Here is a 48,296-nt window from a genome sequence, read left to right on the forward strand (position 1 = left end):
TTCTAGTTTTATTTAAACAATATAAATGTCTAATAACAGGAATGTACCTAGGTTTTGCCATGGATTTTTCCTGTTTTATCAGTATGTAATACATTAACTGGCGTTTATGCAATACCTTTTTCCACCTTTATCCAGAAATCACTTTTTATGCGATACTTATGCCACGACTTTTTACTTTTTTATCCAGAAGTCACTTCTTATCCGCTGCTTTTGCCATGACCTTTTCCTTTTTTATCCAGAAGTCATTTCTTATCCGATACTTTTGTCATGACTTTTTCCTCTTTTATCCAGAAGTCATTTCTTATCTGAAACTTATGCCATGATCTTTTCCTTTTTTACCCAATAGAGTTCCCTTATACTTCCAAGATGAAAGAATTAGTTCATTTCCTTTCTTGCAAACAGTCCTGTAAATAAAAAACAGGTGATGAAAGCGAATAGGGTTACGGTGATGGCCATGACTAGTCCGATGAATGCCATAAAGGTATCGTCCCCTGGAAATTGTGGTTCAAGCGTGACAATCATATAAGCGAAAATAAGTGTAAGGATTAAATAAAAGCTACTGCCTAGAAACCCTCTTAGTAAACGCCCCTTTTTATCACCTTTCCAGGCATTCAAAAGTATAATCCATGCAATCAGACTTACTAGAACAGCTCCCACCATAATAAATAAATGGATGTAAGGAATCATCAGGAAGCTCAGTCCATAGAGTATTAATAAAGTTGAGCCAAATAAAATTGCATTCAAAACAAATAGAAATAACCCACTAAGCCATGGATTTTGGAACCAATTATAGCTTGATAGTTTTTGTACTATTCGATTATTGGTACCTATGTAATTCACAAGTTTGTTTTGATAAATTCCCAAAACAACGACTAATAAGATACCAAGCAATAAAAAAAGTGTCATTTCTTCCCCTCCAAATGTTATTATTTTAATTCTAAACATATTTTTATTGTTTTTCAATAAATTATTACCGTTATTTACTACTTTTTTATTGTTTCAACAACACGAAAAACGTGAATCCTATATGAATTCACGTTAAATACTTATTTGAAATTAATTTTTCTTTTTATCAGAAATACAGGTAGCCCTTCCTTTTATCGCTTCGTTTCTCCTGTCCAATTCATCATTCCACCGACCATGTTTCGGACTTTATAGCCTTGGTCATCGAGATATGCACAGACATTGAAGCTTCTTCCACCAGAGCGGCAAATAATGATGTATTCAGTATCTTTATCAAAAAACCCTAGATTTTCCGGAATTTCTCCCATTTTAATATGCTTTGCTCCAGGGATCATTCCCTCTGCTACTTCTTCATCTTCACGAACATCAACAAGCTCTAACTTCTCACCTGCTTCAAGCTTTTGTTTCAGTTCTTCGGTTGTTATTTCTTCAATCATTAGGTCCCATCCTCTCACTTTCTATCTCGACCATTATAGCAAATCGAAAATACGGATTACAATTTTCTAAAATTGAAGTTTTCCATATTCTTGAAAACTAGAATTTCTTTTTAAAAAAGAGTATGCTATAACTAGCTTAAAATCAAGGGGGAAAAGAAGTTGACGTATCCAAATACAGACGAAACCATTCAACTTATTAAAGAGCTTGTTTCGATTCCAAGTCCTTCTGGAAACACAAGCGAAGTGATCTCTTTCGTAGAAAAACTTCTAAAAGAGGAAAATGTAGATACATACCGAAACCGTAAAGGCGGGCTAATCGCTACTATTCCTGGAAAGGACACACAAAGACATCGTATGCTCACAGCCCATGTAGATACATTGGGTGCTATTGTAAAAGAAATTAAACCAAGTGGTCGATTAAAACTTGATCTAATTGGTGGATTTAAATACAACTCGATTGAAGGAGAATACTGCCGAATTGAAACTTCAACTGGTAAATTTTATACTGGGACTATTTTAATGCATCAGCAATCTGTACACGTATACAAGGATGCAGGTAAAGCTGAACGTAATCAAGATAATATGGAAGTCCGGATTGACGAGAAAGTAAGAAATGCGGATGAAGTTAGAGCTCTTGGTATTGAAGTTGGCGACTTTGTTTCCTTTGACCCACGTGTGGAAGTTACAGTTAATGGCTTTATAAAATCTCGTCATCTGGATGACAAAGCAAGTGTTGGTATCCTGCTTCAATTGATTAAGCAAATCAAGGCAGAGAATATTGAACTTCCGTATACAACTCATTTTCTTATTTCAAATAACGAAGAAATCGGCTATGGCGGGAACTCTAATATCACACCTGAAACAGTAGAGTATTTAGCCGTAGATATGGGGGCAATGGGAGACGGTCAATCAACCGATGAATTTACAGTTTCCATTTGTGTGAAGGATGCTAGTGGACCTTATCATTATGCTTTCCGCAAAAAACTTGTCCAACTTGCTGAAAAACATGAAATCGGGTATAAGCTAGATATTTATCCATACTATGGATCTGATGCATCCGCTGCTATTCGTTCTGGACATGATATTATCCATGGATTAATTGGACCTGGAATCGACTCTTCTCACGCATTTGAGCGAACACATAAAGAATCAATTGAAAACACTACAAAGCTACTCTATCACTATCTACAATCTGAAATGGTTGAGTAAATGGTGAAGCTGCCATTAGTGGTATCCTTTTACATGTTAAAAGCCCTCCAATTGGAGGGCTTTTTGCTATTAGTTAGCTACAATATTTACAAGCTTACCTGGTACCGCAATAACTTTGCGAACTGTTTTTCCTTCGATTTGTTCCTTAACCGGGTCTGCCCCCATCGCAATTTGCTCAAGTACTTCTTTAGAAGCATCTGCAGGAACATGAAGCTTTGCTTTTACTTTTCCATTCACTTGGATAACAATCTCAATTTCAGCTTCAACTAATTTTGCTTCATCAAATGCTGGCCATGATTCATAAGCAATAGAGCCTGTATTTCCAAGTTTCGCCCAAAGCTCTTCAGCCAAGTGAGGAGCAACTGGAGAAAGAAGTTTTACAAAGCCTTCAATAAACGGCTTAGGCAATTCAGTTGCTTTGTATGCATCATTGATGAATACCATCAATTGTGAAATTGCCGTATTAAAATGTAATGCTTCATAATCCTCTGTTACCTTTTTCACTGTTTGGTGATACACGCGTTCAAGTGTAGTATCATTTGAATCAACTTTCACTTTGGAAGATAGGCTGCCATTGTCTTCGATAAGCAAGCGCCAGATTCGATCTAAGAAACGACGAGAACCATCTAGGCCGTTTGTTGACCAAGCAATGGAAGCATCTAATGGTCCCATGAACATTTCGTATAAACGAAGAGTGTCTGCGCCATGAGATTCAATGATGTCATCAGGGTTTACAACATTTCCTTTTGACTTACTCATTTTTTCATTACCTTCACCAAGAATCATACCTTGGTTGAAAAGCTTTTGGAATGGCTCTTTCGTTGTAACAACACCGATATCATATAAAACTTTATGCCAGAATCTCGCATAAAGTAAGTGAAGTACTGCATGTTCTGCTCCACCAATATATATATCAACTGGCAACCATTCTTTTAATTTTTCCGGATCTGCGAGTGCTTGATCATTATGTGGATCAATGTAGCGTAAGTAGTACCAACAGCTACCTGCCCATTGTGGCATTGTGTTTGTTTCACGGCGGCCTTTTTTGCCAGTCTTTTCATCAACGACATTTACCCACTCTGAGATATTTGCAAGTGGTGATTCACCAGTTCCGGAAGGTTTGATTTCCTTCGTTTTTGGAAGTACAAGTGGAAGTTCTTCCTCTGGAACAGTAGTCATTGTTCCATCTTCCCATTGAATGACTGGAATTGGTTCACCCCAATAACGCTGGCGGCTAAATAACCAATCACGTAACTTATAGGTAATTTCCTTTTTACCTAACTTATTTTCTTCTAGCCATGAAATCATTTTTGAAATGGCTTCTTCTTTATTTAATCCATTTAGGAAATCTGAATTAACATGCTCACCGTCACCAGTATATGCTTCTTTGGAAACATCACCGCCAGCAACGACTTCTCTAATCGGCAATTCAAACTTTTGTGCAAATTCATAGTCACGCTCATCATGTGCTGGAACTGCCATAATAGCTCCTGTTCCATAACTCATTAGAACATAATCGGCAATCCAGATTGGCATTTTTTCTTGGTTAACAGGGTTAACGGCATATGCACCTGTGAATACACCTGTTTTATCTTTTGCTAGATCTGTACGCTCTAAATCACTCTTACTCTTGATTTTATCTAGGTAGGCATTGACTACTTCTTTTTGTTCAGGAGTCGTGATTTTATCAACAAACGGATGCTCTGGCGCAAGTACTGCATAAGTAGCACCAAATAAAGTGTCTGGACGCGTTGTGAAAACGGTAAATGTTTCTTCATGTCCATCAATGTTAAAGGTTACATGTGCTCCCTCTGAACGGCCAATCCAGTTACGCTGCATTTCTTTTAAACTTTCTGGCCAATCAAGCTCATCTAAATCCTGTAGTAACCGTTCTGCATATGCCGTAATTTTTAATACCCATTGTCTCATTGGGCGTCTTTCAACAGGATGGCCACCACGTTCACTTTTTCCATCGATTACTTCTTCGTTTGCAAGTACAGTTCCTAACGCAGGGCACCAGTTAACAGGAATTTCATCTACATATGCTAAACCTTTTTCAAAAAGCTTTGTGAAAATCCATTGTGTCCATTTATAGTAATTAGGATCTGTTGTGTTAATTTCACGATCCCAATCATATGAAAATCCAAGTTCTTTAATTTGTCGGCGGAAGGTATTGATATTTTTTTCAGTGAACTCAGCAGGGTCGTTTCCAGTATCTAAAGCATATTGTTCAGCTGGCAAACCGAATGCATCCCATCCCATTGGATGAAGAACATTGTATCCTTGCATACGCTTCATTCTTGCTAAAATATCAGTAGCCGTATAGCCTTCAGGGTGACCAACGTGCAATCCCGCTCCAGATGGATATGGGAACATGTCTAACGCATAGAATTTACGCTTTCCTTGGTCTTCAGTTGTCTTAAATGTTTTGTTCTGTTCCCAGTACTGCTGCCATTTTTTCTCGATCTTTTGGTGATTAAAACTCATAAGACTTCCTCCTTAATCAGTTACAAATGCTAAAAAAACCTATAAAAAAACAAAAAACCCCTAATCCCAAAAGGGACGAGAGGATATGTATTCTTCCCGCGGTACCACCCACATTAGTGACAAATTGTGCACTCACTTCATTCACCCTTAACGCGGATCATACGACAAGCACTAATTTGCACATTTGCAGTTCATGCTTGTTGCTCAAAGGCGAGTTCATGTTCATCAACGATTGACTTGCACCACCCGTCAACTCTCTAACACGTGTGTAGAACATTACTACTCCTTTTCAACGCTTCATTAATTTTTGATTATATTCAGTATTGTATAGAATTTATATAAGAACTGCAAGTGAAATAGGAAAAATTGGGCTTTTCCTCCATCATTTTACCCACTATATTTTTTCTTAAACGTATGAAGTTTCGTTTTTGGTTGATTATTCATAGCTGCTTTAACATCAAAAAACGGGTCATTGGGACAGCGATTCCTTGAGGGAAAAAAGGCCAAATTTGTGAAGGAATTTTGACTAAAAACATCGCTTCGAAAGCGTTTAAACCCTTATCACTATTGGAACGATGTTTATATGCTCACCTTTTCACAAACTGTCCACAGATTAAGTCAAAATGCGTGATTAAAATCACGTTTTTAGGAATGCTCTCCGAATATGATAAGGGTGTAGAAAGCAAATACCAAGTATCCAAGGGGGTATCATTCATGAACACAAAAATTAAATTGTTGGTTGCATCAATAGTTGGAACTTCAGTCATTTTATCTGGATGTGGTAGTAATCAAGAGGCAGCGAAGGAAGAGAAAGTAGAAGCACAAATAGCCGGTTCTGAGTCTAGCCATGGAGAAGTAATAGCTCCTCACAAAGACCTTAACCAAGAACCCATTCCTTTAAAAGTAGAAAGGGTATCAGAAAATGAAGTGAATGTTGAAATGACTGCTCAAATTACAGACATTGAAATTGACAAAGGTTATATCTATAAGGCATGGACCTTTAACGGTGAAGCACCAGGACCTGTAGTAGTTGTAAATGAAGGTGACACAATTAACTTTACACTAAAAAATATGGATCCAGCTATTCCACACAGCATGGACTTCCACGCAGTACATGCATCACCTTCAAAAGATTTCATTGATGTAATGCCTGACGAATCTGGAACATTCTCTTACCCAGCAAATAAGCCCGGAGTATTTATGTACCATTGCGGTACAAAACCAGTTCTTTCACATATCGCAAACGGTATGCACGGAACGATCATTGTAAAGCCTAAAGATGGGTATCCAACAGATAAAGAGATCGATAGAGAATACCTTATCATTCAAAACGAATGGTACAAATACAACGATTTAAATGACTTTACAAATGGTGTACCTAGCCAAGTCGTATTTTCTACTAAAGCCCTTAAAGAAGGAGACTTAAACACAAACGGCGATACATTCTCACTAAAAGAAACACCACTTCTTGCTAAAGTAGGTGACCGTGTAAGACTTTATATTAACAATGTTGGTCCAAATGAAGTGAGCTCCTTCCACGTAGTCGGTACAATATTTGATGATGTATATATCGATGGTAACCCATACAACCACATGCAAGGTCTACAAACTGTTATGCTCCCAGCTAGCGGTGGTGCAGTTGTTGAATTTACGGTTACAAAAGAAGGAACCTACTCAATCGTCACTCACCAATTTAACCATGCACAAAAAGGTGCAGTTGCATTATTAAAAGTTACAGCAGATGGAACAGATGACGGTAGTGAAACTGTTGGACATTAAAAAAAGACCCTATAAAAAAGTACACGAGTGGCACCCTTTTATAAGGTCAACAAAAATTCGCTAAATAAAGTTTACAATAAAAATAGAAAAATAGCAGAAAAAGAATCTCAGAATATGAGATTCTTTTTCACTCTTATTGAGCTGTATAGCCCCCATCAATAACACATGCCTGACCTGTTATTCCTTTTCCATGTTCACTTGCTAAAAACATAACGTAATTTGCAATTTCCTCAACCTCTAAAAGGCGCTTCTGTGGGACTAGAGGATAAATAACCTCCTCCAAAACCTTTTCCAGATCCACTTTTCGTGTTTTGGCTAAATCTGCAAGTTGATTTCTTACAAGTGGTGTATCGACATATCCAGGACATATTGCATTCACTGTAATTCCGTGCTGTGCGCCTTCTAATGCAGCAACCTTTGTCAAGCCAATCACACCATGCTTTGCGCTATTATAGGCAGCTTTACCAGCAAAACCGATTAAACCATTAATGGAAGCCATATTAATAATCCGTCCAAACTTTTGTTGTTTCATAATCGGAAACACATGCTTAATTGCCACAAATGGGGCAGTAAGCATAATGGACAATAATAATTCAAATTTTTCTTTTGGAAATTCTTCGATTGGAGACACATGCTGCAACCCTGCATTGTTGATTAAGCAATCAATTCTTCCGTATGTTGAAACCGTATTATTAATCATCTCAATAATTTCTAGTTCATTTGTGACATTACATTTTAAACCACTCGCATCATAGCCTGCCTCCTGAAGCTCTGATGCAGATTTTTTTACTGCTGACTCATCTACATCCGTTAACACAACACGTGCGCCATTCTTAGCAAAGGTTTTCCCCATTTCAAATCCAATCCCTCTTGCTGCACCGGTAATTAAGATAATCTGATCTGTAAACATGACGTCCTCCTAAATTCCTAAACCTAAAGAAAATAAAATAATGGCAATGGCTAGCCCAATTAATGGAACAATCACTGTTAATGCACCAACGGCACCATATGCATCCTTATGGGACTCACCACATATCGAACGAACTGTAGTTACAACATAGCCATTATGTGGGAGTGAATCCAAAGCACCTGACGAAATGGCCACAACCCTATGAAGGGCCTCTGTATTAACCCCTGTTTCAATATAATGTGGAGCTAATAAGGGAAGTGCAATCGCCTGACCCCCAGAAGCTGAACCTGTCATTCCGGCAATGACACTAACTGCAATTGCTCCTCCGATTAATGGGCTACCTGGAATACTTGTCATCGCATCAACTGCAACCTGGAAAGCAGGAACCGCTTTTGCGACTCCACCAAAACCAACAACAGCTGCAGTGTTACCAATTGCAATTAATGCACCCATTGTCCCCTCAGAAAGTGCTTTATTAACAGACGTAAAATACTTTCGATTCAATAAATACGTTGAAATAACCCCACCTAATAAAGCAATGATAAGGGCAGATTGAGCAAGTTGGTCATGAAAGAAAAACGAAATAATAAGAACCACGACTAACGGAATAAGTCCTGTAATCGGATGTGGCAATTCTTTATTTTCAACAATAGGGTCATTTTCCCTTGATACGAAGGTTTCTCCTTTTGCAACTGCCTTATTAATCATCCGTTTTAACCACCAGCCGCCGAAAATCATCATAAATACCGCAACAATTGCACTTACTTCCCAACCCGCTAATGGTGATGTGCCTAAAAATTCAATTGGAATCCAGTTTTGAATTTCTGGAGATCCTGCAGATGTCATTGTAAATGTAACAGAACCGAACGCTAATGTTGCAGGGATAAATCTTCTCGGTAAATTTGCTTCTTTAAATAGACTAATTGCCATTGGATAAACAGAGAAAGCAACAACAAACAAACTTACACCGCCATAGGTTAGAACGGCACACGCTAAAACGATTGCAAAAATGGCATATTTCATGCCTAGTTTATCAACAATCCACTTTGACACACTATCAGCCGCACCACTATCCTCCATCACTTTTCCAAATATGGCTCCTAATAAGAACATGAGGTACCAAGACGTAACGAAACTTGAAAATCCACTCATATAATTGCCAACAAAGTTTGCTTCTCCCTCTCCCGCTAACTGTGGAAACAATGGAAGGCCACTTAAAACAGCTACAACTAGAGCACATAATGGCCCTGCAATTAGTAAGTTCATGCCTCTCATTGTTAAAACAATTAAAAGCACTAAGCCTCCAACCAACCCAATCATACTGAGCATTTTATATCCCCCTTACTCAAATTTTCATTGTGAAACATTATCAACCAAGTACAGCAATTCCACCATCAATACTGTTTCATTTAGTAACCGCTTTCAACTTCTTCTGGACCTCTTTTTCAATTCGGTTTTTTTGACCTCCTTTTGATTATTTCAGTTTTTAATATTGCAAGTAGCGTGCCAAAATCGGAATGGTCATTAAATCGCCACATTTTACTATATTTTTCATCCTATCATTCCAGATTTCTGGAATGATAGTTTCCTAGTTTTTTAGAAAATGAGTGTACATGGGCAAAAAAAGAATTCCAGGAATCCGGAATAATGTTCCGGATTTCTGGAATTTATGATTCTAGTTTTAGCTTCTTAAGTTTTTCATACATACTAGATTTACTTATCCCAAGTGCTTTGGCAGCTAATTGTTTATCGTCACTATACTTTTGTAATGTTTTCTCGAGCACCCTTTTTTCAGTATCCTCAAGAATTTCCTTTAACGTTTTTTGGCCGATTAATAACTTTGGATCGTCAACTAAATAATCCGGTAGGGAACTGATCACTATTTTTTCTCCACTTGTTAAATGAATAGCGGCTTCTACTACATTTTCAAGCTCACGAAGGTTTCCTGGCCATTGATGTTGATTAAAGATATTCATTACCTCATCGTCAATAGCAGTAATCCTCTTTCCCGTACGCTTTGAAACTTTTTTAATAAAAAATTGGGTTAAAGGACCAATATCTTCTGGCCTTTCACGAAGGGGCGGAATTCTAAACGGGATTACATTGATTCGGTAAAATAAATCCTCACGAAATCGATTTTCTTCAATCATCTGCTCTAAAGGTCGATTCGTCGCTGCAATTACTCGAACGTCAGCTGGGATAGGCTTTACTGCTCCTACTGGTTCAACTTCTTTTTCTTGGAGAACGCGCAATAGCTTGATCTGCATATTTAGTGGCATGTCACCCACCTCATCTAAAAAAATGGTTCCACCATGTGCAAGAACAAACTTGCCTTTTTTTCCACCCTTTTTTGCTCCAGTGAATGCTCCTTCTTCATAACCAAATAACTCTGATTCTAATAAATGCTCAGGGATTGCTCCACAATTTATTTTTATAAGAGGATTTTGACTTCTTTCGCTTAGTTGATGAATACTGTGCGCGAACAATTCTTTTCCAGTTCCACTTTCCCCTCGAATTAAAACAGAAATATCACCTGATGCGATATTTTTAACCTTTTCCTTCAATTCAAGCACTTGCTTTGAAACCGTTTTAATATCATTTAACGTATATTTAGCCCCATTGTTTTCCTGCCAATCCTCAATATAGGTTTGCAGCTGTGACATCAAGCTTTTAATATGACTATTCATCTTATTTAATGCCTTGGTATCTTTAAAAATAACGGCCCCTACTGCCCCCACTATTGTATGTTCAGAATAAATTGGTATTCGATTCGCAATCATATAATTCCCTTTAATATAATGCGGACTGCCAATTTCCTCTTCTCCGGTTTGAACAACAATATGCATCCTTGTGTTTTCGATTATCTTTGTCACATGTGTGCCAATGACCTCTTCTCGATTGACTTCAAGGAAATCACAATAATTTTTATTCATATACATTATTTTACCTTGATGATCTACTACAACAATCCATTCATAAGCAGTGTCAATAATCGTTTCAAGAATTTTATTTTTGAACTCAAAATCATTGTGATTAATCATTTATTCCCCCACACCCTCTTTATTCTCCTTTTATATGTTCATCATATCATCTGAATAGGTATTCATTAAAGAGGATAAAAAAAGACCTGATACCGTTTTTTGTATCAAGCCCTTCTTAATTATGCACTAATAACAACATTCGCTTTTTCTTTTAATTTTTTATCATAAATCATAGTAGTGAAGATGGATACGAACAATAATACCGCTAATACCGTAAATAACATGCTCATACCCCATAAGTCAACAAGCAGTCCACCGAGTACGGGTCCAATCATTCGGCCGCCAGTTGCCATACTGTTTACAATCCCTTGGTAAAATCCTTCACGTCCCTTTGGTGCAAGATCGTTTGCAATGGTCGGTACAGCTGGCCATACAAACATTTCCCCAACCGTTAATATAATCATCGCAACTAGAAATCCACTAAATGAGCTTGCCGTCGAAACAATAAGAAAAGAACAAATAAAAATAAGAATTCCTATGATAATTTGTTTTTTCAAGGTCTTTGCAAAAGATTTTATCGCCATGTTCAGTATTGGCTGCCCGAGAACAATTAAGCCTCCGTTCACAGTCCATAATAAACTATATTCCTTTAATGTGATGCCAATATCTTGTGTATAGCTTGAAATGGTCGCTTGCCATTGTACATAGGCCACCCAACATAAAACATATCCAATACAAAGAATCAGTAATGCATTTAATTTTGAGCGATTTTTCACCATTTTTGACTGTTTTAATAAGCTTGATTGGGTAGCCTTTTCAGCGTGAATTCCTCGGTAACCGAACAATGCCACTAAGAAAAATAGAATATACATAAATGTATTTGCCATAAAAATATAATCAAATGAATAAGATGCCACAAATCCACCAAGTCCTGATCCAATCGCAACACCTAGGTTTTGTGCGATATAAACGGCATTAAATGACTTTCTTCCGCCTTCTGGCCAAACAGCCCCTGCCATTGCAAACATGGCTGGGAATACCATACCTGTACCAAGCCCAATAATGGTTAGGAAAATCACATAATGTGGCCAACCATGGTAAAAGGTAAGTCCTATTAGAGCCACTAATGAAATCAGGATTCCTGTCAGAATTGATTTATAGCCACCTATTTTATCAAATAACACGCCACCTACTAAATTTCCAATAACGGTTGCACCCGCATTAACCATTAATACAAGACCTGCAACAGATAAAGATTTACCAAGATGACCATGAATGTAAATCGCATTTAACGGCCATAAAAAAGATGAACCTGTGACATTAATGATCATTCCAATAATAATCATCCAAAGCGCTCTCGGCATACGGGCACCTCCTTCATATTCACGTATTTATCGTATACCAAAAAATATTCTATTCCTTTCCACACGTTAATTCAATTTAAAAAAGTATTCGGATAAATGGACAAGAAGTAGTGTCAAGGTACATAATCAGGCGAATAGATCGTGAGCGTGTACCGCAAGAGCGGTGTCACGGTACAGGCTCAGGCAAATTCAGCGCGGGCGTGTACCACAAGAGCGGTATCACGGTAACATGCTCGGGCAAATTCAGCGCCAGCGTGTACCACAAGAGCGGTATCACGGTAACATGCTCGGGCAAATTCAGCGCCAGCGTGTACCGCAAGAGCGGTATCAAGGTACATGCTCGGGCAAATTCATCTCAAGCGTGTACCGCAAGAGCGATGTCAAAGTACATGCTCAGTCAAATAGAGCGCCAGCGTGTACCGCAAAAAACAATTTGAAGCCGTGCTACTTAAAATAGACACAAAAAAACAAACCGACAAGCGAATTTCGCTTGTCGGTTTGTCATTTATTCGGGACGCTGTTTTGATTTGATTGGTTGTCCCTTTTTCTGATAGTTTTGCTTTGATTTTTTCACAGGATCAAAATCCTGCCCGAACTCCACATCATTGCTGTTTACACCGTTTTTTGTTTTTTGCTCTGGGTTGTTTTGTTTCGAACGCTTTTTCATGAATTCATCCCCTACATCTTATACTGTTGAATCACGTTTGCATCCAAGGTCATATCATTTTGAAGTTGCTGTAATTGCAACCTCATTCGGTGCAATTGCTCTCGTTGCTGATCATTAGAACTTTGTGCTAACTTTGCTAATTCATTAGTGACTTCCTCTAGTTGCATTTGAGCATCTGTATATTCCGTAGTATTATAATGCTCCTGTCTTCTTGCGTACGTAATTTGTTCTTGAGCATTTCGGATTGAATCCTCACAGCGCTGTAAAAAGGCATCTACTGATTGTCGAGTAGCCATTCTTCCCCCTCCTACATTCGAAATGAGAAGCAAAAGCCTTCTCACCTATAGTTTGTTCATCCTTCATTACTTCTCTCAAAAAGTTATTTCCAATTTATGAGGCCAGTACGTGATGAGTCACATAGACGTTGCCACAGAAAGCGGTGTTCTTCGTCTTTGTTCTTCGAATTTTCATTTGAGTTCTTAAAAGCCCACGTGCTAAAATTTACGTAGCAAATTTTTTCTAGTTAGGAGGGGCGATTAAATGTCTCAAGGAAATCCATTTTCATATTCAACAGATAATAAACGTTATAATACATGGAATTACCACCTGCGTAATACATTTGGACATAAAGTATTCAAAGTAGCACTTGATGGAGGATTTGACTGCCCAAACCGTGACGGCACAGTCGCACATGGTGGATGTACTTTTTGTAGTGTCTCAGGGTCAGGTGACTTTGCCGGAAACCGTGCGGACGATATACTTACACAATTCCATACGATTAAAGATAAAATGCATGAAAAATGGAAGGATGGCAAGTACATGGCATACTTCCAAGCGTTTACAAATACGCACGCCCCTGTAGAGGTCTTGCGTGAACGGTTTGAACCTGTTTTAAGTCAAGAAGGTGTAGTCGGAATCTCTATTGCTACAAGACCTGATTGTCTGCCTGATGATGTTGTTGAATACTTAGCAGAATTAAATGAAAGAACCTACCTCTGGGTTGAGCTTGGTTTACAAACTGTACATGAAAAAACAGCGCAGCTAATTAACCGTGCACATGATTTTCAGTGTTATGTTGATGGAGTTAATAAGCTTCGTAAACATAATATCCAGATTTGCTCGCATATTATTAATGGCCTCCCACAGGAAACACCAGAGATGATGATGGATACAGCTCGAGAAGTAGCGAAATTTGATGTTCAAGGTATCAAAATTCATTTGCTGCATTTATTAAAAGGAACACCGATGGTGAAGCAATATGAAAAAGGACTATTGGAATTTCTCTCTTTTGATGATTATGTACAATTAGTTTGTGACCAGCTTGAAATTTTACCACCTGAAATGATTGTTCATCGCATTACAGGAGACGGTCCGATTGATTTAATGGTTGGGCCGATGTGGAGCGTTAACAAATGGGAGGTTCTAAATACAATAGATGCTGAATTGAAACGTCGTGACAGCTATCAAGGAAAATTTTATAAGAAGGTAGTTGAAAACGTATGAAATTAGATCGCATCCTTCCATTTTCCCGAAATTTACTCAAACTTGCTGTTAATGAAGGGGATTATGCAGTTGACGCTACAATTGGGAATGGTCATGACACAGCAATGCTCGCTTCTTTAGTTGGTGAAAATGGACAGGTCTTTGGCTTTGACATACAAAAAGAAGCCATTGAAAGCACAACCAATCGTTTGAAAGAGCAAGACCTATATGGGCGTGTTCGTTTGTTTCACGAGAGCCATAGTCAACTTTTAACGATAATTCCAACTGAAGCCCACGGCAAAATTGCAGGGGCCGTCTTTAATTTGGGCTATTTACCAGGGGGGAATAAGGAAATTGTTACAAAGGCTGATTCTACAATTGAGGCAATTGAGCAATTACTTACCCTCATGAAGCCTGAAGGTATTATAGTACTTGTTGTGTACCACGGCCATGAAGAAGGTGCAGTCGAACGAGATCAGCTATTAGAATACTGTTCAACACTTGACCAAAACCGTGCTCATGTTTTAATGTACCGATTTATGAATCAAATGAACAATCCACCTTTTATTATTGCCATTGAAAAAAGATAGAGCCCCATCGCTCTATCTTTTTCTCATTCAAACACATGTTGAAATCTACGGTAGGCTCGTCCATTTACATAAAAGAAAAACGAAGTCTTCCCACCAAGTCTAATGATTTTCTTCGCAATTTTTAATACACTTCGTTGTGTCCTTACCTTTTCATCTGATAGATAGAGACCTAATAAACCCCTATTAATCATACGGTGAAATTTTTCATTTGGTAACCCTGCTGTATGTTTATCTGCTTCCGTGATAAAATGCTTAAGGCGATCCACCAATTCATTTTCATGTGAATAATAAAAACAGAAATTCAAGTCTCCACCTTGACGGTCCTCTTCTTGATCAATGAAATAATCAAGAAGGATATGCAGACCTTGGATATATGGAAAATATCCATTCCGAACTTTGTTAGCCATCTCTTCGTTAAATTCTTCATGAAAAGCGTACGCAACTAAACAAAAAATCCCTAGTGTAGACCCTGAACAGGCTGAGAATTCATACCACTCCATGCTAGGTAGGTTCTTTTGGTGATCTTTAAACCAATTCTCAAGTCTTGGTACTCGCTCTTCTACCTTGACATGTTTATGGATTTGCAAAGCACAATAATAACTTGCCAATTCCTGTAAATAATCAGCAATTTTATCATAATGATTAAGGTTTTGAAGAACACCCTGACAGGTTGTTACTAGGCTTTCCAAGTATCCCCCATCTTCCTGTTCCTCTCGATATTGATAATAGTTTTTTGTTGGCTGTCCTGGTCGTAATGCATCTGGCATAGAGTCATGTAAAGAGCTAAAATCTAACGGATCAAGTGAGGTACTGCGATCACAAAGATTATCTAGATAGTCACTAATCGTTTGATAGGCAACGATAAAACGAATACATTTCTCCATTTGTCCTTCTGATAATAAGGCGAGAATTGCCCCACCTTCACAGTGAAACGTTTTAGTTTGAATGCTCGCTAATGCCTGTTTCCGAAGTTCCTCATTTGGAATAGCCTCCGCTTTTTTTTTCCAAATCGATAATTCACGATGTACAATCGGAAATACCTCACGATACACTTTCTTCATTAAACTAATTGGTTTTGTTGGTACCATCGCTATCACCTCATTTTTAGGAACATTAAATATATGTACGATTTACGATATTTGTAAAAGTTGATACACTTACCATAAATGATTATTTATCGAATATCAAACGAAAGGATGTATCTATTATGATTTATCCATACAAGGGGAAATATCCTGAAATTGCCGACTCTGTATATATTGCGGAATACGCGACTGTTACAGGTGACGTAAAAATTGGTGAGGAAACAAACATTTGGTTTAATACTGTTATACGAGGTGATGTGGCACCGACAATTATCGGAAAAAGAGTGAGCATTCAGGATAACTCAACCTTGCATCAAAGCCCAAATAATCCTTTAATTATTGAAGATGATGTCACAATTGGACATCAGGTGATCCTCCATAGCTCTATTATTCGTAAAAATGCTCTAATCGGGATGGGTTCGATTATACTTGATGGGGCCGAGGTTGGTGAAGGGGCTTTTATAGGTGCCGGTAGCCTCGTTCCACAAGGTAAAAAGATTCCACCAAACACTCTTGCATTCGGAAGACCAGCTAAAGTAATTCGTGAATTAAATGAAGAAGATCAAAAAGATATGGCCAGAATTCGCCGTGAATATGTGGAAAAAGGGCAGCATTATAAAGAATTACAGAAAAAAAAGAGATAACAAAGAAGCTCGCCAGTATAAGGCGAGCTTTTTTTCTATCTTATTTTGCAGCTTGTGTTTTAAGTGCTTCTGCTTTATCAGTACGCTCCCATGGTAAATCAACATCATTTCTACCAAAGTGACCATATGCAGCAGTTTGCTTATAAATTGGACGACGAAGATCTAGCATATTAATAATTCCAGCAGGACGTAAATCAAAATTATCACGAACCAATTCTACAAGTACATCCTCTGACACAGTTCCAGTTCCGAATGTGTCAACAGAGATAGAAACTGGTTGAGCAACGCCGATTGCATACGCAAGCTGAACTTCACATTTATCAGCTAAACCAGCTGCAACGATGTTTTTCGCAACATAACGAGCAGCATATGCAGCTGAACGGTCAACCTTAGTTGGATCCTTACCTGAGAATGCGCCACCGCCATGGCGTGCATAACCACCGTACGTATCAACAATAATCTTACGTCCAGTTAAACCAGCATCCCCTTGAGGACCACCAATTACAAATCGGCCAGTAGGATTAATGAAATATTTTGTATTCTCATCAATTAGTTCATTAGGAACGACTGGATTGATAACATGTTCTTTTAAATTACGTTGAATTTGCTCTAATGAAATTTCAGGATGGTGTTGAGTTGAAATAACAATCGTATCGATACGAACTGGATTGTTGTTCTCATCATATTCAACAGTAACCTGAGTTTTTCCATCTGGACGTAAATATGGAAGAATCTCATCTTTACGTACTTTTGTAAGCCTGCGTGCTAACTTGTGAGCTAATGAAATTGGTAGAGGCATTAATTCTTTTGTTTCGTTACAAGCATAACCAAACATTAATCCTTGGTCTCCAGCACCAATTGCTTCAATTTGCTCATCTGTCATTTGACCTTCACGTGCTTCTAAAGCTTGGTCAACCCCCATTGCAATATCTGGTGATTGCTCATCAATGGATGTTAAAACAGCACAAGTTTCATAGTCAAATCCGTATTTTGCACGTGTATAGCCAATCTCTTTAATCGTTTCACGGACAATCTTTGGGATATCTACATATGTAGAAGTTGTAATTTCTCCCGCAACAAGTACAAGACCTGTTGTGACAGAAGTTTCACACGCTACGCGTGCATTTGCATCACTTGCTAAAATCGCATCTAAAATAGAATCTGAAATTTGGTCACAGATTTTATCTGGATGTCCTTCTGTAACAGACTCTGAAGTAAATAAACGGCGTCTATTTGTCACAAACGCTTCCTCCTTTTCGGATTCAGAATCGAATAGGTTCGAGTTCTGACATTCATTGATACGGTACTCATTCCCTTAGTATTGTTACCTTCACGATTTTCTATCCTATATTAATGAACAGTTATCTGCGTTAAACACATATTACGCGTTAAGTAACATCAACAAAACCAATAAAGAATAAAAACCTTTCCCACTTTTTTGAGGAAAGGTTTATCGTTTATCCAGCCTTTCACTCTTATCGATCAAGGTCATGCCTTGCTCAGGTTAGCACCTTATCACTTTTCGAATGTGGAGACCTACTAATAGGTTTCACAAAAAAACATTTGATATGTAAGAAAAGTGATGGTTGCCGGGTTTCATTGGGCCTGTCCCTCCGCCAGCTCGGGATAAGAGAGTATCCGTTCAATGACATATCATATCGCAGTATTCCGTAAGGTGTCAACAGAATTTCAAAAAAAAACAAAGTCGAACTGTGTCACACTATTTCCACGAAATCGACAAACTTTAAAAGAATTATCGATTATAAAGGACTATTTTAGAATCTGTGCGCACTTTTTAATGATATGTTACGTAAAATACGTTAAATAGTATAGACTATTTTTATTAATGTGTTATACTAATTGTAAATTTGAGATAATTTATGGAAATTTAAAAATTAATAAAGGATGGTTTAACATGAATTCAGTTGAAGTTTCAAATGAGCAGCTATTAGAATTAGTGAATGGAAAAAACGCACTCCATAACCTATCTGTTCCTATTTTAGTTGAAAAAGTACTATCTAGACAAGAGGGAATCCTTACTTCGACTGGGGCTATACGTGCGACAACTGGGAAATACACCGGAAGATCACCAGAAGACAAATACATCGTAGAAGAAGCATCTACTAAAGATAGAATTGATTGGGGTAAGGTAAACAATCCAATTTCTGAAGAGGTATATGAAAAACTTTATACAAAAGTACTTTCATACTTAACAGAAAAAGATGAGATTTTTGTATTCAATGGATATGCAGGTGCTGACAAAAAAGTACGCATGCCAATCCAAGTAATCAATGAATATGCTTGGCATAATCTTTTCTCACAACAAATGTTTGTTCGGCCATCTGAAGAGGATCTAAAAACACATCAATTTGAATTCACAGTTATTTGTGCACCAAATTTTAAAGCTGATCCTGAGGTAGATGGTACCCGCTCTGAAACATTCATTATTATTTCCTTCGAAAAACGAACAGTGTTAATCGGAGGAACTGAATATGCTGGAGAAATTAAAAAGTCAATCTTCTCTGTGATGAACTATGTATTGCCTGAAAAAAATATTCTTTCTATGCACTGCTCTTCAAACGTCGGCCCAGAAGGTGACGTTGCATTATTCTTTGGTCTATCTGGAACAGGAAAAACAACTCTTTCAGCAGATCCAAAACGTCGTCTTATTGGAGATGATGAGCACGGTTGGTCTAGTTCTGGTGTGTTTAATATTGAAGGCGGTTGCTATGCTAAATGCATCAACCTCTCCCGCGAGAAAGAACCACAAATTTTCGATGCGATTCGCTTTGGCTCTGTGTTAGAAAATGTGGTTGTAGATGAAGAATCCAGAATAGCAGATTATGATGATAATTCATTAACTGAAAATACAAGAGCTGCATACCAAATTGATAATATTGATAATATTATTGTTCCTAGTATTGCAGGTCATCCAAATACTATCGTATTTTTAACAGCTGATGCTTTCGGTGTTTTACCTCCTATAAGTAAACTAACTAAGGAACAAGCCATGTACCATTTCTTAAGTGGCTATACAAGTAAACTAGCAGGAACAGAGCGTGGTGTTACTGCTCCACAAGCAACATTCTCAACTTGCTTTGGATCACCATTCCTACCACTTCCTGCAACAGAATATGCAGAAATGTTAGGTAGAAAGATTGATGAACACAATGTTCAAGTATTCCTAGTGAATACAGGTTGGACTGGTGGAGAGTATGGTATTGGAAGCAGAATGAAACTATCATATACTCGCGCAATGGTTCAAGCTGCGTTAGAAGGCGAGTTAAACAATGCTGAAACCGTGAAGAATGATATTTTTGGTCTAGAAATTCCAATTCATATTCCTGGGGTTCCTGATGATGTACTTCAACCATCCAAAACATGGGCAGACCAAAGTCAATACTATGTAAAAGCAAAAGAATTGGCTGTAAAATTCAAAGAAAACTTCAAGAAGTTCTCAAATGTTGCTAAAGAAATCGAATTATTGGGCGGACCGCGCATTTAATAACAAATGTGTAAGCGCCTTACAAGAGGAACATCGACTAACTACTGCCACGTCCTGTGGCAAACGTCGATGTCAGCACTTCCTGTGCAAGTCCGACAAGCACAAGACGAGCCGGCTAGAAGGTTGCTCTTTGACCTTCTCGACGGATTGGCTTGCGACCTCGAGGGCTAGGCGCTGGAACTAGACGTAAAGGAAGCTCGAGGAAATTAGTCCTCGAGCTTTTTTGTTTTTGGCTCCCTTGTTTTCATCCACTCCGTTAATCGTCTTACTGTTTCTCGATTTTCATGTGGCGGAAAATAATGAGTGTATTGTGGAAAATACCAACTTTCTACCTCTTTTCCGAGTTCCTTTATTCTTTTTTCTAGACGATACGCATGGTTAACAGAAACATTTTTATCCTTTTCACCATGAATAATAAGAACTGGAGCCTCCAGCTTTTCAAGTTCGTATAATGGTGTTCTCCATTTATAACGTTCAGGATATTTTGTTGGTGTTCCTCCTATTACCCGCTTCAGCATTCGCCGCAAATCGTTTCGTTCCACATACGTTAGGCTTAAATCACTCACGCCACCCCATGTCACGATCGAACATATCTTTGGATGCTGTATGGCTGTAAGAAGGGCCATTACTCCTCCGCGCGAAAACCCAAAGACATGGATCCGAGTCGGGTTCACTTTTTCATGATCCTCAAGCACTTTAAAAGCAGAAAATGCATCATACCTGTCATGACCAGCGAAATCTTCATTCCCATCTCCCCCCTGATTTCCCCGATAAAAAGGTGCCATCACTACAAAACCTTCTGAAGCAAATTGGATGATGCGACCAATACGGACCATACCTACATTTTTTATACCACCGCGTAGATATAAAAAACCGTCGTATACACCTTCTTCCTTTGGTTCAGCAAGATAACCTTTCACTTTTAGTCCTTTACTCCAATATGTAATTAAATAAAGATTGATTGCCGGATTGGGAGACGGAAATCTCATTTTTTCAATAATAGTGTCTTCCACCATATTATCCATCCTCTCTAAAACATGATTGTACAACCTTTACTTTAAATGTTCTTAAAAAACGCAAAAATAGGCATTCACACATTTTTGTCACGTTTCATAGTCTATCTTAAGTAGTTACTAAAGTCGACAGATGAACTGTCAAGGAGGAATGAATACATGCGCCGTATTCTTGCAAGCCTTTTTGCATTACTGCTTATTATTCCGTTAGCCGCTTGTAATAATGACCAGGTCCAAAAAATCCGTATTGCAGAGGTTACTCGTTCGGTGTTTTATGCACCGCAGTATGTAGCGATTACCGAAGGATTTTTTGAAGAAGAGGGCTTAGAAGTTGAATTAACAACTGTACCAGGTGGAGATAAGACTATGACTGCGTTAATTTCTGGTGGTGCTGATGTAGCCTTAGTTGGTTCTGAAACTTCCATATATGTTGAGGCACAAGGCTCAACCGACCCTGTTATAAATTTCGCAGCTCTTACACAAACGGATGGTACATTTTTAGTCGCAAGAGAGAACATCGAAAACTTTAGCTGGGAGCAACTCAAAGATAGTACATTCCTTGGCCAACGTAAAGGCGGTATGCCACAAATGGTTGGGGAGTTTGTATTAAAAAAGCATGGAATTGACCCACAAGGTGATTTGAATCTTATTCAAAACATCGACTTTGCCAATATTTCTAGTGCTTATGCGTCAGGCACAGGAGAGTTCGTCCAGTTATTCGAACCAACTGCAAGCCTTTTTGAAAAAGAAGGCCGTGGCTATATTGTCGCATCTTTCGGTGAAGAATCCGGTAAGGTCCCATATACATCCTTTATGACAAAGCAAAGCTTTATTGATGATAATGGGGACGCCGTCGAAAAATTCACAAGAGCGATTTATAAAGCACAACAATGGGTTGATTCCCATAGCCCAGAGGAAATCGCAGATTCAGTTCAAGAGTTCTTCCCAGATACACCACTTGATCTAATCACTTCTTCAATTGAACGTTACAAGAATCAAGGTTCTTACGCAACAAACCCTGTTTTATCAGAGGAAGCTTGGAATAACCTTCAAGACATTATGGATGAAGCAGGAGAATTACCAAAGAGAATTGACTACAACACACTTGTAAATACAAGTATAGCTGAAAAAGTAATTTCCAAATAGGAGTGTTACTATGAGCTTTTTGTCAGTAAAAGATATTCACCATGTATATTTTACAAAGGATTCTACAACGAACGCACTCGAGAATATTTCACTCACAATCGAGGAGGGAGAGTTTATCTCTCTTCTCGGCCCTAGTGGGTGTGGTAAAACCACTTTACTCTCAATTATTGCTGGATTATTAAAACCGACATATGGAGAGGTTTTGATTGAAGGTAAAAAGATTGAAAAAGCGAAGTCCGACATCGGCTATATGCTGCAACAGGACTACTTATTCCCATGGAAGACAATTGAGGAGAACATCCTTGTTGGCTTGCAAATCATGAACCAAGAAACAGATCAAACAAGAAAAAACACCCTAGAACTACTTGAAGAAATTGGCTTAAAAGGGGTTGAAAAAGCTTATCCGAAACAGCTCTCAGGAGGGATGAGACAAAGAGCCGCATTGGTTCGCACGCTTGCAACTAACCCAAAAATTCTTCTACTTGACGAACCATTCTCTGCACTAGATTTTCAAACGAAGCTGAAATTGGAGGACCTTGTGTCAGAGACCTTAAAGGAGTACCAAAAAACAGCCATTCTTGTCACACATGATATTGGTGAGGCAATTGCCATGAGCGACCGGATCTTCCTGCTTTCAAAAAGACCAGGTAAAATTGCAAAAGTATTTGATATCCCAGAGAACTTACGCAATGAGACTCCATTTGATGCAAGACAACACCCAGAGTATTCAAATATTTTTCAGCAAATATGGGAGGAGTTAGATAAACTTGAAACAAAACCTGAATATTAAAGACCTTCACAACCATTATTTGCAGTCGATTAAAAAAGAGAAAAGACTAGTCAGATTTTATCAAATCCTCATTTTTATTGTCTTTTTCGGGTTCTGGGAAATTGCGAGTCGAAGCCATTGGATAGACCCTTTAATCTTTAGCTCTCCTTCAAAAGTATGGAATCTATTCTTAGATAAAATAAATGATGGAAGTTTGTTTAATAATCTTGCTGTAACATTGTTTGAAACAGTGCTAGGGTTTATTATCGGAACGGTACTAGGGGTTTTAATTGCCGCGCTTTTATGGTGGTCAGAACGTCTTTCAAACATCCTTGATCCGTATTTAGTTGTTTTAAATGCAATGCCAAAAGTAGCATTAGGCCCAATCTTAATCGTTGCCTTAGGTACCGGTTATGTGTCAATTATTGCAATGGGCGCAATAATTTCGGTTATTATCACAACAATTGTCATCTACACTTCGTTTAAGGAAGTCGATTATAATTACATCAAGGTACTACAGACCTTTGGAGCAAATCGGAAACAAATCTTCCGCGATGTCATTCTCCCCTCATCCTTTCCAGCCATTATCTCCACATTAAAGGTTAACGTTGGATTGTCATGGGTCGGAGTCATTGTCGGAGAATTCCTTGTTTCAAAGCAAGGCTTGGGCTATCTTATCATTTATGGATTCCAGGTATTTAATTTCACTCTCATTTTCCTAAGCTTATTATTGATTGCCATTTGTGCCACTCTCATGTACCAAGGAGTTGAGCTCCTCGAGAGAAAGCTAATAAAGGATTCTAAATAGAAAGCTCATCTAGTATCAACTAGAGAGCTTTTTTCGTTTTTAAGTATTTTTTTACATAGTCAATGCTGTGAGTTAAGACATCATCCTTCATGATGAAGCTATATCGTCGGTCCGTTTTTACATGGTCTAGTGGAATTTCTTTTAGCAAGACAGGACCCTTTGTTTCAAAATAAGTATCTTTCTCAAGAAGGCGGGCAATTTCAGCAAAATAAATATTTTTAATAATCGTTTTCCCTTTTCCTATGACCTTATATTGACCCATATATTCGATTTCCTGAACCTCAGCACCTGTTTCTTCCATAACCTCACGAATCGCGGCAGCTTCAGGAGTCTCCCCCTCTTCAACCTTTCCCCCTGGAAATTCAAGCCCACGTTCAGAATGGTTTGTTAAAAGCCATTGATCCCGATATCGACAAATGACCCACACATGCTTCGGTTTGTCCGAAAAAGGATCGGGTGTAAACGATAAATTCACTTCATTATGATACATGTCTTGAAAAACAATCATTTTTTTATTCTCCAATATCGTTGTTTTTATTATTATGATAACATAAAAACAAGCCGCTTCATGTAGAAGTGGCTTAATCAATATTACCTAATACATCAAGTATGCCTTGTGATTGTATGAAATCTTTTGCTTCCTGATCTCCAAGCTGATAGATCATCTGAAAAACCTGCAGCATGTTTGTGTCGTACTTATCATTTGATGAATCAAAATGATATTCCACAAAAGGAACGTGTGCACGTAAAAATCCTTCAACTTCGTTTGCATAATTCGAATCAAACAGCTTTCGCAGTTGATGAATTTGCTCGTCTGTCGCTTCAATCTTATACTCCCAAGTAGATCCAGACTTTACTTGAGATATTTCCCCACTCCCTACAGCAATATAATAGGTTTTCTTAGACTGTTGTTCCACTATGGTCACTCCTAACAGTGATGTACGTTACTTTAGCTTTTTCCTCTCGTGTAAAAAATATTCAACATTCCATATGGCCCTTGCCTAAATTTCATTAAAATTAGTATCTTTTAAGACATTCCCCCATATACTAATTTCCAAGTAAACATGTGAAATAAGCAGGCAAAGGGGAAAACACTTATGAAAATAATTGATGAAATTTATGAATTGTATAGAGATAAATTAACAGGTGATGAAGAAGATGCGGACATCATTGCTTTTTCCGTGCTTGAACAATTTGAACGTGAAGATCTGATAGATCTTTTGAGAGATTTAACGGATCAAGAATTACGAAATTTAGTTGGTTTCTACATGATTGAAAACCTTAAAGCAAAAATGGCCCGTGATGGAATTGGTCAATCAAAAATGATGACGAATAATGAGTTAAGGGATATACATTAAAAAGGATTGTCGCTCTGACAATCCTTCCTAAATCAGTATTATAGTTTACTTACGATCCTTAATGCGTCCTCAATTGACTCTTGCTTAACATCATAATGAGTGACAAATCGGACAAGTTTAGGTCCAAATGTTGAAACCAATACACCATGTTCTTTTAATATTGCGGCAAATTGACTAGAGGTTAAGCCTCTTTCACTCACATCTACTAAAATGATATTGGTATCAATTTGATTTACAACTTTTATCCCCTTGGTATTTCCGAGTCCTTCTGCAAGAAGTTTTGCATGTTCATGATCGATTGCAAGACGGTCAACCATCGTGCGCAGTGCAACAAGGCCTGGGGCTGCAATTATCCCAACCTGTCTTAAACCTCCACCAAGACGCTTTCTCCATTTCCTTGCTTGCTTAATAAACTCCTCGCTTCCAGCGATGATAGAACCTACCGGAGCACCTAATCCTTTTGATAAACAAAATTGAACAGTATCCGTAAATTGCGCAATGTCCTTTACAGGTCGTCCTAATGCTACCGCTGCATTGAATAGACGTGCGCCATCCAAATGAACAGGTATGTGATTTGCAGACGCAACATGATGAATCGCTGCCATATTTTCAAGTGGGATGACGGCACCACCCGCTCGATTATGTGTATTTTCAATACAAATTAAGCCGGTTTCAGGGTTATGGACATCATCCTCTTGAATCGCAAACTCCACTTCTCTAGGATCCATTGCGCCTCTATTTCCTTTAATTGTTCGTGGCTGTACTCCTGCAAACGCTGAAATCGCAGCACCTTCATAATTAAAAATATGAGAATCCTGTTCAACGATGATTTCATTCCCTTTTTGTGTATGAGTTAACACAGCAATTTGATTGCCTTGAGTTCCACTCGTCACAAATAATGCTGCTTCTTTCCCGAGCATATTAGCTGCTGTTTGCTCTAACTCTATTACAGTTGGATCTTCTTGATAGACATCATCTCCAACCTCAGCTTCATAGGCTGCTTTTCTCATTTCGGCAGTTGGTTTTGTTACTGTATCGCTTCGTAAATCAATCATATCTATTCTCCTCCCCATACTCAATCAAATACGCCTGGCGTATTTGCGCCCAGATTTTTTCGAGTAAGCTCGAAAAACTTCCGCTGAAAATCTGTGGCATCCGCCGGAGGCTATTACTTTATTTAGCTGGGGCTGAACCCCAGTTGAATAAAGTAATAATAAAACAAAACCCTTCTTTCGACAAGAAAGAAGGGCAAACTATTTTTATTTTCCTAAGAAGGATTGGAGCATCCAAATATGTTTTTCTAGTGCTTGGTGAATTGAAAGGAGCATATCCCCTGTAGTTTCATCATCCACATCACCAGCTACCTTCATACCTTCCTTTAATTCTCCCGTTAATATGGAAAAATCATTTGAAATAGTAGCTACCATATCATCGGCATTTTCATTTCCGCTTGCTTCCTGAATCGAAGACAACTCAAGAATCTCTTTCATCGTAGCAACAGGTTGTCCACCAATTGCCAGTAATCGCTCCGCCAACTCATCAATATGAACTGCAGACTCATTATACAATTCCTCAAATTTTTCATGAAGGGTGAAGAAATTAGAACCTTTCACATACCAATGATAATTATGTAGCTTAATGTAAAGCACACTCCAGTTTGCAACTTGCTTATTTACCATTTCGACTAATTGTGTTGACATTCATATCTCCTCCTTATTGTTAACATACCCCCTTTATAACACAGTGAAACATTAATTTTTTGCATTTGTTTCTTGACAAATTTCATACTTTTTCAATTTAATTGGAATATCAATATCTTCTATCATTTTCATGTTAAAATAAAGGAAAAAAGAGGAGGCTACTATGTTTATCGTATTAATTTTTTCAATCATTATTGTTTTTGTTGTCCTATTTTTAGCTGTTAGTACGACATCCAAAGCGTATAAGTACAAACATACAGTAGATGATTTAGATGATAATCCACATTTAAACCAACCTGAAGATAAGGAGAATTCTGATGGAAAATAAACTTCTTCAAGAACTTTCAAATAATTGGTTAATTGAGGCAACTATTGATTCCATCCAAGAAAAATATGAAAAAGAAGAATTAACAGCCAAACAATTGGTACTCATGTATTTACATAGAATTGCAAACTATGATTCATCACTACGTTCCATCATAGAGATTAATCCAGATGCATTGCAAATTGCAATGGCTCTAGATGCGGAGCGAAAAGAAATTGGACCACGTGGCTCGCTTCACGGAATTCCAGTTTTACTGAAAGATAATTTAGATACGAACGATAAGATGCACACATCTGCTGGCTCACTCGCTTTAGCTGACTCGCGTGCCTCTGAAGATTCATATGTTGCGTATCTTTTAAGAGAAGCCGGTGCCATTATTTTAGGCAAAACAAATATGACTGAATGGGCAAATTTTATGACAGAAGGAATGCCTAGTGGATATAGCTCACGAGGAGGGCAAACTTTAAATCCATATCGACCCGGTAAATTTGATGTCGGGGGCTCAAGCGCTGGTTCTGGCTCAGCCATTGCCGCAAATTTTGCAGTTGTTGCAGTTGGTACAGAAACGTCAGGCTCAATTCTAAGTCCTGCAAGTCAAAACTCACTTGTCGGCATCAAGCCAACCGTTGGATTAGTCAGCCGTGCAGGAATCATTCCCATTGCTCATACACAAGATACTGCAGGACCAATGGCACGTACAGTAAAGGATGCTGCTTACCTATTAACAGCAATGGCAGAAGTAGATGAGCGTGACCCAATCACTTACACAGGCAGAACATTATCCTCTACCGATTTCACACATTTTTTAGATGTTGACGGATTACAAGGTGCACGAATTGGTATTGCAAGAGAAGTTTATTTTGACTACCTAAGTAAAGAAAAACGAGAAGTTATGGATAAGGCCGTAAAGAAGCTTGAGGAGCTTGGGGCAACTGTTATTGAAGATGTAAAAATACCTTCTTCAAAAAACAAGTGGAGCTATGATGTGTTAACCTATGAATTTAAGGTTGACCTAAATGCTTATTTACGAAACCTAGACTCTTCCGTAAAAGTTCGAAATTTATCTGACTTGATTGCATTCAACAAGGATAATAAAGAAAAGATGTTAAAATACGGCCAGATTATTTTGGAAGAGGCAGAAATAACGAGTGGGACGCTGACAGAAAAAGAATATCTTGAAGCACTAGAAAATGATCATTATCATTCAACGGAAAATGGTATTGATTTTGTTTTAAACGAGCATCAATTAGATGCCATTGTGTTCCCAAACAATATTGGAGCAAGTATACCGGCTAAAGCTGGTTATCCATCAATAACGGTACCAGCGGGATATACATCTGAAGGAGAGCCAGTTGGAATCACCTTCACAGGAACCGCCTATTCGGAAGCCACATTGATAAAATTGGCATATGCATACGAACAAGGAACCAGATGTCGGATTCCACCGAAACTATAAAACCTCAGCCCTAGTGGCTGAGGTCCTTTTTTATCCAAAAACCTTATGAAGGTCTTCCTTTGATTGTGTTAGCCAGAAACGCATGAGGCGCTTTGCTCCTTCTAAGTCATGAAGCTTCGCTTGACCACATTGAGTTTCATTCGCTGCAGGGATTTCTGTTATTTCTAAGGCACTTTGCATTGTAGCTTCTAATAGGTCAATTATTTCAGAAACTGTTGGTTCTCCACTCACAACTAAATAATAACCTGTTTGACATCCCATAGGTGAGATATCAATAATATCAAAGTGATCATATTTCTCACAATGCTCTCGAAGGTTAAAAGCTAATAAATGTTCAAGTGTATGAATAACATCTGGCTTCATCGCCTGTTTGTTTGGCTGACAAAAACGAATATCAAACTTATTTACAACTCCATCTGTACCTACCTTGTGTACACCACAATGTCTTACATACGGAGCTTTAACTGCACAATGATCTAGTTCAAAGCTTTCTACTGATGGCATTCTCTTCACTCCCTAAAATGTCTTTATATTTATCATAACGCTAATTCCGATTTTTTTCATCAATTTAATTTGAATTGGAAAAAATTCGATGAGGTGACTTTTTGGATAACCTTTTAAGATGCTTTTATTTACTTCCTATAGTATAGTATAAGTACGTAAACCAAGTAAGGGAAGTAGAAAAAATTGCTTCAAGCTTTATTTATAGGTGTTATTCGTTTCTATCGAAGATTTATATCCCCATTAAAACCGCCAACTTGTCGCTTTTACCCGACTTGCTCCCAATATGGACTTGAAGCCATTAAACGCTTTGGTGCATTTAAGGGTGGTTGGCTGACCATTAAACGTTTATTAAAATGTCATCCCCTCCATCCAGGCGGGATTGACTTTGTACCCGAAAAAAAGGAAGGTAAGCATGAACATTAATGCTACCTTCCTTTTTTTATTTTACGATGGTTTTCTTTTCAAGATGTTCGTGGATTTCTCCTTTTTCGATGTGAACTTGAATATTATAATTCCCAGTTTCAGCGAATGTAAAGTCTGATTGATAGACACCATTTTCAGTTTCACTTGCATCTATAAACTCATGCTTCTCGGCGCCTTCTTTCCAAACCTCAAACCGAACGATTGCATCTGTCAAAGGTGCTCCAGACTCTTCAAAAGATACATGTAAAGTGGATGATTTTCCTACAGGATATTCAGTCTCTAGAGGGAAGTCGATTGAAACGTCTCCACTTCCATGGTGATGTTCACTACCATGGTGATCGCCATCTTCTGTTTCATCCGCTAGCTCTTCTGTTGTGCTCGGGTTTCCAATTACTACTTCAACCTTTGGCATGGTGTGCATGCTTCTCGCCGTTACATGTGCTGTCACAAAATAAGTCCCGTCCTGTTCAAACGTTTTAACAGCCGTATATTCACCATCAGAAGTATGCTTCCCATCCAGAAATTCGCTTTCTTCACTGCCTTTTTGTGCAATTTCAAATTGGACTTCATCCGCATCTTCAACTGCTCCTTCCCCTTGAGTTACAATCGCGTGTAAGGTTACTTCTTCACCTGGATTTATTTTTTCAGGATCAAGCTTTACATCAACTGCAATTGGGATTAATTCTGTAGTATTCGTATTTTTCTTTTCTGTCTCATTATTACATGCCGCAAGCATGATGATTGCAGCCATAAAGAGAAAAAGGCCAATTTTTTTCATTTCTTTCACCTCAACTACATGGTACAACATATGACCATTTATTCCTGTGTCTTTTTTATGACATTCATTCCTCTTACCCATAATAACCAAAAGTAACTTCTCTTTAACCTCTACCTATTAAAAAAAGAGGTCAAATGACCTCTTTCCACACTATTTATACCCGTTAACCACTACATCGAGTTTTCCTGTTTCAGGATTAATCACGAGACCGTGAACAGGAACTTCCTCTGGAAGGAGTGGATGGTTTTCGACCATTTCAACACTGTGTCGAACACTATCTTCTACACTGCTAAAACCTTTAAACCATTTATCAAGATCAATTCCAGAGTACTTTAATGTATCAATTCTAGCTTGAGTAACGCCTCTGTCTTTTATTTTTTGTAAAATCGCATCTGAGTTTAGTGCACTCATACCGCAATCGTGGTGACCAACAATACAAACCTCGTCCGCATTTAAATCATACACGGCAACTAATATACTTCTCATTACACTTCCAAATGGATGTGAAACAACCGCACCTGCAACCTTTAAAATTTTCACATCGCCGTTTTTCATGTTCATTGCTTTTGGAAGCAGCTCAATGAGTCTTGTATCCATACAAGTTACAATAACCATTCTTTTATTTGGAAGCTTTGTCGTTTGGTATTTTTCGTATTCTTTCGTTTCAACAAACTCTTTGTTATATTCTAGGATATTATTCAGTAGTGACATACCTTTCACCCTTCTCTCTTTATTTCATTATATTTTATCAAAAACTAATCCTTTTAGATAATATTTTTATTATTATTCACAAGTTCTTGTATCTACCAGAGATACTAATAAAGATATCGTTCCTCTTAAAAAAGTTTTTTGTTCTCAAATCGGAATAATTACGATATAATATGAAAGGATTTCAAACAGGCACCATTTTGGTACTTGAGAGGAGAAAGAGTTATGAAAAAAATAAGTGGATATATCGCGCTCCTACTAGTAATCGGCATACTTTCAGCTTGTGGAGCAGATCAAAATAAATCATCAGATAAAGAAGGAACGCTCACGATTTATACAACCGTATTTCCTTTAACAGACTTTACAAAAAGAATAGGTGGCGAAGACGTCATTGTTAATAGTGTATACCCACCGGGTGCTGATGCTCACACATTTGAACCCACTCCTAGGGACATGACAGAAATCGCAAGTGCTGATGCTTTTATTTTCACTGGGATCGGTGTTGAGGCTTTTGTATCTTCAGCAAAAAAAACACTAGAAAAGGAAGAGGTTGCACTAATTGAAGCAGGATCTGGAATAGAATTCATGAATATGGAAGACGATACTCACCACCACGATGAAGAAGATCATCAGCATGGTGATATTGATCCACATATATGGTTAGATCCAGTCTACTCCATACAGATTGCTGAAAATATTAAAAATGCCTTAACAGAGTTAAATCCTTCTAGTAAAGATGTATATGAAAAAAATTTCAATGTATTAAAAGAGCAATTAGAAGAATTGAACACAGAATTTATGGAAGTAGCCAATTCTGCAAAACGCAAAGAAATTCTAGTTGCGCATTCGGCATACGGATATTGGGAAGCTCGCTATGGAATAAAGCAAATAAGTATTACTGGCTTTTCCCCTTCCAATGAACCATCTCAAAAAGAGCTAAAAAATATTATTGAATCTGTGAAAGAACAAAATCTTGAATATATTCTATTCGAACAAAATATATCATCAAAAATTGCTGAAACGGTTCAAAAAGAAACAGGTACAAAAAGCTTAACCCTTCATAATTTGGAGGCCTTAACACAACAAGAAATCGATGAAAACAAAGATTATTTTAGCTTAATGACACAAAATCTAAATACATTAAAAAAGGCGCTAAATTAACTACCACCCTTGGGATATGTTGCTTGTTATCCGTGCTTCTTCACTTGGAGAAAATAAAGGATGCTAGACCACATTCCTTAGAAAGAGGTGTAGTAAAATGGCACAAGACGTATTATGTGAAGTTAAAAACTGTCACTATTGGGCAAATGGTAATAAATGTAGTGCTGATGCAATTTATGTTGTGAGTCACTCAGGGAAAACAGCATCAGAACAAACTGAAACGGATTGTAAAACTTTCGTACCAAGCGATTTATAGAAATGTGACGAAGACAGCTGATTTTCTCAGCTGTCTTTTTATATTTATTAATAGCTGAAACAAAATTCCTCAAACTTGCATAATCCTTATAACATGTCGAATTTTTTGAAATAAAATAATTGACAAAATAAAAAAATAAACATATGATACTTTTAAAAGTTGCACTAAGGAAACATTTATTCATTAAAACAAAAAACATAATAGAAAATAAATGCTTGAGAGGAGAATAAGCGATGTATGAAAATCTTTTACTCGCTTTTGGTTTAACTTTATTCGCTGGCCTCGCAACCGGTATAGGGAGTTTAATAGCTCTCTTTACGTCCAGAACGAATACCAAATTTCTATCTTGGACACTCGGTTTCTCAGCAGGTGTCATGATTTATGTATCCATGGTTGAAATCTTTGTTAAAGCAAAAGATGCGCTAACGTCTGAACTTGGGAATGAACTGGGGAATTGGATGACAGTTGCTGGATTCTTTGGGGGAATGCTTTTAATTGCTTTAATTGATAAGTTTGTCCCTGAGAGTAGCAACCCACATGAGGTTAAAAAAGTGGAGGACATGAATCTGTCATCTTCCAAATTAGAAGACGCTCAATTATTAAAAATGGGAACATTTACCGCTCTCGCTATTGGGATTCACAATTTCCCTGAGGGAATTGCCACCTTTACTTCAGCTCTTCAAGACCCTGGCCTGGGTATTGCTATAGCAGTAGCCGTAGCGATTCACAATATACCTGAAGGCATCGCGGTCGCTGTTCCGGTCTATTTTGCAACAGGAGATAAAAAAAGAGCCTTTAAGCTCTCGTTTCTTTCCGGTTTAGCTGAACCTGTCGGGGCCATTGTTGCTTTCTTGATTTTAATGCCATTTTTAAACGATATCATGTTTGGGATGATCTTCGCTGCGGTAGCAGGGATTATGGTGTTTATTTCTCTCGATGAATTACTCCCTGCTTCTAAACGTTATGATAGTGGACATTTATCCATTTATGGATTAATTGCAGGTATGGCTGTTATGGCGTTAAGTCTATTACTATTTATCTAACCTTTATTCAGCTGGGCCAATCCAAGCTGAATAAAGTTAACATTTCATTACCTTTTTCTGTTTCGTAATATGCTGAATCCATTCGCGATCTACCTTATATCCAATTCCTGGTTCATCTGGAACGGCAATTTGGCCGTTTTCTACAGTAACTTCCGGAATAATGACATCTCTTGACCAATATCTTGAGGACGCAGAAATATCTCCAGGAATTGTGAAGTTTGGTAGGCTAGCTAAAGCAATATTATGGGCTCTTGAAATGCCGGTTTCAAGCATTCCCCCACACCAGACGGGGATTTGATGGGACCTACAAATATCATGAATACGAATTGATTCAGTGATACCACCCACTCGCCCAATTTTGATATTCATTACTCGACAGCTCCCCATCTCAATTGCCTTACGGGCATCTTCTGCCGATGTTATACTTTCATCCAAACATATGGGTGTTGAAAGCATTTGTTGCAGCTTTGCATGATCAAAAATATCATCCTCCGCTAGTGGTTGTTCAATCATCAACAACTTAAACTCATCTAATGCTTTAAGTTTGTCAGTATCCGTTATGGTATAAGCCGAATTCGCATCAACCATTAGCGGTAGGCTTGGAAATTCTCGTCTAATTTCTTTTAGAAGCTCATAATCTTGTCCAGGCTTAATTTTTATTTTGACTCGTTTATAACCTGTGTTTACATGCTCCTGGATTTTACGTAATACTTCCTCCATTGAATTAATACTTACGACTACGCCTGAATCAATAAAATCTCTCGTCCCGCCAATCACTTTAGAAAGGGAAATTCCTTGTTTTTTTGAATATAAGTCCCATATAGCCATGTCGATGCTAGCTTTCGCCATATTATTTCGTTTTACAAATTGAAAACGTTCTTGTAGTTGCTGAGGATGCTCAACCTCTTCTTTTAAAATTTGCGGGACTAGATAATCGACAAGTATATGCCAGCAAGTTTTAATCGTCTCTTCTGTATACCAAGGTGATGAAAAGGCAACGACTTCTCCCCAACCAATGACACCTTCTACATCCTCCATTTCAACAAGAATACTCTCTCTTGTATCTACCTTTCCCATACTTGTTACAAACGGTGAGAGCAAACTTTGTTCTATGAGATGGAGGGTAACCTTTTTCACCTTAATCATTTTTCTCATCCTTTATCAAATCAACTAATTTTCGTCTCATAAGTTTATTAGATGCATTTCGTGGGAGGGCGTCCACAAAATGGATTGATTTTGGAACTTTATAACGTGCAAGTAGTTCATGGCAATAAGCAATGATTTCATCTTCACGTAGATTACTTCTTTCTTCTATTATTACGAAGGCAGCTGGCACTTGTCCCCATTTTTCATCATCCACACCTGTAACACCCGCTTCCAAAATGTTTGGATGTGACAATAGAACCGCTTCAAGTTCAGCAGGATAAATATTTTCTCCCCCTGAAATAATTAAATCTGACCGGCGATCTAACACGAATAGAAACCCTTCCTCATCTATGTAACCAATGTCACCGGTATATAGCCAGCCATCAACTATTGAGGTCATCGTAGCATCGATTCGATTCAAGTAGCCTTTCGTCACGTTTGGTGCCTTTACAACGATTTCCCCTATTTCATTTGGACGTGTAGGTGTACCATCTTTATCAATTTTGATTTGCACGGGAAAAAGTGGTTTACCTGCTGAACCTAACTTTGAAATACTATACTCAGGTGCTAGCGTAACAACCTGTGATGCTGTTTCAGTCATACCATATGTCTGGAAAACAGGAATATTATGGGCAATACAATCCTCTAATAAAGGTTTTGGTGCAGGGCCTCCTCCAAGAAGCATACATCTAAACTGTTCAGGGTAGCTCTCATCCCCTAATTCTCTAATCATCCGCGTTAGCATGACACTCACTGCTGACATGATCGTAACACCTTGATTCATAATGGCATCATTTGCTTTTTTCGGGTCGAATTTTTCGTGAATCACCGCTGGTATTCCATAAATGACACTTCGATACAAAATCGATAACCCACTAATATGAAACATCGGAACAGTTAGTAACCAGCAGTCATCCTGGTGTAGCCCTAAATTTAAACTTGAGCCAATCGCACTCCACCAATGGTTTCCATATGTATGAATAACACCCTTTGGTTTTCCAGTCGTTCCTGATGTGTACATAATCGTATCCGCCTGTTCTAAAGAGAAATACTCTTGAATCTCACAGCCTTTCTCAGGAAGATCATGAAGTTCATTCAATGGTATGTATTTAATATTTAGATGGGCTACTTTCTCAAGAAAAGGTTGTTCCGTTAGCAGCATTTTTGTGCCAGCATCACTCAATTGAAATTCTAGCTCACTACTTGTTAGTTTTATATTCAATAGGACTGTAACTGCCCCAATATACTTCAGTGCATGAATCACCTCAACCATCTCAACACTGTTCTTCAGGAGCACAGCCACAACGTCATCCTTTTGTATCCCTGCAAAAGTGAGCTGGTTAGCTCTTTTTAATACATTTTTATGTAAAGTTATAAATGATATCTCTTCATTTTCAGTTTTTATCGCAATTCGATTTGGCGTTAAAAACGAACGCTGTTTTAGCCAATTTGGTATTTCTGTTGAATTCATCTTTTTCAAATCCTCTTATGTTTGTAATAAAAATGCAAAAACAGCTTGATGAGGTCTTCATCAAGCTGAGAACTGAACATTAAGGGAAACGAGGGAATTGCTTAAAGTCTGGCATGCGCTTTTCTTTAAATGCGTCACGGCCTTCCTTCGCTTCATCTGTTGTGTAGTATAGAAGAGTAGCATCGCCAGCCATTTGTTGTAGACCTGCTAAGCCATCTGTATCAGCATTCATTGCTGCTTTTAAGAAGCGGAGAGCTGTTGGACTCTTTTCAAGAATTTCTTCACACCACTTAATTGTTTCTTCTTCAAGCTGCTCTAATGGAACAACTGTGTTCACAAGACCCATGTCTAATGCCTCTTGCGCATTATATTGACGGCAAAGGAACCAGATTTCACGAGCCTTTTTATGACCAATGATGCGAGCAAGATATCCAGAACCATAACCTGCATCAAAGCTTCCAACCTTCGGACCAGTTTGTCCAAAAATAGCGTTATCCGCAGCAATCGTTAAGTCACATACAACATGTAACACATGTCCTCCACCAATTGCATAACCTGATACCATCGCGATAACTGGCTTTGGAATTACACGGATTAAACGTTGTAAATCAAGAACATTTAATCGTGGGATTTGGTCGTCTCCAACATATCCACCATGTCCTCGAACCTTCTGATCTCCACCAGAACAGAATGCTTCATCTCCTGCACCAGCAAGAACAATAACACCAATATTTGAATCATCTCTTGCATAAGCAAAGGCATCAATCATTTCTGCCACTGTTTTTGGCGTAAACGCATTTCTAACATGTGGTCGGTTAATGGTGATCTTTGCAATACCATTGTATGTTTCATATAAAATTTCATCATACTTACGTTCTGCAACCCATTCAACTGCAGCCATTAGCTTGTCCTCCTTTATGTATAGGTTTGTATGTAATTTTGATCATTGAGAAAAATGATCAGAAACAAACTCATTTATTATTTTACCAAAAAAATGTGGTTGTTCCACATGAATTGCATGTCCAACCTCTACTATTTTCTCCACTTTTGCATTTTGAATGCTTAAACTCATCTCTTCTGCAATCCTGCAAAACTTTTGGTCAAGCTCTCCACAAAGCAATAAAGTCGGTAGGTTAAGCTCATTTAGTCTATCCCAGTATGAGGGTTGTGAACCAGTCCCCATCCCCTTAAGACTATTAGCTAAACCGACTGGATTATTTTTAAGACGTTGTTTGCGTATTTCTTGTTGACTTTCTTTCGTTAGTGCCTGTTGTGAAGAGAATAACGGGATCTTCTCCCAAAAGTCAATAAAACCTTGAATTCCCTCTTGCTCAATTCGATTTGCCAGTTGCTCATCTGATCCTCTACGAGCAGCTCTCTCTTCTTCCGTTCTTAATCCTGGAGAACTACTCTCTAGTACGAGACTAGTTACTCTAGTTGAATAATGAATAGAAATGGCCAAAGCTAGTCTTCCTCCCATGGAGTAACCAACTATATGAGTTTTTGGGATAGCTAATGCATCAAGAATATGAATGATATCTTTAGCAACAGTTTCTATATGATATCTTGAAAAATCATCAGGACTATCTGTCTCTCCATGTCCGATTATATCAATAAAAACACATTGATATCTGTTATGAAGTGGCTCAGTAGATCTGTTCCAAGTTGCTATACTACCTGTAAAACCATGAAGGAACACAATCGGTTCGCCTTCACCCATCACTTGCACATGATAAGTAACCCCGTTTGTTGATATAAACATAGTTATTGTTCCTTTTTAAGCAGGTCTTTTATTTCCTGGGAAACATTATTCCACATTTTTCGATGAATCATGACATTTTCTTGACGGTCCGTTTTTACTTCAACAACATGAAGGCCTTTACCATTTAATGAAGCGGATATGGCTTTTCGGAATTCCGCCCAATTCTCAACACTAGTAAACTTCCCGCCATACATTTTTACGGCATGTTCATAATCAAGCCCGATTGGCGTACCAAACAGTGTTTCAAAGTGCTTTTCTTCCTGTGATTGTGGTAAGAAAGAAAATATACCGCCACCGTCATTATTAATTAACACGATCGTACTATTTAAATGATGATGCTTTGCGGCTAATAAACCATTTAAATCATGGTAGAAAGAAAGATCACCTATCACTAGAATCGTATGCTCATTTTGCGAACTAATGCCCATTGCCGTTGAAACAAGTCCATCAATTCCATTGGCTCCTCGATTTCCTAAAGCATGAATTGACTTTTCATTATTCGTAAAGAATGTGTCAAGGTCTCGAATCGGCATACTGTTTCCGACAAATAAAGTAGAACCATTTGGCAGGATTTCTTGAAGTTCAGTAAAAACCTTCCCCTCAAATAAGGTTTCCTCTTGATGTACCACGTTGATATTTTCTTTCACGATCTCATTTATGTTTATCCAAGAACTTATCCACCCATTATCACTACGTTTCTGTATTCGTTTCGTAATCGCCTGGCAGAATTCTATTTCGTCACAGTACACCATATCGGTTGCGGATAAAGTAGGATCTCTCCATCCACCGTCCCCATCTACAACGATTTGTGGTGTGTTTTTTTGTTTTTGAATATATTGCAAAAGTGACTTAGAGACAGGCATTGCTCCAAAACGAATGATAATATCTGGCGAAAAAGCTTCTCGGAACTCTTCGTTTCGTAAAAAAGCATCATACCCATCTAGTATGTATGATTTAGGATGTGTACCACTTCTCAGTTGGGATAGTGGGTCAGCAAGTATTGGAAATTGAAGAGTTTCTGCTAAATTAGCTACAGCATGTCCAAACTCAGAATGGTCATGTGATCCACATACAATAATTCCTTTTAGCTTTTCACTGACTACATCACTTATCAACTGTGCTTGTTCCTCGCCCATTGTCGGTTTACCAACAACAACGTTAACATTTTTCTTAGCCATTTTGCTTGTACCCCATAGATGCTCAAGATCGAGGTTTGGTACGAGCGGCTCACGAAAAGGGAAGTTCAGATGAACTGGTCCTGCGGGAGCTGATTGTGCAGTACCCGCTGCTCTTCCTGCCATTGTTCTGACATAAGCCAACATTTGCTCAGAATTTTCAGGTAGTGCCATTTCTACAAACCATTTCGCATGATTCCCATATAGCTGATTCTGATCAATGGCTTGCGGTGCACCAATATCGCGCAATTCATGTGGTCGGTCCGCTGTCAACACAATAAGCGGGACTCTTGAATAATAAGCCTCCACAATAGCCGGAAAATAATTCGCTGCTGCAGTCCCAGACGTACAAAGGATCGCTACAGGCTTTTTGGTAGCTTTAGCTACCCCAAGCGCGTAAAAAGCGGATGACCGTTCATCTATATTGATTGTCACATTCATATCAGGATGTTCAGCCATTAATATTGCCATCGGGGTGGAGCGGGAGCCAGGGCTCACAATGGCCTCTGTGACACCCACTTGGACTAATTCATCAACAAATGATGCTACATACCGAGTTAATGCTTCATTATTCATTGTCTAAGCCTCCTAATGCGGATAGCATCGGTCTAAACTTAATCATTGTTTCTGTATATTCGCTTTCTGGTTCAGAATCTCCTACAATTCCACATCCAGCAAATAAGGATGCATTGTTGCTATTTATTAACCCAGAACGAATGGCAACGGCAAATTCTCCATTATCTTTGGTATCCAACCAACCAACTGGGCTTCCGTACCAGCCACGGTCAAGAACCTCAAGCTCACGAATAATTTCATATGCTTTTTGTTTAGGTTGTCCTCCAAGGGCTGGAGTTGGATGTAATCGATCTACAACAGTAAGCAATGACACATTTTCTTTTGCTACCCCTCTTACAGGTGTGTATAAATGTTGGATATCTCGCATTTTTAAGATATCAGGTTGTGTTGGTGAAGAGATGCGTACACAAGATTCTTTCATCGCATTTTTTATCATTTGTACAACAACATCATGTTCGTATAGATTTTTCCGGTCACTAAGTAATTCATTAGCTAATTGTTCGTCTTCAGAAGGTGTTTTGCCACGTCGTATCGAACCTGCTAAGCAAGTCGTTAAAAATTCTCCACCTTTTTTCTTAATAAGACGCTCAGGTGAAGCCCCGATAAAACATGAATCTCCGTATTCAATTGCAAATAAGTAACTCATTGGTTGCTCTTCTTTTAGACGTGCTAAAATGGCGTCACTTTCAATTGGCTTATCGAAATGCAGTTTAATTTCTCTTGCTAATACGACCTTTTCAACCTCACCGGCCTGTACCTTTTTTGTTGCATTTCGAACAGATTCCATCCATTCCTTTGGTTGGACTTCTTCTTTTGTAAAGGAAGTGCTTATTGGATCTTTTTGATTTCTCTTAAACAGTCCTTCTAATTGTTCTATATCAGATTCAGCAAAAGTTGTTCTTGAAGGCTCACAAATTATATTTGTAGTTAAATAAGTGCTTCCTTTATAGACAGAAAGCATAATCGTAGGCAAGACAAATTTCGCATCATCAAAATGATCCCACAGCTCAGTTCTCTTTTTTAACGGATCGAATGAAAAACCTCCCATTAAGATTGGACCTGTAGAATATGGTGCAAAGTCTTCCACTATAATCGCATTGTGAACGAGTTTTTTCCACTCTTCTTCTATTGCAACAAAACGTTCTGTAGACTCGTTATCGCTAACTGTATAAGCTTCTCCAAGTCCAACAATTATCGTATCATTTGTTGGATTGGACCAGAAACATCGCGTTTTAAACGTTTCTTTTTTCCCAGCAGAAAAGAACAATAGGGGGTCTATGTTCTCAATCTCTCTAACCTGACTTACAAGTATCGGCTTTGAAAGCTCCTTTGAACGGAACATTCCTTTCTCTATGTAATCCTTCAATCCTTTTTGTTGTATCATGACCAACTTATATCCCCCCGAAGTGTATCCCATAATAAATTTTACTTTAGAAATAGTATATGATTATAGTATATCATTAACATATATTTACCTTTAGTATTATAATCCCGATAATTTTTGATTAATGAATCAAATGCTACGATATACCTGATAATGAATAGTTGTCAACAAACTTGATTCTACCATACCTACTCGCACTATGACCACTTACTTCCTTATTATTACGTTTTGAGAGTTATGTTAGTCTGGGGATTAAATCATGGGAAGAATGTTTATGTCTTTTTTGTTACATTAAACCATTGACAGTACTTGTCCAATTCACTAAACTGAACTTTGGATATACATGATATGACGTGAGAGGAGAAGTCTAATGCATACAGAACTTCAGTCAAATCAGAAGCTATCTAAAAAGCCTTCAAATGGGTTTCAAGTATGGTGGAGACTTATGCGTCCACATACACTCACTGCATCTTTTGTTCCAGTTATACTTGGAACAGTACTTGCACTTCCAGATACATCTATAAACATGGCATTATTCTTAACAATGTTACTTGCTTGTCTTCTCATTCAAGCAGCAACTAATATGATTAATGAGTATTTTGATTATAAACGCGGTCTTGATACCGCTGAATCAGTCGGTATTGGTGGGACAATTGTTAGAGATGGAGTAAAGCCAAAAGTGATTTTGAACTTGGCATTTGCCTTTATGGGAATTGCCACACTTTTAGGTGTTTATATTAGTATGAATAGTAGCTGGTGGTTAGCAATAGTGGGGACTATATGTATGTCTGTTGGTTATTTATATACAGGTGGCCCATTCCCAATTTCATCAACACCTTTTGGAGAGCTTGCAGCTGGTTTCTTTATGGGTATGATCATTATTTTAATATCGTTTTTCATCCAAACGGGTACTGTTACTTCAACAAGTATATTAATTTCAATTCCAATAATGATCCTTGTTGGTGCCATTAATATGTCAAACAATATTCGTGATTTGGATGGCGACAAAAAGAACGGACGTCGCACCTTACCGATTTTATTAGGAAGAAAAAATGCGATTAAGTTCTTAGCGGTTTTGTTTATTATTTCATATGTCTGGATTATTGCTTTGTCATTTATGGGAATAGCGTCTTGGTGGAGCCTACTTGTATTGGTGAGTGTTCCAAAAGCCGTTCAAGCAATAATTGGTTTTATTGGTAAATCAGAACCAATCCAAATGATGCCAGCAATGAAAGCAACTGCCCAAACAAATACATTTTTTGGTTTCTTATTATCTATCGGAATCTTTATCGGTTACTTCTTTTAAAAACATGATTTTTACGATCGTGTTTTTTCTTTTGTCTTCTTTCATACAAGCACTTTTTTACATTTATGATTTTCGTGTTTATGTAAATAATACATAACAAGATTCGTTACGAAATCATTATGGAAGGAGTGCTTTTCATGTTATCAAATGAGCAATTATCAACCTTCCGTTCACAGTTGATAAACGCAAAAAAAGAGGTTGAAGAACAATTAACGGATAGCGATCATTTTGATTTAGAACGCGGTCATTTCCACGGGTCAATGGGGGAACTCTCTTCTTATGATAACCATCCAGGGGATGAGGGAACTGCGCTTTATGAACGCGAAAAGGACATTGCACTTAATGAGCATATTGAAAAAGAGTTAAAAGACATTGACTACGCCTTACAAGCAATTGCTGAAGGAAGATATGGGAAATGTGAAAAATGCGGTAAGGAAATACCTGTTGACCGGTTGGAAGCAATTCCTACCACAACATATTGCGTTGAGCATACCCCGACCCAAGTCGTATCTCATAATCGACCTATTGAGGAAGGGGTTTTAATGCCACCATTTGGAAAGTTTGTTGATGAGGAAGATAATGTATCCTTTGATGCAGAAGATTCATGGCAAGATGTTGCAAAGTATGGAACATCTGAAACTCCTTCAGACCTTGCTGACCCAGTTGATAGTTATAATGAAGTATTCCTCGAATCAGATGAAAATGTAGGCTATGTAGAGGATTACGAAAACTTCGTCGCAACAGACATCGAAGGGAAAGAAATTATCATCTATCCAAACAACCAGCATGAACGATACGAGGAAGTGTTAGATGAAGAAGGAATCATGACCATGTTCGGCGATCTTCCTCCATATGAAAAAGAACCTTACACACAAGATGAAGCACAGGATTAAATTCAAAGCAGTGGAAATCTCTTCCACTGCTTTCTTGTTACTTTATTGGTTGTAAAAGAAGTGTATAACTATTTTTCATATAGCTCTCTTTTTCAGTATGAGTAATGTGATATTTCCCTGTTGTCCAATTAGAAATTTGATCATGATAGAATTGACTTAATACATGACCAGATTGCCCTGGGCCTACCACATTATAGCTTTGATTCATGTTTGATAAATCAATTACTGAACGCCATGCAGCTCCGTGTGTGATCGCGCCTGATTTTTTATTAAAACTTGCAGCAGCTACCGATATTCCACTACCACCCATAGGAACAAATTCATTTTGATTAAAAAGATAGTTTAACGGTGAAATTGCAGACAACGGATGATTAAAAGGAACCCTATGAAATTCTCCCCATTGCCATTTACCTGAATTCTTCCCTTGTTGTTTAACAGCAAAATCAACAGCTCGCTTGAATGACTTTAGAGTTACCTGCTCTAAGCCACCAGCTTCACGCAACCATACACCTTCATCCCCATTTGTTGCATTTCGAATCATTTGGTCTACAATTTGGGCTTTACCTTCAAACAAGTTATCGATTTCATTTGGAATGGATTCCTCAAACAATACATTCGCGAATTCCTCCATCCATTTATGAAAGACTAGAGGCTCCCCATCTTCTATTCGGTCCACAAAGTCCCATCCTTCAAACTGCTTTAAGACTTCTTTATCGATTTCTCTTAGCTTGTCTTTTTTGCTTGTTAATACATCAAGAAAAATCGGTACAAATTCCTTCGCCTGCAAATTATGTTGGTCAAACTGCAGTTGAAGCATATCGTCAACCGAAAACTTTTTCTTACTCGTTAAAACATCCAGTATACGTTGCTGACGATATGGCTGTGCCCAAGTATTCGTAATATGGTATGGATAATCATCTGTTACAATTTTATTATTTGCCGTAGAAATAAACCCTTCCTCCGGGTTCACAATTGTTGGGAGTTCATCCCATGGAATAAATCCCTCCCACTCATATTCATTCGTCCAACCTGGTACAGCTACCGAACTGTCTCCCTTTTTTCGAATAGGAATTAGCCCATTTGCTCGATAAGCAATGGTTCCATCCGAAGCTGCAAAAACAAAATTTTGAGCCGGGGTATGGAAATATGTAAGAGCTTCTTTAAATTCATCCCAATTTTTCGCCTTGTTAAACATCAACACCGCTTCAAGCTCGGTCGATGGGTCGAGAGCTGTCCATCTTAACGCTAAAGCTGTCTCCTCCCTATGGTCATGGGTGAATTCGGAAATAATCGGACCATGCCTTGTTACCTGAACCTGATAAGGAATTGTTTTTCCATCCTTCACCTTTATTGGTTCTTCAATGATCGTCGCATCCTCCCAGTCCCCCATATACTCGAACTGATTTGGATTTTCTGGATTTCTTTTTTCAATATATAAATCCTGAACATCAGGACCTACATTGGTAACCCCCCAGGCAATATGTTCATTACGTCCTAATATAATTCCTGGAACACCTGCAAAAATGACACCACTTACGTTTACCTCGTCATTTTGTAAATGCGTTTCATACCAAATCGACGGAGTTGCCAATGCTAAATGAGGATCATCCGCCAGAATCGGCATACCTGAATCAGACTTCGCCCCACTAACAACCCAGTTATTACTCCCGTTAAACTCATTTGGAAAAGGTGCTTGTGCAATACTTTTGGAAATATCAACAGGATTTTCTTTCATCGCTTGAAGAACGGTTGCCCCGTCTTTAGGATATGTAGGGAATAATTCAAATAGTTTTTCTTCTGATACATGTTGTGCCATGTAATATCGAAAGGCTTGACCTTTATAATGGCCTCCTAAATCATAAGCCATATACTTCCCGATCGTGAGCGAGTCTATAGGACTCCACTCAGTTGGTTCATATCCAGCAAGAGTAAACTCTACGGGTAATGTATTTTTCTCCTTTGCTTCCCTAATAAAAGCATTTACACCATCCGCATAAGATTGTAAGACATCCTTCGCTTCTGTTGAGTATCCATCGTACGAGATTTTAGCTGCTCTACGTAACCCAAGAGCTCTAAAATATTTATCCTGCTCAATAAGGGAGCTACCAATGACCTCACTGAGCTCTCCTGAGGCCTGTCTACGGCTTAAATCCATCTGAAATAACCTGTCCTGGGCTGTTACATATCCTTGTGCAAAATACAGATCATGAGTGTTTTTTGCACTTATATGTGGAACCCCATTTTGATCACGGATCACTTCAACCTCATCAGTAATACCAGCAACACTAATTTTACCTTCAATTTCTGGTAAGCTTTTTCTCAGAAATAAATAGCCTGCCATAAAACTTGCGACAAGAAAGAGGATGATTATTATTCCTGATACTAAAATAACCCTCCATCTTTTCTTTCTAGGCCAAATACGTCTTTTTACAGCAACTACCGAACTCATAAAATCCCCCTTAGACTAATTATTTCAAGAAAATTCTAAATATATTATAATATCCCATTTTCATTTTGTCATTGAAATCTCCAATAGACTGACATTATTTTCATACTTAGTGCAAAGTTTAAAGGAAGATACTAACCAAATGACGAATTATTTCTATATATCATTTTTAAAGTGAAAGGAAGAATACAATGAACGCTCATGAGATTGAATACAAACTATATGGAGATGACATGCAATTTGTTGAAATCGAGTTAGATCCGAGTGAAAGTGTTATTGCAGAAGCAGGAGCAATGATGATGATGGAAGATGGAATCTCAATGGAAACCATCTTCGGTGATGGATCAGAATCTGGAGGTGGAGGTCTTTTAGGTAAACTGTTTGGTGCAGGTAAAAGAGTCCTAACTGGTGAAAGTCTTTTTATGACAGTATTTACAAATAACCATATGGGAAAAAAACATGTTTCCTTTGCAGCACCATACCCTGGTAAAATCATTCCGGTTGATTTAAGCATGCTTGGTGGAAAGGTAATTTGCCAAAAAGATTCGTTTCTATGTGCAGCAAAAGGAGTATCAGTCGGAATAGACTTTCAACGCAAATTAGGTACTGGTTTCTTCGGTGGAGAAGGCTTCATCATGCAAAAGTTGGAAGGAGATGGATTAGCCTTTCTACACGCAGGTGGAACCATCCATAAAAAAGAACTCCAACCAGGTGAAACCCTTCGAATCGACACAGGCTGCTTAGTTGGGATGACGAAGGAAGTCGATTACAATATCGAATATGTAGGAAAAATAAAAACAGCTTTCTTTGGTGGTGAAGGGTTATTCTACGCAACTGTACGTGGCCCTGGAACGGTTTGGGTACAGTCATTGCCATTTAGCCGTATGGCAGACCGTATTTTTGCGAGCGCACCTAGAAATGGGGGAAGCACAGGTGAAGGAAGTATACTAGGAGGAATCGGAAATTTATTAAACGGTGATAACAGATAGAATAATTATAGACAGAACTGGGAGGATAATAAATGGAGGTGTGGAAGATGAAACGTAAAGACGACGACGTTAATAGAAAACCCGATGCTCCACTATTTGATGCCCCAGATGATAAAATTCTAGCATTTGACATGTTCCGCGGAATATCACCCGGACTCTTTTCAGATGTAGATTTAGACAACCCCGCAAAGAAAATAGAAGATGATATTATTTCTCAAGATTAAGCACCTGGCAACAGGTGTTTTTCTTTTTGCTAACCATAAAGTAGCAAGAAGCTAGAAATCTACTAAAAATAAAAAACGCCATGAGAAATTCTCATAACGCTTGATGACCCGTACGGGATTCGAACCCGTGTTACCGCCGTGAAAGGGCGGTGTCTTAACCGCTTGACCAACGGGCCAGAAAATAAGTATTTATATGATTCGACATGGCGGAGAAGGAGGGATTTGAACCCTCGCGCCGCTTACGCGACCTACACCCTTAGCAGGGGCGCCTCTTCAGCCACTTGAGTACTTCCCCAAAAATGGCTCCGCAGGTAGGACTCGAACCTACGACCGATCGGTTAACAGCCGATAGCTCTACCACTGAGCTACTGCGGAATAATTATATGGTGGGCCTAAATGGACTCGAACCATCGACCTCACGCTTATCAGGCGTGCGCTCTAACCAGCTGAGCTATAGGCCCATTGTATAAATTGGAGCGGGTGATGAGAATCGAACTCACGACATCAGCTTGGAAGGCTGAGGTTTTACCATTAAACTACACCCGCATTTGTATTTTTTATATGGGGCGGCTGATGGGAATCGAACCCACGAATGTCGGAACCACAATCCGATGCGTTAACCACTTCGCCACAACCGCCATTAAATTTTATAAAATAAATAAGGTGGCTCAGGACGGAATCGAACCGCCGACACAAGGATTTTCAGTCCTTTGCTCTACCGACTGAGCTACTGAGCCACAATATATGGCGGTCCCGACCGGGATCGAACCGGCGATCTCCTGCGTGACAGGCAGGCATGTTAACCGCTACACCACGGGACCATTTTTTTAACAACAAAATTATTTTACAATAACTTCTTTTGTTTGTCAATATATTTTTTTGGTTGCGGGGGCAGGATTTGAACCTACGACCTTCGGGTTATGAGCCCGACGAGCTACCAGACTGCTCCACCCCGCGATAATAGAAATATAAAGTTTTTTTGTCATGCGCTATTATTAGCAACTGACTGTCCCTTCCTCTGCAAGCTTATTCTAGAAGCTAAGTCCGTCGGGACAACTCGCAGTATTTCGATGATGCAACGCTCGTTGCTCCACCCCGCGATAATAAAATAGTTAATTCAAGCCATACCATTTTAAATAATATGGCGGAGGAAGAGGGATTCGAACCCCCGCGGGCTTTAACACCCCTGTCGGTTTTCAAGACCGATCCCTTCAGCCGGACTTGGGTATTCCTCCACATATAAGAAGTTGTAAATGGTGGACCTTGTAGGACTCGAACCTACGACCGGACGGTTATGAGCCGTCTGCTCTAACCAGCTGAGCTAAAGGTCCTAGAATTTTTAAATGGTAGCGGCGGAGGGGATCGAACCCCCG

46 protein-coding genes, 11 tRNA genes, 1 riboswitch and 1 other annotated feature are annotated in these 48,296 nt (G+C 38.4%); of the genes, 20 read left to right on the top strand and 37 right to left on the bottom strand.

Annotated features, from left to right (window positions below; translation table 11 throughout):
- Positions 1-375 precede the first annotated feature (375 nt).
- Both CKK03_RS08855 and CKK03_RS08860 read right to left on the bottom strand, forming a co-directional pair.
- On the bottom strand, positions 376-906 hold the full coding sequence (locus CKK03_RS08855) for a hypothetical protein (RefSeq protein ID WP_099362228.1): 531 nt from the start codon (positions 904-906) through the stop codon (positions 376-378).
- A gap of 191 nt (positions 907-1,097) precedes the next feature.
- The gene (locus CKK03_RS08860) at positions 1,098-1,400 is read right to left on the bottom strand and encodes a rhodanese-like domain-containing protein (protein ID WP_099351927.1); all 303 of its coding nucleotides are present in this window, start codon (positions 1,398-1,400) and stop codon (positions 1,098-1,100) included.
- Between the two features lie 159 nt (positions 1,401-1,559).
- Here CKK03_RS08860 and CKK03_RS08865 point away from each other — a divergent pair, with 159 nt between their 5' ends.
- Positions 1,560-2,609, top strand: a complete 1,050-nt coding sequence (locus CKK03_RS08865; protein WP_099362229.1) for a M42 family metallopeptidase — start codon at positions 1,560-1,562, stop codon at positions 2,607-2,609.
- 69 nt (positions 2,610-2,678) lie between these two features.
- On the opposite strand, the gene leuS is transcribed toward CKK03_RS08865, so the two are convergent.
- Positions 2,679-5,096 (bottom strand): leucine--tRNA ligase, encoded by a 2,418-nt coding sequence (leuS, locus tag CKK03_RS08870; protein ID WP_099362230.1) that lies wholly within the window; start codon positions 5,094-5,096, stop codon positions 2,679-2,681.
- A 68-nt stretch (positions 5,097-5,164) separates the two neighbouring features.
- Positions 5,165-5,398: a binding site (T-box leader), on the bottom strand.
- Between the two features lie 412 nt (positions 5,399-5,810).
- On the opposite strand from leuS, the gene CKK03_RS08875 reads away from it, so the two are divergent.
- On the top strand, positions 5,811-6,875 hold the full coding sequence (locus CKK03_RS08875; RefSeq protein ID WP_099362231.1) for a multicopper oxidase domain-containing protein: 1,065 nt from the start codon (positions 5,811-5,813) through the stop codon (positions 6,873-6,875).
- A gap of 133 nt (positions 6,876-7,008) precedes the next feature.
- Here CKK03_RS08875 and CKK03_RS08880 read toward each other — a convergent pair whose 3' ends face one another.
- The 6 genes from CKK03_RS08880 to CKK03_RS08905 form a co-directional block, all read right to left on the bottom strand.
- Positions 7,009-7,785 (bottom strand): 3-hydroxybutyrate dehydrogenase, encoded by a 777-nt coding sequence (locus CKK03_RS08880; RefSeq protein ID WP_099362232.1) that lies wholly within the window; start codon positions 7,783-7,785, stop codon positions 7,009-7,011.
- Between the two features lie 9 nt (positions 7,786-7,794).
- On the bottom strand, positions 7,795-9,114 hold the full coding sequence (locus CKK03_RS08885; protein WP_099362233.1) for a GntP family permease: 1,320 nt from the start codon (positions 9,112-9,114) through the stop codon (positions 7,795-7,797).
- Between the two features lie 338 nt (positions 9,115-9,452).
- Positions 9,453-10,826 (bottom strand): sigma-54 interaction domain-containing protein, encoded by a 1,374-nt coding sequence (locus CKK03_RS08890; protein ID WP_099362234.1) that lies wholly within the window; start codon positions 10,824-10,826, stop codon positions 9,453-9,455.
- 119 nt (positions 10,827-10,945) lie between these two features.
- On the bottom strand, positions 10,946-12,130 hold the full coding sequence (locus CKK03_RS08895; protein WP_099362235.1) for an MDR family MFS transporter: 1,185 nt from the start codon (positions 12,128-12,130) through the stop codon (positions 10,946-10,948).
- 505 nt (positions 12,131-12,635) lie between these two features.
- Positions 12,636-12,797 carry a glycogen biosynthesis protein GlgD gene (locus tag CKK03_RS08900; protein ID WP_099351919.1) on the bottom strand — a complete coding sequence of 54 codons (162 nt, stop codon included), beginning with the start codon at positions 12,795-12,797 and terminating at the stop codon, positions 12,636-12,638.
- 11 nt (positions 12,798-12,808) lie between these two features.
- The gene (locus CKK03_RS08905; protein ID WP_099362236.1) at positions 12,809-13,093 is read right to left on the bottom strand and encodes a YtzC family protein; all 285 of its coding nucleotides are present in this window, start codon (positions 13,091-13,093) and stop codon (positions 12,809-12,811) included.
- A 244-nt stretch (positions 13,094-13,337) separates the two neighbouring features.
- Between CKK03_RS08905 and mnmL the strand changes: the two genes are divergently transcribed.
- Positions 13,338-14,300, top strand: a complete 963-nt coding sequence (gene mnmL / locus CKK03_RS08910) for a tRNA modification radical SAM protein MnmL/YtqA (RefSeq protein ID WP_099362237.1) — start codon at positions 13,338-13,340, stop codon at positions 14,298-14,300.
- On the top strand, positions 14,297-14,869 hold the full coding sequence (mnmM, locus tag CKK03_RS08915; RefSeq protein ID WP_099362238.1) for a tRNA 5-(aminomethyl)-2-thiouridylate-methyltransferase MnmM: 573 nt from the start codon (positions 14,297-14,299) through the stop codon (positions 14,867-14,869). Before mnmL ends, mnmM begins: the two co-directional genes overlap by 4 nt.
- A gap of 23 nt (positions 14,870-14,892) precedes the next feature.
- Here the strand turns inward: mnmM and tbcS are convergent, their stop codons facing one another.
- The gene (gene tbcS / locus CKK03_RS08920) at positions 14,893-15,957 is read right to left on the bottom strand and encodes a tetraprenyl-beta-curcumene synthase (protein WP_245864065.1); all 1,065 of its coding nucleotides are present in this window, start codon (positions 15,955-15,957) and stop codon (positions 14,893-14,895) included.
- Between the two features lie 119 nt (positions 15,958-16,076).
- On the opposite strand from tbcS, the gene CKK03_RS08925 reads away from it, so the two are divergent.
- Complete coding sequence (locus tag CKK03_RS08925) at positions 16,077-16,598, top strand: gamma carbonic anhydrase (protein ID WP_099362239.1); 522 nt, start codon at positions 16,077-16,079, stop codon at positions 16,596-16,598.
- A gap of 40 nt (positions 16,599-16,638) precedes the next feature.
- On the opposite strand, the gene metK is transcribed toward CKK03_RS08925, so the two are convergent.
- Positions 16,639-17,838 (bottom strand): methionine adenosyltransferase, encoded by a 1,200-nt coding sequence (metK, locus tag CKK03_RS08930; RefSeq protein WP_099362240.1) that lies wholly within the window; start codon positions 17,836-17,838, stop codon positions 16,639-16,641.
- A gap of 232 nt (positions 17,839-18,070) precedes the next feature.
- Positions 18,071-18,231: riboswitch (SAM riboswitch) on the bottom strand.
- Between the two features lie 282 nt (positions 18,232-18,513).
- Here metK and pckA point away from each other — a divergent pair.
- Positions 18,514-20,103 carry a phosphoenolpyruvate carboxykinase (ATP) gene (gene pckA / locus CKK03_RS08935; protein WP_099362241.1) on the top strand — a complete coding sequence of 530 codons (1,590 nt, stop codon included), beginning with the start codon at positions 18,514-18,516 and terminating at the stop codon, positions 20,101-20,103.
- A 206-nt stretch (positions 20,104-20,309) separates the two neighbouring features.
- Here pckA and CKK03_RS08940 read toward each other — a convergent pair whose 3' ends face one another.
- Positions 20,310-21,119: an alpha/beta hydrolase family protein gene (locus CKK03_RS08940; RefSeq protein WP_099362242.1), complete on the bottom strand. Its 810-nt coding sequence runs from the start codon at positions 21,117-21,119 to the stop codon at positions 20,310-20,312.
- Positions 21,120-21,275: 156 nt separating this feature from the next.
- Between CKK03_RS08940 and CKK03_RS08945 the strand changes: the two genes are divergently transcribed.
- From CKK03_RS08945 to CKK03_RS08955, 3 genes are read left to right on the top strand one after another with little or no spacing between them, the layout of a single operon-like run.
- Positions 21,276-22,262, top strand: a complete 987-nt coding sequence (locus CKK03_RS08945; protein WP_099362243.1) for an ABC transporter substrate-binding protein — start codon at positions 21,276-21,278, stop codon at positions 22,260-22,262.
- Between the two features lie 10 nt (positions 22,263-22,272).
- Positions 22,273-23,052: an ABC transporter ATP-binding protein gene (locus tag CKK03_RS08950; RefSeq protein WP_099362244.1), complete on the top strand. Its 780-nt coding sequence runs from the start codon at positions 22,273-22,275 to the stop codon at positions 23,050-23,052.
- Positions 23,030-23,839, top strand: coding sequence for an ABC transporter permease (locus CKK03_RS08955; RefSeq protein ID WP_099362245.1), 810 nt, complete (start codon positions 23,030-23,032; stop codon positions 23,837-23,839). Before CKK03_RS08950 ends, CKK03_RS08955 begins: the two co-directional genes overlap by 23 nt.
- A 19-nt stretch (positions 23,840-23,858) precedes the next feature.
- Here CKK03_RS08955 and ytkD read toward each other — a convergent pair whose 3' ends face one another.
- Together ytkD and CKK03_RS08965 are read right to left on the bottom strand one after the other, a co-directional pair.
- Positions 23,859-24,347 carry an RNA deprotection pyrophosphohydrolase gene (gene ytkD, locus CKK03_RS08960; protein ID WP_099362246.1) on the bottom strand — a complete coding sequence of 163 codons (489 nt, stop codon included), beginning with the start codon at positions 24,345-24,347 and terminating at the stop codon, positions 23,859-23,861.
- A gap of 73 nt (positions 24,348-24,420) precedes the next feature.
- Positions 24,421-24,759 (bottom strand): hydrolase, encoded by a 339-nt coding sequence (locus CKK03_RS08965; protein ID WP_099362290.1) that lies wholly within the window; start codon positions 24,757-24,759, stop codon positions 24,421-24,423.
- Positions 24,760-24,936: 177 nt separating this feature from the next.
- Here CKK03_RS08965 and CKK03_RS08970 point away from each other — a divergent pair, with 177 nt between their 5' ends.
- A complete protein-coding gene (locus CKK03_RS08970) occupies positions 24,937-25,197 on the top strand; it encodes a DUF6154 family protein (protein ID WP_099362247.1) in 261 nt (86 codons plus the stop codon).
- Between the two features lie 38 nt (positions 25,198-25,235).
- Here the strand turns inward: CKK03_RS08970 and ltaE are convergent, their stop codons facing one another.
- The gene (ltaE, locus tag CKK03_RS08975; protein WP_099362248.1) at positions 25,236-26,252 is read right to left on the bottom strand and encodes a low-specificity L-threonine aldolase; all 1,017 of its coding nucleotides are present in this window, start codon (positions 26,250-26,252) and stop codon (positions 25,236-25,238) included.
- 204 nt (positions 26,253-26,456) lie between these two features.
- The gene (locus CKK03_RS08980; protein ID WP_099362249.1) at positions 26,457-26,897 is read right to left on the bottom strand and encodes a Dps family protein; all 441 of its coding nucleotides are present in this window, start codon (positions 26,895-26,897) and stop codon (positions 26,457-26,459) included.
- A 163-nt stretch (positions 26,898-27,060) separates the two neighbouring features.
- Here CKK03_RS08980 and ytzI point away from each other — a divergent pair, with 163 nt between their 5' ends.
- Together ytzI and CKK03_RS08990 are read left to right on the top strand one after the other, a co-directional pair.
- The gene (ytzI, locus tag CKK03_RS08985) at positions 27,061-27,225 is read left to right on the top strand and encodes a YtzI protein (protein ID WP_099362250.1); all 165 of its coding nucleotides are present in this window, start codon (positions 27,061-27,063) and stop codon (positions 27,223-27,225) included.
- Entirely contained in the window at positions 27,215-28,678 is a 1,464-nt protein-coding gene (locus CKK03_RS08990) for an amidase family protein (RefSeq protein ID WP_099362251.1), read from the top strand. The genes ytzI and CKK03_RS08990 overlap by 11 nt, the downstream gene beginning before the upstream one ends.
- A 30-nt stretch (positions 28,679-28,708) precedes the next feature.
- On the opposite strand, the gene CKK03_RS08995 is transcribed toward CKK03_RS08990, so the two are convergent.
- Positions 28,709-29,182: an S-ribosylhomocysteine lyase gene (locus CKK03_RS08995; RefSeq protein ID WP_099351901.1), complete on the bottom strand. Its 474-nt coding sequence runs from the start codon at positions 29,180-29,182 to the stop codon at positions 28,709-28,711.
- Positions 29,183-29,365: 183 nt separating this feature from the next.
- On the opposite strand from CKK03_RS08995, the gene yidD reads away from it, so the two are divergent.
- Entirely contained in the window at positions 29,366-29,605 is a 240-nt protein-coding gene (gene yidD, locus CKK03_RS09000; RefSeq protein ID WP_099362252.1) for a membrane protein insertion efficiency factor YidD, read from the top strand.
- A gap of 16 nt (positions 29,606-29,621) precedes the next feature.
- On the opposite strand, the gene CKK03_RS09005 is transcribed toward yidD, so the two are convergent.
- Together CKK03_RS09005 and CKK03_RS09010 are read right to left on the bottom strand one after the other, a co-directional pair.
- Positions 29,622-30,383: a FixH family protein gene (locus CKK03_RS09005; RefSeq protein WP_180271200.1), complete on the bottom strand. Its 762-nt coding sequence runs from the start codon at positions 30,381-30,383 to the stop codon at positions 29,622-29,624.
- Between the two features lie 150 nt (positions 30,384-30,533).
- Complete coding sequence (locus CKK03_RS09010) at positions 30,534-31,094, bottom strand: beta-class carbonic anhydrase (RefSeq protein WP_099362254.1); 561 nt, start codon at positions 31,092-31,094, stop codon at positions 30,534-30,536.
- Positions 31,095-31,316: 222 nt separating this feature from the next.
- On the opposite strand from CKK03_RS09010, the gene CKK03_RS09015 reads away from it, so the two are divergent.
- The 3 genes from CKK03_RS09015 (at position 31,317) to zupT (ending at position 33,551) form a co-directional block, all read left to right on the top strand.
- Entirely contained in the window at positions 31,317-32,252 is a 936-nt protein-coding gene (locus CKK03_RS09015) for a metal ABC transporter substrate-binding protein (RefSeq protein WP_099362255.1), read from the top strand.
- Positions 32,253-32,349: 97 nt separating this feature from the next.
- Complete coding sequence (locus CKK03_RS09020) at positions 32,350-32,508, top strand: DUF1540 domain-containing protein (protein ID WP_099362256.1); 159 nt, start codon at positions 32,350-32,352, stop codon at positions 32,506-32,508.
- A 233-nt stretch (positions 32,509-32,741) separates the two neighbouring features.
- The gene (gene zupT / locus CKK03_RS09025) at positions 32,742-33,551 is read left to right on the top strand and encodes a zinc transporter ZupT (protein WP_099362257.1); all 810 of its coding nucleotides are present in this window, start codon (positions 32,742-32,744) and stop codon (positions 33,549-33,551) included.
- A gap of 36 nt (positions 33,552-33,587) precedes the next feature.
- Here the strand turns inward: zupT and menC are convergent, their stop codons facing one another.
- The 6 genes from menC to CKK03_RS09055 form a co-directional block, all read right to left on the bottom strand.
- The gene (gene menC / locus CKK03_RS09030; RefSeq protein ID WP_142354014.1) at positions 33,588-34,694 is read right to left on the bottom strand and encodes an o-succinylbenzoate synthase; all 1,107 of its coding nucleotides are present in this window, start codon (positions 34,692-34,694) and stop codon (positions 33,588-33,590) included.
- The gene (locus tag CKK03_RS09035) at positions 34,690-36,168 is read right to left on the bottom strand and encodes an o-succinylbenzoate--CoA ligase (RefSeq protein ID WP_099362259.1); all 1,479 of its coding nucleotides are present in this window, start codon (positions 36,166-36,168) and stop codon (positions 34,690-34,692) included. The genes menC and CKK03_RS09035 overlap by 5 nt, the downstream gene beginning before the upstream one ends.
- Positions 36,169-36,247: 79 nt before the next feature.
- Positions 36,248-37,069 (bottom strand): 1,4-dihydroxy-2-naphthoyl-CoA synthase, encoded by an 822-nt coding sequence (gene menB / locus CKK03_RS09040; RefSeq protein ID WP_099362260.1) that lies wholly within the window; start codon positions 37,067-37,069, stop codon positions 36,248-36,250.
- A 42-nt stretch (positions 37,070-37,111) separates the two neighbouring features.
- Positions 37,112-37,930, bottom strand: a complete 819-nt coding sequence (menH, locus tag CKK03_RS09045; RefSeq protein WP_099362261.1) for a 2-succinyl-6-hydroxy-2,4-cyclohexadiene-1-carboxylate synthase — start codon at positions 37,928-37,930, stop codon at positions 37,112-37,114.
- A 2-nt stretch (positions 37,931-37,932) separates the two neighbouring features.
- Positions 37,933-39,681, bottom strand: coding sequence for a 2-succinyl-5-enolpyruvyl-6-hydroxy-3-cyclohexene-1-carboxylic-acid synthase (gene menD, locus CKK03_RS09050; RefSeq protein WP_099362262.1), 1,749 nt, complete (start codon positions 39,679-39,681; stop codon positions 37,933-37,935).
- Positions 39,674-41,065, bottom strand: a complete 1,392-nt coding sequence (locus CKK03_RS09055) for an isochorismate synthase (protein ID WP_342744902.1) — start codon at positions 41,063-41,065, stop codon at positions 39,674-39,676. Before CKK03_RS09055 ends, menD begins: the two co-directional genes overlap by 8 nt.
- Positions 41,066-41,435: 370 nt before the next feature.
- Here CKK03_RS09055 and CKK03_RS09060 point away from each other — a divergent pair, with 370 nt between their 5' ends.
- Both CKK03_RS09060 and CKK03_RS09065 read left to right on the top strand, forming a co-directional pair.
- Entirely contained in the window at positions 41,436-42,371 is a 936-nt protein-coding gene (locus tag CKK03_RS09060) for a 1,4-dihydroxy-2-naphthoate polyprenyltransferase (protein WP_099362264.1), read from the top strand.
- A gap of 137 nt (positions 42,372-42,508) precedes the next feature.
- Entirely contained in the window at positions 42,509-43,264 is a 756-nt protein-coding gene (locus CKK03_RS09065; RefSeq protein ID WP_099362265.1) for a TraR/DksA C4-type zinc finger protein, read from the top strand.
- 37 nt (positions 43,265-43,301) lie between these two features.
- Here CKK03_RS09065 and CKK03_RS09070 read toward each other — a convergent pair whose 3' ends face one another.
- Positions 43,302-45,713: a penicillin acylase family protein gene (locus tag CKK03_RS09070; protein WP_099362266.1), complete on the bottom strand. Its 2,412-nt coding sequence runs from the start codon at positions 45,711-45,713 to the stop codon at positions 43,302-43,304.
- A gap of 188 nt (positions 45,714-45,901) precedes the next feature.
- On the opposite strand from CKK03_RS09070, the gene CKK03_RS09075 reads away from it, so the two are divergent.
- Together CKK03_RS09075 and CKK03_RS09080 are read left to right on the top strand one after the other, a co-directional pair.
- Positions 45,902-46,699, top strand: a complete 798-nt coding sequence (locus CKK03_RS09075; RefSeq protein ID WP_099362267.1) for a TIGR00266 family protein — start codon at positions 45,902-45,904, stop codon at positions 46,697-46,699.
- Between the two features lie 47 nt (positions 46,700-46,746).
- Positions 46,747-46,923, top strand: a complete 177-nt coding sequence (locus CKK03_RS09080) for a hypothetical protein (RefSeq protein ID WP_180271201.1) — start codon at positions 46,747-46,749, stop codon at positions 46,921-46,923.
- Between the two features lie 104 nt (positions 46,924-47,027).
- On the opposite strand, the gene CKK03_RS09085 is transcribed toward CKK03_RS09080, so the two are convergent.
- From CKK03_RS09085 to CKK03_RS09135, 11 genes are all read right to left on the bottom strand, one after another.
- Positions 47,028-47,099 (bottom strand) — tRNA-Glu (locus CKK03_RS09085).
- 28 nt (positions 47,100-47,127) lie between these two features.
- Positions 47,128-47,218: transfer RNA gene (locus CKK03_RS09090), tRNA-Ser, on the bottom strand.
- Positions 47,219-47,223: 5 nt separating this feature from the next.
- Positions 47,224-47,298: transfer RNA gene (locus CKK03_RS09095), tRNA-Asn, on the bottom strand.
- Between the two features lie 9 nt (positions 47,299-47,307).
- A tRNA-Ile gene (locus CKK03_RS09100) sits at positions 47,308-47,384 on the bottom strand.
- Positions 47,385-47,395: 11 nt separating this feature from the next.
- Positions 47,396-47,469 (bottom strand) — tRNA-Gly (locus CKK03_RS09105).
- Positions 47,470-47,485: 16 nt separating this feature from the next.
- Positions 47,486-47,561 (bottom strand) — tRNA-His (locus tag CKK03_RS09110).
- Positions 47,562-47,587: 26 nt separating this feature from the next.
- A tRNA-Phe gene (locus CKK03_RS09115) sits at positions 47,588-47,660 on the bottom strand.
- Positions 47,661-47,668: 8 nt separating this feature from the next.
- Positions 47,669-47,744 (bottom strand) — tRNA-Asp (locus CKK03_RS09120).
- A 59-nt stretch (positions 47,745-47,803) separates the two neighbouring features.
- A tRNA-Met gene (locus tag CKK03_RS09125) sits at positions 47,804-47,880 on the bottom strand.
- Positions 47,881-48,065: 185 nt separating this feature from the next.
- Positions 48,066-48,158, bottom strand: a tRNA-Ser gene (locus CKK03_RS09130).
- Between the two features lie 19 nt (positions 48,159-48,177).
- Positions 48,178-48,254: transfer RNA gene (locus CKK03_RS09135), tRNA-Ile, on the bottom strand.
- Positions 48,255-48,296: the final 42 nt, after the last annotated feature.

The organism is Fredinandcohnia onubensis (assembly GCF_002734215.1).
In the GTDB taxonomy this organism is placed as follows: domain Bacteria; phylum Bacillota; class Bacilli; order Bacillales; family Bacillaceae_L; genus Ferdinandcohnia; species Ferdinandcohnia onubensis.

Excerpts from the sequence above, each read along its gene's own strand:
- CKK03_RS08855 (WP_099362228.1), bottom strand. The coding sequence starts at position 906 with ATGACACTTTTTTTATTGCTTGGTATCTTATTAGTCGTTGTTTTGGGA.
- CKK03_RS08860 (WP_099351927.1), bottom strand. The coding sequence starts at position 1,400 with ATGATTGAAGAAATAACAACCGAAGAACTGAAACAAAAGCTTGAAGCA.
- leuS (WP_099362230.1), bottom strand. The coding sequence starts at position 5,096 with ATGAGTTTTAATCACCAAAAGATCGAGAAAAAATGGCAGCAGTACTGG.
- CKK03_RS08875 (WP_099362231.1), top strand. The coding sequence starts at position 5,811 with ATGAACACAAAAATTAAATTGTTGGTTGCATCAATAGTTGGAACTTCA.
- CKK03_RS08880 (WP_099362232.1), bottom strand. The coding sequence starts at position 7,785 with ATGTTTACAGATCAGATTATCTTAATTACCGGTGCAGCAAGAGGGATT.
- CKK03_RS08885 (WP_099362233.1), bottom strand. The coding sequence starts at position 9,114 with ATGCTCAGTATGATTGGGTTGGTTGGAGGCTTAGTGCTTTTAATTGTT.
- CKK03_RS08890 (WP_099362234.1), bottom strand. The coding sequence starts at position 10,826 with ATGATTAATCACAATGATTTTGAGTTCAAAAATAAAATTCTTGAAACG.
- CKK03_RS08895 (WP_099362235.1), bottom strand. The coding sequence starts at position 12,130 with ATGCCGAGAGCGCTTTGGATGATTATTATTGGAATGATCATTAATGTC.
- CKK03_RS08900 (WP_099351919.1), bottom strand. The coding sequence starts at position 12,797 with ATGAAAAAGCGTTCGAAACAAAACAACCCAGAGCAAAAAACAAAAAAC.
- CKK03_RS08905 (WP_099362236.1), bottom strand. The coding sequence starts at position 13,093 with ATGGCTACTCGACAATCAGTAGATGCCTTTTTACAGCGCTGTGAGGAT.
- mnmL (WP_099362237.1), top strand. The coding sequence starts at position 13,338 with ATGTCTCAAGGAAATCCATTTTCATATTCAACAGATAATAAACGTTAT.
- mnmM (WP_099362238.1), top strand. The coding sequence starts at position 14,297 with ATGAAATTAGATCGCATCCTTCCATTTTCCCGAAATTTACTCAAACTT.
- tbcS (WP_245864065.1), bottom strand. The coding sequence starts at position 15,957 with ATGGTACCAACAAAACCAATTAGTTTAATGAAGAAAGTGTATCGTGAG.
- CKK03_RS08925 (WP_099362239.1), top strand. The coding sequence starts at position 16,077 with ATGATTTATCCATACAAGGGGAAATATCCTGAAATTGCCGACTCTGTA.
- pckA (WP_099362241.1), top strand. The coding sequence starts at position 18,514 with ATGAATTCAGTTGAAGTTTCAAATGAGCAGCTATTAGAATTAGTGAAT.
- CKK03_RS08940 (WP_099362242.1), bottom strand. The coding sequence starts at position 21,119 with ATGGTGGAAGACACTATTATTGAAAAAATGAGATTTCCGTCTCCCAAT.
- CKK03_RS08945 (WP_099362243.1), top strand. The coding sequence starts at position 21,276 with ATGCGCCGTATTCTTGCAAGCCTTTTTGCATTACTGCTTATTATTCCG.
- CKK03_RS08950 (WP_099362244.1), top strand. The coding sequence starts at position 22,273 with ATGAGCTTTTTGTCAGTAAAAGATATTCACCATGTATATTTTACAAAG.
- ytkD (WP_099362246.1), bottom strand. The coding sequence starts at position 24,347 with ATGATTGTTTTTCAAGACATGTATCATAATGAAGTGAATTTATCGTTT.
- CKK03_RS08970 (WP_099362247.1), top strand. The coding sequence starts at position 24,937 with ATGAAAATAATTGATGAAATTTATGAATTGTATAGAGATAAATTAACA.
- ltaE (WP_099362248.1), bottom strand. The coding sequence starts at position 26,252 with ATGATTGATTTACGAAGCGATACAGTAACAAAACCAACTGCCGAAATG.
- CKK03_RS08980 (WP_099362249.1), bottom strand. The coding sequence starts at position 26,897 with ATGTCAACACAATTAGTCGAAATGGTAAATAAGCAAGTTGCAAACTGG.
- ytzI (WP_099362250.1), top strand. The coding sequence starts at position 27,061 with ATGTTTATCGTATTAATTTTTTCAATCATTATTGTTTTTGTTGTCCTA.
- CKK03_RS08990 (WP_099362251.1), top strand. The coding sequence starts at position 27,215 with ATGGAAAATAAACTTCTTCAAGAACTTTCAAATAATTGGTTAATTGAG.
- CKK03_RS08995 (WP_099351901.1), bottom strand. The coding sequence starts at position 29,182 with ATGCCATCAGTAGAAAGCTTTGAACTAGATCATTGTGCAGTTAAAGCT.
- CKK03_RS09005 (WP_180271200.1), bottom strand. The coding sequence starts at position 30,383 with ATGAAAAAAATTGGCCTTTTTCTCTTTATGGCTGCAATCATCATGCTT.
- CKK03_RS09010 (WP_099362254.1), bottom strand. The coding sequence starts at position 31,094 with ATGTCACTACTGAATAATATCCTAGAATATAACAAAGAGTTTGTTGAA.
- CKK03_RS09015 (WP_099362255.1), top strand. The coding sequence starts at position 31,317 with ATGAAAAAAATAAGTGGATATATCGCGCTCCTACTAGTAATCGGCATA.
- CKK03_RS09020 (WP_099362256.1), top strand. The coding sequence starts at position 32,350 with ATGGCACAAGACGTATTATGTGAAGTTAAAAACTGTCACTATTGGGCA.
- zupT (WP_099362257.1), top strand. The coding sequence starts at position 32,742 with ATGTATGAAAATCTTTTACTCGCTTTTGGTTTAACTTTATTCGCTGGC.
- CKK03_RS09035 (WP_099362259.1), bottom strand. The coding sequence starts at position 36,168 with ATGAATTCAACAGAAATACCAAATTGGCTAAAACAGCGTTCGTTTTTA.
- menB (WP_099362260.1), bottom strand. The coding sequence starts at position 37,069 with ATGGCTGCAGTTGAATGGGTTGCAGAACGTAAGTATGATGAAATTTTA.
- menH (WP_099362261.1), bottom strand. The coding sequence starts at position 37,930 with ATGTTTATATCAACAAACGGGGTTACTTATCATGTGCAAGTGATGGGT.
- menD (WP_099362262.1), bottom strand. The coding sequence starts at position 39,681 with ATGAATAATGAAGCATTAACTCGGTATGTAGCATCATTTGTTGATGAA.
- CKK03_RS09055 (WP_342744902.1), bottom strand. The coding sequence starts at position 41,065 with ATGATACAACAAAAAGGATTGAAGGATTACATAGAGAAAGGAATGTTC.
- CKK03_RS09060 (WP_099362264.1), top strand. The coding sequence starts at position 41,436 with ATGCATACAGAACTTCAGTCAAATCAGAAGCTATCTAAAAAGCCTTCA.
- CKK03_RS09065 (WP_099362265.1), top strand. The coding sequence starts at position 42,509 with ATGTTATCAAATGAGCAATTATCAACCTTCCGTTCACAGTTGATAAAC.
- CKK03_RS09070 (WP_099362266.1), bottom strand. The coding sequence starts at position 45,713 with ATGAGTTCGGTAGTTGCTGTAAAAAGACGTATTTGGCCTAGAAAGAAA.
- CKK03_RS09075 (WP_099362267.1), top strand. The coding sequence starts at position 45,902 with ATGAACGCTCATGAGATTGAATACAAACTATATGGAGATGACATGCAA.
- CKK03_RS09080 (WP_180271201.1), top strand. The coding sequence starts at position 46,747 with ATGAAACGTAAAGACGACGACGTTAATAGAAAACCCGATGCTCCACTA.